The sequence below is a fragment of the Pseudomonas allii genome, from assembly GCF_055380095.1.
The window spans coordinates 3,998,578-4,051,589 of the sequence record NZ_AP039450.1 but is presented as its reverse complement, the minus strand read 5'-3'; the positions used below and the strand labels follow the sequence as shown (position 1 = coordinate 4,051,589).

At 60.0% G+C, this 53,012-nt stretch carries 67 protein-coding genes and 1 tRNA gene (2 of these 68 only partly in view); 41 read left to right on the top strand and 27 right to left on the bottom strand.

Annotation, left to right across the window (positions count from 1 at the left end):
* The 5 genes in view from ACZ445_RS18355 to tusD are tightly spaced (at most 14 nt apart) and all read right to left on the bottom strand, a layout consistent with a single transcriptional unit that may run on beyond the window.
* A protein-coding gene (locus ACZ445_RS18355; RefSeq protein ID WP_464708630.1) for a glycosyl transferase family protein crosses the window boundary here: on the bottom strand, positions 1–849 show its 5' portion. It extends 135 nt beyond the left edge of the window; 849 of the gene's 984 nt are visible here — the first part of the coding sequence; it begins with the start codon at positions 847–849; the stop codon falls past the left edge of the window.
* 14 nt (positions 850–863) lie between these two features.
* Positions 864–1,199, bottom strand: a complete 336-nt coding sequence (locus ACZ445_RS18350) for a TusE/DsrC/DsvC family sulfur relay protein (protein ID WP_058425457.1) — start codon at positions 1,197–1,199, stop codon at positions 864–866.
* Positions 1,196–1,474 carry a sulfurtransferase complex subunit TusB gene (tusB, locus tag ACZ445_RS18345; protein ID WP_179028563.1) on the bottom strand — a complete coding sequence of 93 codons (279 nt, stop codon included), beginning with the start codon at positions 1,472–1,474 and terminating at the stop codon, positions 1,196–1,198. Before tusB ends, ACZ445_RS18350 begins: the two co-directional genes overlap by 4 nt.
* A complete protein-coding gene (gene tusC / locus ACZ445_RS18340) occupies positions 1,474–1,824 on the bottom strand; it encodes a sulfurtransferase complex subunit TusC (protein ID WP_058425455.1) in 351 nt (116 codons plus the stop codon). Before tusC ends, tusB begins: the two co-directional genes overlap by 1 nt.
* A gap of 1 nt (position 1,825) precedes the next feature.
* Positions 1,826–2,218, bottom strand: coding sequence for a sulfurtransferase complex subunit TusD (gene tusD, locus ACZ445_RS18335; protein ID WP_058425454.1), 393 nt, complete (start codon positions 2,216–2,218; stop codon positions 1,826–1,828).
* Between the two features lie 157 nt (positions 2,219–2,375).
* Between tusD and ACZ445_RS18330 the strand changes: the two genes are divergently transcribed.
* The gene (locus ACZ445_RS18330; RefSeq protein WP_464707419.1) at positions 2,376–3,539 is read left to right on the top strand and encodes a CaiB/BaiF CoA transferase family protein; all 1,164 of its coding nucleotides are present in this window, start codon (positions 2,376–2,378) and stop codon (positions 3,537–3,539) included.
* Positions 3,540–3,630: 91 nt separating this feature from the next.
* Here ACZ445_RS18330 and ACZ445_RS18325 read toward each other — a convergent pair whose 3' ends face one another.
* Positions 3,631–4,125, bottom strand: coding sequence for a SprT family zinc-dependent metalloprotease (locus ACZ445_RS18325; RefSeq protein ID WP_058425461.1), 495 nt, complete (start codon positions 4,123–4,125; stop codon positions 3,631–3,633).
* A gap of 128 nt (positions 4,126–4,253) precedes the next feature.
* Entirely contained in the window at positions 4,254–4,856 is a 603-nt protein-coding gene (locus ACZ445_RS18320; RefSeq protein ID WP_058425452.1) for a Yip1 family protein, read from the bottom strand.
* A 362-nt stretch (positions 4,857–5,218) separates the two neighbouring features.
* Here ACZ445_RS18320 and ttcA point away from each other — a divergent pair, with 362 nt between their 5' ends.
* Together ttcA and ACZ445_RS18310 are read left to right on the top strand one after the other, a co-directional pair.
* The gene (ttcA, locus tag ACZ445_RS18315; protein ID WP_058425451.1) at positions 5,219–6,043 is read left to right on the top strand and encodes a tRNA 2-thiocytidine(32) synthetase TtcA; all 825 of its coding nucleotides are present in this window, start codon (positions 5,219–5,221) and stop codon (positions 6,041–6,043) included.
* 67 nt (positions 6,044–6,110) lie between these two features.
* Positions 6,111–6,782, top strand: coding sequence for a DNA-3-methyladenine glycosylase I (locus ACZ445_RS18310; RefSeq protein ID WP_058425450.1), 672 nt, complete (start codon positions 6,111–6,113; stop codon positions 6,780–6,782).
* A gap of 94 nt (positions 6,783–6,876) precedes the next feature.
* Here ACZ445_RS18310 and ACZ445_RS18305 read toward each other — a convergent pair whose 3' ends face one another.
* From ACZ445_RS18305 to arsC, 3 genes are read right to left on the bottom strand one after another with little or no spacing between them, the layout of a single operon-like run.
* A complete protein-coding gene (locus tag ACZ445_RS18305; RefSeq protein ID WP_179030226.1) occupies positions 6,877–7,284 on the bottom strand; it encodes a DUF2069 domain-containing protein in 408 nt (135 codons plus the stop codon).
* Positions 7,268–7,882 carry an NAD(P)H:quinone oxidoreductase gene (gene wrbA, locus ACZ445_RS18300; RefSeq protein WP_464703913.1) on the bottom strand — a complete coding sequence of 205 codons (615 nt, stop codon included), beginning with the start codon at positions 7,880–7,882 and terminating at the stop codon, positions 7,268–7,270. Before wrbA ends, ACZ445_RS18305 begins: the two co-directional genes overlap by 17 nt.
* Entirely contained in the window at positions 7,879–8,232 is a 354-nt protein-coding gene (gene arsC, locus ACZ445_RS18295; protein ID WP_058425447.1) for an arsenate reductase (glutaredoxin), read from the bottom strand. Before arsC ends, wrbA begins: the two co-directional genes overlap by 4 nt.
* Before the next feature lie 115 nt (positions 8,233–8,347).
* Here arsC and ACZ445_RS18290 point away from each other — a divergent pair, with 115 nt between their 5' ends.
* Positions 8,348–8,809, top strand: a complete 462-nt coding sequence (locus ACZ445_RS18290; RefSeq protein ID WP_058425446.1) for a TlpA disulfide reductase family protein — start codon at positions 8,348–8,350, stop codon at positions 8,807–8,809.
* Between the two features lie 139 nt (positions 8,810–8,948).
* Here ACZ445_RS18290 and ACZ445_RS18285 read toward each other — a convergent pair whose 3' ends face one another.
* The 4 genes from ACZ445_RS18285 to ACZ445_RS18270 all read right to left on the bottom strand — a co-directional run bounded on the left by ACZ445_RS18285 (position 8,949) and on the right by ACZ445_RS18270 (position 13,762).
* A complete protein-coding gene (locus ACZ445_RS18285) occupies positions 8,949–9,353 on the bottom strand; it encodes an META domain-containing protein (protein WP_058425445.1) in 405 nt (134 codons plus the stop codon).
* Positions 9,350–9,790 (bottom strand): hypothetical protein, encoded by a 441-nt coding sequence (locus ACZ445_RS18280; RefSeq protein ID WP_058425444.1) that lies wholly within the window; start codon positions 9,788–9,790, stop codon positions 9,350–9,352. The genes ACZ445_RS18285 and ACZ445_RS18280 overlap by 4 nt, the downstream gene beginning before the upstream one ends.
* Before the next feature lie 71 nt (positions 9,791–9,861).
* Positions 9,862–10,851, bottom strand: coding sequence for a 2-hydroxyacid dehydrogenase (locus ACZ445_RS18275; RefSeq protein WP_179030225.1), 990 nt, complete (start codon positions 10,849–10,851; stop codon positions 9,862–9,864).
* A gap of 157 nt (positions 10,852–11,008) precedes the next feature.
* Complete coding sequence (locus tag ACZ445_RS18270) at positions 11,009–13,762, bottom strand: response regulator (protein WP_464707418.1); 2,754 nt, start codon at positions 13,760–13,762, stop codon at positions 11,009–11,011.
* A gap of 205 nt (positions 13,763–13,967) precedes the next feature.
* Between ACZ445_RS18270 and ACZ445_RS18265 the strand changes: the two genes are divergently transcribed.
* Positions 13,968–14,696, top strand: coding sequence for a response regulator transcription factor (locus ACZ445_RS18265; RefSeq protein ID WP_464707417.1), 729 nt, complete (start codon positions 13,968–13,970; stop codon positions 14,694–14,696).
* On the top strand, positions 14,683–16,053 hold the full coding sequence (locus ACZ445_RS18260) for a histidine kinase sensor domain-containing protein (RefSeq protein ID WP_464707416.1): 1,371 nt from the start codon (positions 14,683–14,685) through the stop codon (positions 16,051–16,053). Before ACZ445_RS18265 ends, ACZ445_RS18260 begins: the two co-directional genes overlap by 14 nt.
* Here ACZ445_RS18260 and ACZ445_RS18255 read toward each other — a convergent pair.
* Complete coding sequence (locus ACZ445_RS18255; protein ID WP_058425439.1) at positions 16,050–16,565, bottom strand: DUF2062 domain-containing protein; 516 nt, start codon at positions 16,563–16,565, stop codon at positions 16,050–16,052. The genes ACZ445_RS18260 and ACZ445_RS18255 overlap by 4 nt on opposite strands.
* 135 nt (positions 16,566–16,700) lie before the next feature.
* Here ACZ445_RS18255 and ACZ445_RS18250 point away from each other — a divergent pair, with 135 nt between their 5' ends.
* The 8 genes from ACZ445_RS18250 to murB all read left to right on the top strand — a co-directional run bounded on the left by ACZ445_RS18250 (position 16,701) and on the right by murB (position 23,531).
* Entirely contained in the window at positions 16,701–18,926 is a 2,226-nt protein-coding gene (locus ACZ445_RS18250) for a DNA internalization-related competence protein ComEC/Rec2 (RefSeq protein ID WP_464707415.1), read from the top strand.
* 83 nt (positions 18,927–19,009) lie between these two features.
* Positions 19,010–19,645: a MotA/TolQ/ExbB proton channel family protein gene (locus tag ACZ445_RS18245; protein ID WP_058425437.1), complete on the top strand. Its 636-nt coding sequence runs from the start codon at positions 19,010–19,012 to the stop codon at positions 19,643–19,645.
* Entirely contained in the window at positions 19,642–20,070 is a 429-nt protein-coding gene (locus ACZ445_RS18240) for an ExbD/TolR family protein (RefSeq protein ID WP_058425436.1), read from the top strand. The genes ACZ445_RS18245 and ACZ445_RS18240 overlap by 4 nt, the downstream gene beginning before the upstream one ends.
* Positions 20,070–21,080 (top strand): tetraacyldisaccharide 4'-kinase, encoded by a 1,011-nt coding sequence (lpxK, locus tag ACZ445_RS18235; protein WP_464707414.1) that lies wholly within the window; start codon positions 20,070–20,072, stop codon positions 21,078–21,080. The genes ACZ445_RS18240 and lpxK overlap by 1 nt, the downstream gene beginning before the upstream one ends.
* 24 nt (positions 21,081–21,104) lie before the next feature.
* Positions 21,105–21,290 (top strand): Trm112 family protein, encoded by a 186-nt coding sequence (locus ACZ445_RS18230; protein ID WP_003174668.1) that lies wholly within the window; start codon positions 21,105–21,107, stop codon positions 21,288–21,290.
* The gene (gene kdsB, locus ACZ445_RS18225; protein ID WP_058425434.1) at positions 21,287–22,051 is read left to right on the top strand and encodes a 3-deoxy-manno-octulosonate cytidylyltransferase; all 765 of its coding nucleotides are present in this window, start codon (positions 21,287–21,289) and stop codon (positions 22,049–22,051) included. The genes ACZ445_RS18230 and kdsB overlap by 4 nt, the downstream gene beginning before the upstream one ends.
* Complete coding sequence (locus tag ACZ445_RS18220) at positions 22,051–22,515, top strand: low molecular weight protein-tyrosine-phosphatase (RefSeq protein WP_058425433.1); 465 nt, start codon at positions 22,051–22,053, stop codon at positions 22,513–22,515. Before kdsB ends, ACZ445_RS18220 begins: the two co-directional genes overlap by 1 nt.
* Entirely contained in the window at positions 22,512–23,531 is a 1,020-nt protein-coding gene (gene murB, locus ACZ445_RS18215; RefSeq protein ID WP_058425432.1) for a UDP-N-acetylmuramate dehydrogenase, read from the top strand. Before ACZ445_RS18220 ends, murB begins: the two co-directional genes overlap by 4 nt.
* Before the next feature lie 56 nt (positions 23,532–23,587).
* Here murB and ACZ445_RS18210 read toward each other — a convergent pair whose 3' ends face one another.
* Positions 23,588–24,259 carry a Bax inhibitor-1/YccA family protein gene (locus ACZ445_RS18210; protein WP_016977342.1) on the bottom strand — a complete coding sequence of 224 codons (672 nt, stop codon included), beginning with the start codon at positions 24,257–24,259 and terminating at the stop codon, positions 23,588–23,590.
* A gap of 152 nt (positions 24,260–24,411) precedes the next feature.
* Here ACZ445_RS18210 and ACZ445_RS18205 point away from each other — a divergent pair.
* Positions 24,412–24,502: transfer RNA gene (locus ACZ445_RS18205), tRNA-Ser, on the top strand.
* 115 nt (positions 24,503–24,617) lie between these two features.
* Here ACZ445_RS18205 and ACZ445_RS18200 read toward each other — a convergent pair.
* From ACZ445_RS18200 to ACZ445_RS18155, 10 genes are all read right to left on the bottom strand, one after another.
* Positions 24,618–25,667, bottom strand: coding sequence for a tyrosine-type recombinase/integrase (locus ACZ445_RS18200; protein WP_464707413.1), 1,050 nt, complete (start codon positions 25,665–25,667; stop codon positions 24,618–24,620).
* A gap of 1 nt (position 25,668) precedes the next feature.
* Entirely contained in the window at positions 25,669–25,911 is a 243-nt protein-coding gene (locus tag ACZ445_RS18195; protein WP_126589630.1) for a DUF4224 domain-containing protein, read from the bottom strand.
* A gap of 251 nt (positions 25,912–26,162) precedes the next feature.
* A complete protein-coding gene (locus tag ACZ445_RS18190; RefSeq protein ID WP_464707412.1) occupies positions 26,163–26,705 on the bottom strand; it encodes a phosphohydrolase in 543 nt (180 codons plus the stop codon).
* Entirely contained in the window at positions 26,702–26,923 is a 222-nt protein-coding gene (locus ACZ445_RS18185; protein ID WP_065927343.1) for a hypothetical protein, read from the bottom strand. The genes ACZ445_RS18190 and ACZ445_RS18185 overlap by 4 nt, the downstream gene beginning before the upstream one ends.
* Entirely contained in the window at positions 26,920–27,318 is a 399-nt protein-coding gene (locus tag ACZ445_RS18180; protein ID WP_074844090.1) for a hypothetical protein, read from the bottom strand. Before ACZ445_RS18180 ends, ACZ445_RS18185 begins: the two co-directional genes overlap by 4 nt.
* 89 nt (positions 27,319–27,407) lie before the next feature.
* Positions 27,408–27,728 carry a pyocin activator PrtN family protein gene (locus tag ACZ445_RS18175; protein ID WP_122719250.1) on the bottom strand — a complete coding sequence of 107 codons (321 nt, stop codon included), beginning with the start codon at positions 27,726–27,728 and terminating at the stop codon, positions 27,408–27,410.
* Positions 27,725–28,192, bottom strand: coding sequence for a hypothetical protein (locus ACZ445_RS18170; RefSeq protein ID WP_464707411.1), 468 nt, complete (start codon positions 28,190–28,192; stop codon positions 27,725–27,727). Before ACZ445_RS18170 ends, ACZ445_RS18175 begins: the two co-directional genes overlap by 4 nt.
* 162 nt (positions 28,193–28,354) lie before the next feature.
* Positions 28,355–28,645 carry a phage antirepressor KilAC domain-containing protein gene (locus ACZ445_RS18165; RefSeq protein WP_146476217.1) on the bottom strand — a complete coding sequence of 97 codons (291 nt, stop codon included), beginning with the start codon at positions 28,643–28,645 and terminating at the stop codon, positions 28,355–28,357.
* 9 nt (positions 28,646–28,654) lie between these two features.
* Positions 28,655–29,212, bottom strand: a complete 558-nt coding sequence (locus ACZ445_RS18160) for a hypothetical protein (RefSeq protein ID WP_464707410.1) — start codon at positions 29,210–29,212, stop codon at positions 28,655–28,657.
* A gap of 266 nt (positions 29,213–29,478) precedes the next feature.
* Positions 29,479–30,135, bottom strand: a complete 657-nt coding sequence (locus tag ACZ445_RS18155) for a S24 family peptidase (protein ID WP_464707409.1) — start codon at positions 30,133–30,135, stop codon at positions 29,479–29,481.
* 98 nt (positions 30,136–30,233) lie between these two features.
* Here ACZ445_RS18155 and ACZ445_RS18150 point away from each other — a divergent pair, with 98 nt between their 5' ends.
* The 21 genes from ACZ445_RS18150 (at position 30,234) to ACZ445_RS18050 (ending at position 45,965) form a co-directional block, all read left to right on the top strand.
* Positions 30,234–30,422: a Cro/CI family transcriptional regulator gene (locus tag ACZ445_RS18150; protein WP_053130838.1), complete on the top strand. Its 189-nt coding sequence runs from the start codon at positions 30,234–30,236 to the stop codon at positions 30,420–30,422.
* 273 nt (positions 30,423–30,695) lie between these two features.
* Positions 30,696–31,205 carry a phage regulatory CII family protein gene (locus tag ACZ445_RS18145; protein ID WP_065927350.1) on the top strand — a complete coding sequence of 170 codons (510 nt, stop codon included), beginning with the start codon at positions 30,696–30,698 and terminating at the stop codon, positions 31,203–31,205.
* A gap of 216 nt (positions 31,206–31,421) precedes the next feature.
* Complete coding sequence (locus ACZ445_RS18140; protein WP_464707408.1) at positions 31,422–33,644, top strand: VapE domain-containing protein; 2,223 nt, start codon at positions 31,422–31,424, stop codon at positions 33,642–33,644.
* Positions 33,641–34,000 (top strand): PA0613 family protein, encoded by a 360-nt coding sequence (locus ACZ445_RS18135; RefSeq protein WP_464707407.1) that lies wholly within the window; start codon positions 33,641–33,643, stop codon positions 33,998–34,000. Before ACZ445_RS18140 ends, ACZ445_RS18135 begins: the two co-directional genes overlap by 4 nt.
* Positions 34,001–34,516: 516 nt before the next feature.
* On the top strand, positions 34,517–34,816 hold the full coding sequence (locus ACZ445_RS18130; protein WP_065927354.1) for a hypothetical protein: 300 nt from the start codon (positions 34,517–34,519) through the stop codon (positions 34,814–34,816).
* Between the two features lie 58 nt (positions 34,817–34,874).
* Positions 34,875–35,219 carry a phage holin family protein gene (locus ACZ445_RS18125; protein WP_053130823.1) on the top strand — a complete coding sequence of 115 codons (345 nt, stop codon included), beginning with the start codon at positions 34,875–34,877 and terminating at the stop codon, positions 35,217–35,219.
* 19 nt (positions 35,220–35,238) lie between these two features.
* The gene (locus ACZ445_RS18120; protein WP_146476225.1) at positions 35,239–35,970 is read left to right on the top strand and encodes a hypothetical protein; all 732 of its coding nucleotides are present in this window, start codon (positions 35,239–35,241) and stop codon (positions 35,968–35,970) included.
* A 208-nt stretch (positions 35,971–36,178) separates the two neighbouring features.
* Positions 36,179–36,673 (top strand): hypothetical protein, encoded by a 495-nt coding sequence (locus ACZ445_RS18115; RefSeq protein ID WP_464707406.1) that lies wholly within the window; start codon positions 36,179–36,181, stop codon positions 36,671–36,673.
* Entirely contained in the window at positions 36,636–38,708 is a 2,073-nt protein-coding gene (locus ACZ445_RS18110) for a phage terminase large subunit family protein (protein ID WP_464707405.1), read from the top strand. Before ACZ445_RS18115 ends, ACZ445_RS18110 begins: the two co-directional genes overlap by 38 nt.
* A gap of 3 nt (positions 38,709–38,711) precedes the next feature.
* Positions 38,712–38,933: a DUF6148 family protein gene (locus tag ACZ445_RS18105; protein ID WP_065899722.1), complete on the top strand. Its 222-nt coding sequence runs from the start codon at positions 38,712–38,714 to the stop codon at positions 38,931–38,933.
* Complete coding sequence (locus tag ACZ445_RS18100) at positions 38,930–40,540, top strand: phage portal protein (protein ID WP_464707404.1); 1,611 nt, start codon at positions 38,930–38,932, stop codon at positions 40,538–40,540. Before ACZ445_RS18105 ends, ACZ445_RS18100 begins: the two co-directional genes overlap by 4 nt.
* A 2-nt stretch (positions 40,541–40,542) precedes the next feature.
* Positions 40,543–41,907 (top strand): S49 family peptidase, encoded by a 1,365-nt coding sequence (locus tag ACZ445_RS18095; RefSeq protein WP_464707403.1) that lies wholly within the window; start codon positions 40,543–40,545, stop codon positions 41,905–41,907.
* Positions 41,908–41,949: 42 nt separating this feature from the next.
* Entirely contained in the window at positions 41,950–42,366 is a 417-nt protein-coding gene (locus tag ACZ445_RS18090) for a hypothetical protein (protein WP_464707402.1), read from the top strand.
* Between the two features lie 63 nt (positions 42,367–42,429).
* Positions 42,430–43,377, top strand: coding sequence for a Mu-like prophage major head subunit gpT family protein (locus ACZ445_RS18085; RefSeq protein ID WP_065899728.1), 948 nt, complete (start codon positions 42,430–42,432; stop codon positions 43,375–43,377).
* Positions 43,378–43,412: 35 nt separating this feature from the next.
* Positions 43,413–43,661, top strand: a complete 249-nt coding sequence (locus ACZ445_RS18080) for a hypothetical protein (protein WP_464707401.1) — start codon at positions 43,413–43,415, stop codon at positions 43,659–43,661.
* Positions 43,651–43,860 carry a hypothetical protein gene (locus ACZ445_RS18075; RefSeq protein ID WP_464707400.1) on the top strand — a complete coding sequence of 70 codons (210 nt, stop codon included), beginning with the start codon at positions 43,651–43,653 and terminating at the stop codon, positions 43,858–43,860. Before ACZ445_RS18080 ends, ACZ445_RS18075 begins: the two co-directional genes overlap by 11 nt.
* Entirely contained in the window at positions 43,853–44,140 is a 288-nt protein-coding gene (locus ACZ445_RS18070; protein ID WP_464707399.1) for a hypothetical protein, read from the top strand. Before ACZ445_RS18075 ends, ACZ445_RS18070 begins: the two co-directional genes overlap by 8 nt.
* Positions 44,141–44,145: 5 nt before the next feature.
* The gene (locus tag ACZ445_RS18065; protein WP_464707398.1) at positions 44,146–44,598 is read left to right on the top strand and encodes a hypothetical protein; all 453 of its coding nucleotides are present in this window, start codon (positions 44,146–44,148) and stop codon (positions 44,596–44,598) included.
* Positions 44,599–44,608: 10 nt separating this feature from the next.
* Positions 44,609–45,364, top strand: coding sequence for a hypothetical protein (locus tag ACZ445_RS18060; RefSeq protein WP_464707397.1), 756 nt, complete (start codon positions 44,609–44,611; stop codon positions 45,362–45,364).
* On the top strand, positions 45,361–45,708 hold the full coding sequence (locus ACZ445_RS18055; RefSeq protein WP_065899740.1) for a hypothetical protein: 348 nt from the start codon (positions 45,361–45,363) through the stop codon (positions 45,706–45,708). Before ACZ445_RS18060 ends, ACZ445_RS18055 begins: the two co-directional genes overlap by 4 nt.
* A gap of 65 nt (positions 45,709–45,773) precedes the next feature.
* Entirely contained in the window at positions 45,774–45,965 is a 192-nt protein-coding gene (locus tag ACZ445_RS18050) for a hypothetical protein (RefSeq protein WP_464707396.1), read from the top strand.
* 57 nt (positions 45,966–46,022) lie between these two features.
* On the opposite strand, the gene ACZ445_RS18045 is transcribed toward ACZ445_RS18050, so the two are convergent.
* On the bottom strand, positions 46,023–47,063 hold the full coding sequence (locus ACZ445_RS18045) for a hypothetical protein (protein ID WP_464707395.1): 1,041 nt from the start codon (positions 47,061–47,063) through the stop codon (positions 46,023–46,025).
* 278 nt (positions 47,064–47,341) lie between these two features.
* Between ACZ445_RS18045 and ACZ445_RS18040 the strand changes: the two genes are divergently transcribed.
* The 5 genes in view from ACZ445_RS18040 to ACZ445_RS18020 are tightly spaced (at most 8 nt apart) and all read left to right on the top strand, a layout consistent with a single transcriptional unit that may run on beyond the window.
* Positions 47,342–50,113, top strand: coding sequence for a hypothetical protein (locus ACZ445_RS18040; protein WP_464707394.1), 2,772 nt, complete (start codon positions 47,342–47,344; stop codon positions 50,111–50,113).
* Positions 50,114–50,121: 8 nt separating this feature from the next.
* Positions 50,122–50,772: a DUF2460 domain-containing protein gene (locus tag ACZ445_RS18035; protein WP_464707393.1), complete on the top strand. Its 651-nt coding sequence runs from the start codon at positions 50,122–50,124 to the stop codon at positions 50,770–50,772.
* On the top strand, positions 50,769–51,629 hold the full coding sequence (locus ACZ445_RS18030; protein WP_464707392.1) for a DUF2163 domain-containing protein: 861 nt from the start codon (positions 50,769–50,771) through the stop codon (positions 51,627–51,629). Before ACZ445_RS18035 ends, ACZ445_RS18030 begins: the two co-directional genes overlap by 4 nt.
* Complete coding sequence (locus ACZ445_RS18025; protein ID WP_464707391.1) at positions 51,626–52,084, top strand: NlpC/P60 family protein; 459 nt, start codon at positions 51,626–51,628, stop codon at positions 52,082–52,084. Before ACZ445_RS18030 ends, ACZ445_RS18025 begins: the two co-directional genes overlap by 4 nt.
* Positions 52,068–53,012, top strand: the 5' portion of a protein-coding gene (locus tag ACZ445_RS18020) for a phage tail protein (RefSeq protein WP_464707390.1). Its footprint extends 1,566 nt past the window's final position; the window shows 945 of its 2,511 coding nt (coding positions 1–945); the start codon lies at positions 52,068–52,070; its stop codon lies beyond the right edge, outside the window. Before ACZ445_RS18025 ends, ACZ445_RS18020 begins: the two co-directional genes overlap by 17 nt.

Genomic DNA, 53,012 nt, shown 5'->3' with positions numbered 1-53,012 from the left:
ACCGCGCCACACGGCTTTCAGGTGTTCGGGGTCGAGGGTGGCCGGCTTGACGTGGCGCTGGGCGGAGAGGGCGGGCCATTCTTCGTCCCAGCTTTCGCCGCCGGTGGTGCCGTACAGATGGCTGAGGGTGTCAGGGTTGATCTCGACTTCACCGCCATCACCCTTGACCACAATCACGTTGTCACCGAGAAGCCTGCTGGCATCGCGGTGCACGCCCTGGTAACCCGGATGGAAAATGCTTTGCAGGCCCAGGCGCGCATTCAGCGGGTTGAGCAGGCGCGCCAGGGAGTGGATCGGCGAGCGCAGGCCCAGGGTGTTGCGCAGGTCGATCATGCGTTGCAATTGCGGCGCCCAGTCGCCCAGGGGGATAAAGGCCAGGTTGCCGTGTGCATAAGCGGCCTCGACCTGCTGCCAGTTGCGGCACAGCGGGATCTGCAAACCCTCCAGCAATTGCTCGGTGTACAGCCGTCCCGCCGTGTGGGCGCCGCCGCCGTGCATCAGGATGCGCACGCCGTTTTGCGCCAGGCACTTGGCCGCCAGCAGGTACCACGGCAGGTGGCGTTTCTTGCCGGCGTAGGTCGGCCAGTCAACGTCCACATTCAGCGCCGGGGCGTCCAGGCGTTCGCGCACAGCTTCGGTGAAACCGGCCAGTTCTTCCGGGCTTTCTTCCTTATGGCGCAGCAGCATGAGGAAGGCGCCGAGCTGGGTGTCCTCGGCTTTTTCGTCGAGCAGCATGCCCATGGCTTCGCGGGCTTCCTCGCGGGTGAGGTTGCGCGCACCGCGCTTGCCTTTGCCCAGGATGCGCACGAACTGTGCAAACGGGTGCTCGGCAGGGGTTTCAAGGGTCAGCGGGGCAAAGTCGGTCATAAGCAATTCGTCGGCCTGGGCAGGCCCGCCAGCTTGGCGGCGAGTTTGGCGGGAGTGCCGTTGAACAGTTTGTTGAGGTGCAGGCTGTTGCCCTTTTCCGGGCCCAGCTTCAAGGCGGTGTACTTGATCAGCGGGCGCGTGGCGGGTGACAGCTGGAATTCGGCATAGAACTGGCGCAGCAGTGTGAGGATTTCCCAATGGTCTTTGGTCAATTCCAGGGTTTCGGCGGCGGCCAGGGCGTTGGCGACTTCCTCGGACCACGCGTTCAGGTCGACGAGGTAACCATCCTTGTCCAGTTCCAGGCTGCGAGTGCCTACGGTCAGGGTGTTCATAGCCAGCTGTTGACCTTGTCGTAGTCGAGCGACAACTGCACGAAGCCTGGGTAGTCCACGCTGTCGGCCCAGTCGGGCAGTGGCAGGTTGCGCGCCTGCATGTCTTCGGCCAGTACAAACACCTTCACGCCTTTGGTGTGCAGCGCCGCGTTGTGCAGCCCGTAGGCGCCGTCGCCGCAGAGCAGGATGGCGTCATTAACGCCACAGATACGCAGGCAGCTGTCCAGGCGGCTATCGGTGAACGGGGAGTGGGAAACCACATGTAGAGTCGACATCAGAGGGTTATCACCTGGTCGTAACGGTCAATCAACTGGGAGATCGCTGCGCTGTCCAGCGGCTGTGCGCTGGCGGGCGTCGTGAGGCCACGCTCGGCCAGGCTATGGCTGCAGGCGAATACCTCGTCGATACCGAACAGGCTCAGCGCTTGCAGGTTGGCGCCGAGGTCCTTTTGTTGCACGGCCTTGGCGTCCTGGTGCGGCGCCAGCTGGAACACGCCGTCGTCGAGGAACAGCAGGCCAATGGGCAGATCGAACGCGCCCCCGGCCAGCACGATGTCCAGCGCTTCGCGGGCGCTGGGGCCGGACCACGGCGCTTGGCGGCTGATGACCAGCAAGGATTTGGACATGTCACGGCCCTCCAAAACAGATCAGGCGGTCGGCGGCCTGGGCGGCGTCATGCAATTGCCCCAGGCCCGACAGCTCCCACGGCGCATCGAGGTTGACCGCGCTGCGTTGGTAGCGCGTGGCTTCCTCCTGGTTGAGCACGCCACGGCGCAAGGCGGCGGCGATGCATACCACGCTGTCGAGTTGATGCGTGCTGACAAACTCACGCCATTGGCGGGCGATGTCCTGCTCATCCTGGGGCGCGACGATGGAATTGGAGGCGCTGTAGACGCCGTCCTGATAGAAAAACAGCCGCACAATCTCATGCCCGCCGGCCAGCGCCGCCTGGGCGAACAGCAGGGCGCGGCGCGAGGAGGGCGCGTGGGCGGCACAAAACACTGCAATCGCAAACTTCATGGAGCACTCTGCAAGTAAACGTGGGCCAATGATAAAGCCGCCGCCACGAAAAAGCCCGCCGTGATCAAAACGGTCACTGTCGGTGACCGTTCCGGCGATTGCCGACAGGTGCAAGGCTGCCTAGTCTGTGGGCATTCAAAACCGAAATGGAGTGCCCATGTCAGGTCCCTTGGCGTCCCTCAAAGTGCTGGATTTTTCCACCTTGCTGCCTGGCCCGTTCGCGTCGCTGATGCTGGCGGACATGGGCGCCGAGGTGCTTCGCATCGAGTCACCCACGCGCAAGGACCTGTTGCGCGTCCTGCCACCCCACAACCAGGGCACGTCGGCCAGCCACGCCTATCTCAATCGCAACAAGCGCAGCCTGGCGCTGGACCTCAAGCAGGCCGAGGCGCTGGAGATTGTTCGGGCGCTGGTCAAGGACTACGATATCGTCCTTGAACAATTCCGACCTGGAGTGATGGAGCGCCTGGGCTTGGGCTATGAGGCGTTGAAGGCGATCAATCCCCGACTGATTTATGTGTCGATCACCGGCTACGGCCAGACCGGCCCATATAAGGACCGCGCCGGGCATGACATCAATTACCTGGCGCTGGCCGGAATCGCCAGTTACACCGGGCGCCGGGACAGCGGGCCGTTGCCACTGGGCGTGCAGTTGGCGGATGTGGGCGGGGGCTCGCTGCATGCGGTGGTGGGGTTGCTGGCGGCAGTCATCGCCCGGCAGCAGAGCGGGGTCGGCCAGTATCTGGATGTGAGCATGACCGATTGCTCGTTCAGCCTGAACGCCATGGCCGGCGCGGGTTACCTGGCGTGTGGGGTGGAGCCGGAGCGGGAGAGTCATGTGCTCAATGGCGGCAGCTTTTACGATTACTACCGCTCGCGGGACGGGCGTTGGATGTCGGTGGGCAGCCTGGAGCCTGGGTTTATGCAGCCGCTCTGTGACGCCCTGGGTCGACCGGAACTGGCGGCGCTGGGCCTGTCGCCCGCACTCGGGCCGGCGCTGCAGGTTGAGTTCGAGAAACGCAGCTTTGCTGAGTTATGTGAGTTGTTTGCCGGGGTGGATGCGTGTGTGGAGCCGGTGTTGAGCCTGAGTGAAGCGGTGGAGCATCCGCAGTTAAGGGCGCGGGCTTTGGTCCGCCAGGTACCGAGGGGCGATGGTTCGACCCAGGCGCAATTGGCCTGCCCGCTAAAGTTCTCCGAGGGGCTGCCTGAGCCCAGGCATATTGGCGCCGCCGTTGGGGCGCACAGTGATGAGGTGCTGGCGGAGTTGGGGTTCAGTATTCAGCGGATAGAGGCTTTGCGTCGGGCCAAGGTAGTCGGGTGACTGGGCCGGCGCCATCGGGAGCAAGCTCCCTCCCACATTTGGTCGGCGGCGCGGTCACTATGTGGGAGGGGGCTTGACCCCGATGAGGGCCTCACTCCACCCGGGTTTCGCCGGTAAACACCAAGGTCTGCCGGCACCGCCGACACAAATACCTTCGACCCTGGGCCACCATGCCATGGCGTTGTGACGAGAACGGAAAGTCACTGTCCGCACACGGGCATCGGTAGATATAGCGAGTGACCTGGCGGCGCTTCACGGCATACGTGTGGCAGCGGTCCGGCGGCAGTTCGTAGACCCCGCGCATGATCAATTGCCATTCCTCGCCGTGGGGCTGGATGCGTTCGCCGAACAATTGGTGGGCAATCAGGTGCGCCACTTCATGGGCCACGGTCTGCTTCAGGAAATGTTGGCTGTTTTCACGGTACAACTGTGGGTTGAAGCGCAGCAGGTTCTCGTGCAAATGCGCGACACCGGCCTTCTGGCCCCGCAGCTTGAGGCTGACCTGGGGGCGTTTGAAGCTTCGTTTGAAAAAGGATTCGGCTAGCAGGAAACAATCTTCGACGCGGGTATTGAGTTGCTCGGGCATGCTGTACATATCTCCAGAGACCTCCAGTATGCCGCAAAGCTGGGTGTTTCCGAATCTGTCAGGCGCCGAATGGTCATGCATGATGCACAAAGCCACCTTGCGGTGGCTTTGCCTGGGTTTTTTTCCGCTCAGTTGGTGTAGATGGGGCCTACGCCCAGGCCCCAGACGATCACGGTAAAGGCCATGATCGCTACCAGTACCACCAATCCTACCGCCAGTATGGAACTGGAAAACAGGAAGCCTTCATCCGGATCGATGTTCATAAAGGTCGGCACGCCAACGTATAGCAGGTACACCGTGTAACAGATGGCCGCCGTGCCCACCACCATGCCCAGCCACATATGCGGGTAGAGCGCCGCCAGCCCGCCGATGAACAGCGGTGTCGCCGTGTAGGTGGCAAATGCGACGCAGCGTGCCATGCTGGGATTGGCGTCGTAGGTGCGCGCCATCCAGTGAATGAACGCGCCCATCACCGCCACGCCGGCGAGCATCGCGGCATAGGACATGATGGTCATCCACAAGGCACTCTCCTGAGTCAGCATCACCGGCGCGCGGTTTCCGATGACCCAGCCGACCTGGGTGGTGCCGATGAACGCTGAAACGGCGGGAATCGCCGCAAGAATCAGGGTATGGGTGAGGTACATGTGGCCGATGCTTTCTTCTTTATCGCCACGGATTTCCCGCCATTCCTGGTCGGGATGGGTAAAAAGCCCCACGACGTGATGGATCATGCCAGTCACTCCTGTCGTTATTGCCATCGCCCCCCATCGGAGCGCCCACGGGCCAAATGGCCTCAAAGGTCCTGGATAGCTGTGCGACCTCTAGTCGCAGTATAGGAAGGGATAGCCTGAATAACTGTAGGGCCATTAGAGCAAATTGCGCTGTAAACGTTGGCCCTAATCGCGCTGAGGTCTTTTGACTGGAGCGCGGATCATTGTGGGAGGGGGCTTACCCCGATAGCGTTGTGTCAGCTATCAATGAGGCGCTGGGACGCCGCAATCGGGGGCAAGCCCCCTCCCACATTGGAACTCGGTGATTCTTACCGGTAAAATGCTGCGCTTTTCGTCAAACACCTCTAGCGGATCCAAGCGCCATGGGCACTCTTACGGTCAACCAGAACAAACTGCAAAAACGCCTGCGTCGCCTGGCCGGTGAAGCGGTCGCCGATTTCAACATGATCGAGGACGGCGACAAGGTCATGGTCTGCCTCTCCGGCGGCAAAGACAGCTACACCATGCTCGACGTGCTGCTGCACCTGCAAAAGGTCGCGCCGATCAAGTTCGAGATCGTTGCCGTCAACATGGACCAGAAACAACCGGGTTTCCCTGAGCATGTGTTGCCGGCCTACCTCAAGGAGCTGGGCATCGAGTATCACATTGTCGAGAAAGACACCTATTCGGTGGTCAAGGAGCTGATTCCGGAGGGCAAGACCACCTGCTCGCTGTGCTCACGCCTACGCCGTGGCACGCTGTACACCTTCGCCGATGAGATCGGCGCGACCAAAATGGCTCTGGGGCACCATCGCGACGACATCGTCGAGACGTTCTTCCTCAATATGTTCTTCAACGGCTCGCTCAAGGCCATGCCGCCCAAGCTGCGTGCCGATGACGGGCGCAACGTGGTGATCCGCCCGCTGGCGTATTGCAACGAGAAAGACATCCAGGCCTACTCCGACTTCAAGCAATTCCCGATCATCCCGTGCAACCTGTGTGGCTCCCAGGAGAACTTGCAACGCCAGGTGGTCAAGGAAATGCTGCTGGACTGGGAGCGCAAGACCCCGGGCCGCACCGAAAGCATCTTCCGCAGTCTGCAGAACGTGATCCCGTCGCAACTGGCCGACCGTAACTTGTTCGACTTCACCAGCCTGAAAATTGATGAGACCGCCGCGTCGCGCTTCGTCAATGTTGTGAACCTCTGAGACGAATCAACGCTCTGACAAACGGCGCTCGCGGGCGCCGTTTTCAATTCAATTGCCAGGAGAGGGCATGCGCGATTACAAGTGGCTGCACGAATATTGTCTGAACCGCTTCGGTTCGGCGGCCGAGCTGGAAGCCCATCTGCCTACACCCAAGACCCCGGCGCAATTACGCAAGATCAGTGATGATCGCTACCTGTCGACCCTGGCGTTGCGCGTGTTTCGTGCAGGCTTGAAGCACAGCGTGGTGGACGCCAAGTGGCCGGCGTTCGAAAAGGTGTTTTTCGGCTTCGACCCGGAAAAAGTCGTACTGATGGGCGCCGAGCACCTGGAGCGGCTGATGCAGGACACCAGCATCATCCGCCACCTGGGCAAGCTCAAGAGCGTGCCGCGCAACGCGCAGATGATCCTGGATATCGAGCAGGAGAAGGGCAGCTTCGGCGCGTTCATCGCTGATTGGCCGGTGACCGATATCGTCGGGCTGTGGAAATACCTGAGCAAGCACGGCCACCAGCTCGGTGGGCTGTCCGCGCCGCGCTTTTTGCGCATGGTCGGCAAGGATACCTTTGTACCGAGTGATGACGTGGTGGCGGCGTTGAACGCACAGAAGATCGTCGACAAGGCACCGACCAGCCTGCGCGACCTGGCGACGGTGCAGGGCGCGTTCAACCAGTGGCACGCCGAGAGCGGGCGGCCGATGTGCCAGTTGTCGATGATGTTGGCGTATACCGTCAACCATTGAGGCCGAGATGATGCCATCGGGGGCAAGCCCCCTCCCACATTTGATAGGCGGTGCGATAAAAGTGTGGGAGGGGGCTTGCCCCCGATGAGGGACTTCAGGCCGCTGCCAGCCGCCGGTTCAGCTGATGCCGCCAGCGCACATACAGCAGGGCCGTGCAAAACACCGCCAGGCTCGCCAGCATCTCCAGCACCCCGAACCACTGCCGGTTCGGGTCATACGCCGCCAGCGCGCCCTTGATGAAATACAGGTTCACCACAAAGCACATCCATGAGTGGCCGCGCGCGCTGCCCAGCAGCATGCCCGGTGCCAGCACCAGCAGCGGCACCAGTTCGATCAGCAGGATCACCCACGGCCGTGCGCCGTGCAGATCAGCAACGAACAGGTAGTACACGCAGAGCAACCCCACCAAGCCGAAAAACGCCAGCAGGCTCAGCGCGCGGGCAATTTTGACCCGTGGCTCCAACCACGCCTGGGGCGGCAGGATCTTAGGCTTCCTGGCCACGACCGCCCTCCAGCAGGGTGGCGGTGTTCGCCAGGCGCAGGCCCAAGGCACGGCACAGGGCGATCTCATGCGGGTCGAGCATGCGCTTGCCGTCGGGGCCGGCGTGGTGGCTGGCGCCATACGGCGTGCCACCGCCCTGGGTATCGAGCAAGGCCTGTTCGCTGTAGGGCAGGCCGGTGATCAGCATGCCGTGGTGCAGCAACGGCAGCAGCATCGACATCAGCGTGGTTTCCTGGCCGCCGTGCAGGCTGGCGGTGGAGGTAAACACACCCGCCGGCTTGCCGACGAGGGCGCCGGTGAGCCACAGGTTGCTGGTGCCGTCGATGAAGTACTTGAGCGGCGCCGCCATATTGCCGAAGCGGGTCGGGCTGCCCAGGGCCAGGCCGGAGCAGTGTTTCAGGTCGTCGAGGCTGGCATACAACGCGCCTTCGTCGGGAATGGTCGGTGCCACGGCTTCGCACTCGGTGGAGATCGCCGGCACGGTGCGCAAGCGCGCCTCCATCCCGCCTTGCTCGATGCCTCGGGCAATCTGCCGGGCCATTTCGCTCACCGAGCCATTGCGGCTGTAATACAGCACCAGCACATACGGCGACGTCACGGCAGGATCTCCAATACGTTCTCCGGCGGACGGCCGATGATGGCTTTGTCGGCGGTTTCCAGGATCGGGCGTTCCATCAATTTCGGGTGATCGGCAATGGCGGCGATCAACTGGGCTTCGCTGAGGCTGGCGTCGGCCAGGTTCAGGGTTTTGTATTCATCTTCGCCGGTGCGCAGCAGTTGGCGCGCGCTGATACCCAGCTTGCCGAGCAGCGCCTTGAGTTGCGCGGCGTCCAGCGGGGTTTCCAGGTAGCGTACGACGGTGGGGGTGAGGCCACGGGCCTCCAGTAGCTCCAGCGCACCGCGGGATTTCGAGCAGCGCGGGTTGTGATAAAGCGTCAGATCGGTCATGTGCGGGTCGCATCTTGCGTAAGGTGGCGGGTATTCTACCCGTGCAGCGACCTGTCCTTAAACCGTAAGAGGCGATAGGCCGCAGCCAACGTTCATTTTTGCGAAGGATTACCCCATGACAAGGCGACTGATCGGTGCATTGGCGATCATCACAACCCTGCTGCTCAGCGGCTGCGGTAACGATTACGGCGTTGACCAATATGGCCAGAAGGTAGCGTCCGAACGCTTGGACAAGCAGTGGCTGGTGGTCAACTACTGGGCCGAATGGTGTGGTCCGTGCCGCACGGAAATTCCCGAGCTCAATGCCTTGGCCGAACAGCTGAAGGCGCAGAACGTCGGCGTGTTCGGGGTCAACTTCGACAATGTGCAGGGCGAAGAGCTGAAAGCCGCCAGCGACAAGCTGGGCATCAAGTTCACGGTGCTGGCGCAGAACCCGGAAGAGATTTTCGATATTCCGCGTAGCGAAGCGTTGCCGGTGACTTACATCATCGATGACAAGGGCAAGGTGCGCGAAACGTTGATGGGCGAGCAGACGGCGCAAGGCGTGCTGGCCAAGCTCAAGGCCTTGCGCGGCTAGGGGCTACCCGGAATCGAATGTGGGAGGGGGCTTGCCCCCGATAGCTGTGTGTCAGTCACTCCATCAGTTGACTGTTACACCGCCATCGGGGGCAAGCCCCTCCCACATTTAGCTTCCATCAATCCCTGGATTGGGAAAGTCAGCCTTCTTCGAGCCACAAGCGTATCGGCTTGCCCTCGGCCGGCCAGAAGCGCGTCTGCTCGATCGGCGAGATATCCCAGCGCTGCACGCCTTGCAGGGCCTGGAAGAAGCGGTGTTCCTGCTCCATCAAGGCTTCGGCGCAGAGTTTGCGGGTGCTGCCGATCTGGCCGAAGCTGAGCTTTTTGCCCTCGACGGTGTAGGGCGCGAACCAATGGTTGCAGCCGCCATTGCCGTAGGCGCGGCCATCGGCGCCGAGGGTGACGGTCAGGTGCGCGTAGTCCATCAGCGGCCGTTCACCAATCCACTCCACCACGTAGCTGTGATCCTGCTTGAGCTTGACCGCGTCGCCGGCGCAGCCGGTCAGGCCCGCTCCGAGGGCGGCGAGCAGCAACAGGCCTCTCATCGCGCAGCCTTCTGGCATTTCGGGCAGCGGTGCTTGTCGCCCTCGCTGGCCCAGCCCAACTCGGCGATCCGCGCATTGGCGGCCGGTTGCAGTGGTTCTTTGGTCAGCTTGGTTTCCACCGCAAACTCGAAGTCCAGCACGGCGTCGCAGCTGTCGCAGTTGACCTTCCAGGTGTGAATCTCCAACTCGCCGAACTTCGGCCCCTGGGCCATGGCGACCCACTGTCCCGCCGGGCGGATGGAGTAGCGCGCGTCACCTTCGACGGTGAGGCGCATCGACAGGGTTTTACTGCCGCGCAGGGAGACGATCAGTACGTCGCCATGCTTGATCGAACCACCGTTGCCGGTGACCTGGTAACGGCCCGGCACCAGGGCGCGGCATTCGATCAGGGTGTGTTGCGGGCTTAGCAAACTGAAGCGGAAATCGTGTTCGGCCATGGATCCTCCAAATAGGCGCGGCATCCTATCACGGGTGCTGGCTCATCATGAGCCTGGTATGTGACCGCTGATCATCCTTCGACGAGGTTCTGCGCCCGGCCATCGGCCCACGCGGCAATGTTGGCCAACGTTGTGCCGGCGATGGCGGCCAGGGCCTCGCGGGTGAGAAATGCCTGGTGGGCGGTAATGATCACGTTGGGGAAGGTCAGCAGGCGTGCAAGTACATCGTCCTGCAAGGGCAGGTCGGAGCGGTCCTCGAAAAACAACTGCGCTTCTTCCTCATAGACATCCAGCCCGAGGTAGCCGAGTTGACCGTCCTTGAGCGCCTCGATCAGCGCCGGGGTGTCGACCAGGCCACCGCGACCGGTGTTGATCAGCATCGCACCGGTTTGCATCTGCGCCAGGGAACGGGCGTTGACCAGGTGTTTGCTGTCGGCGGTGAGCGGGCAGTGCAGGCTGATGATCTGTGCCTGGGCCAACAATTCGGGCAGGCTCACGTAGCGTGCACCCAAGGCCTGGACCTGCGGGTTGGGGAAGGGGTCGTAGGCGAGCAATTGGCAGCCGAAGCCGGCCATGATTTTGGCGAAGGTGGCGCCGATCTGTCCGGTGCCGACCACCCCGACGGTCTTGCCCACCAGGTCGAAACCGGTGAGCCCATGCAGGCTGAAATCGCCATCGCGGGTGCGGTTGTAGGCGCGGTGCAGGCGGCGGTTGAGGGCGAGGATCAGCGCGACTGCGTGTTCGGCCACCGCATGGGGCGAGTAGGCCGGTACGCGCACGATGGTCAGGCCCAGACGCTTGGCGGCGGCCAGGTCCACATGGTTGTAGCCCGCCGAGCGCAGGGCGATCAACCGCGTGCCGCCCTTGGCCAACTGCTCCAGCACCGGGGCGCTGAGGTCATCGTTGATAAAGGCACAGACCACTTCGTGATGTTCGGCCAGGGCCACGGTGTCGAGGTTGAGCCGTGCGGGTTGGAATTGCAGCTCCAGGCCAGGCGGCAATGGTTCGCCGAGAAAGCTGTCGCGGTCGTAGGTTTGGCTACTGAAAAGAATCACGCGCATCAAAAGGCTCCCCGCAATTAATCTGTTGGAAACGCTGGACAACTGTGGGAGGGGGCTTGCCCCCGATTAGGGTGTGTCAGCTACAGATGCTTCGACTGATACGACGCTATCGGGGGCAAGCCCCCTCCCACAGGTGATCGGCGCCCATAAAGTCGTTTCAGGCGCTGACCCGCGCCTCACTGGCCAGTCGGGCAATCGCCATGTCCAGTTCGTCCAGCGCCTGCAGGGCCTTGGCGTCGTCCTGTTTGAGCAGGGTTTCGGCGCGGTGGCAGCATGCCCGCAGTTGCGGTACGCCGCAGTAACGCGTTGCGCCGTGCAGGCGATGCACGCGTTCGATCAGGGCGTTGTTGTCATTGGCCTCACGGGCCTGGGTGATGGCCAGGCGGTCGGCCTCCAGGGAAGCCAGCAACATCGCGAGCATGTCCGCCGCCAGGTCCGCTTTGCCGGCCGCCAGACGCAGCCCTTCCTCGTGGTCGAGCACCGGCAGTTTCACGCCAGGGCCGAGGTTATCGTTCGCGCGTTCCGGACCCTGATTGCGCAGAGCCAGGCCGGTCCATTTCAGCACCACCTGGGCCAGTTGGCGTTCGCTGATGGGCTTGGTCAGGTAGTCGTCCATGCCGCTTTGCAGCAAGGCGCGTTTTTCGTTGGCCATGGCGTGGGCGGTGAGGGCGACTACCGGCAATGGCGTGCCGCTGCGTTCGCTTTCCCACTGGCGGATCGCCTCGGTGCTTTGGCGACCGTCCATGCCGGGCATTTGCACGTCCATCAGCACCAGGTCGAAGGTGTCTTGCTTCACTGCGTCGATGGCTGCATAACCGCTTTCCACGGCATGCACCCGGGCGCCCATGTCTTCCAGCAGGGTCTGGACCAGCAACAGGTTCGCCGGATTGTCATCCACGCACAGGACGCGTGGCGCCCGGCTGGACAACGGTTCGCCGGGTTCGCTGCGTGTCGGGCGCGGGCTGATCAGGTCGGACAAGGCACGCCGCAATTTGCGCGTGCACGCCGGCTTGGCCTGCAATTGACTGTTGGGGTTGGGCACCGATTGGTTGAACAGCATCTGTTCGGTGGTGGGGCACAGCACCAGCACTTTGCAGCCCAGGTGTTCGAGGTCCCACAGGTGTTGGTTGAGGCGCTCGGGCGGGATGTCGTTGGCCGTGACGCCGAGCACCGCAAGGTCAATGGCCTGCTCGGTCTGGTGGGCACTGGTAATGCCGTTGGTCAGGCTTTCCAGGCTGGTGAACGGCGTGACTTCCAGGCCGCAGTCTTCCAGTTGGTGTTGCAGCGCCTGGCGTGCCAGTTCGTGGTTTTCCAGCAAGGCGACACGATGGCCCAGCAGAGGCGCGGACGGCAGGTCCTCCACGTCGTCGCGGGTCTTGGGCAGGTTCAGGCTGATCCAGAACTCAGAGCCTTCGCCGGGTGTGCTGTCGACGCCGATTTCGCCGCCCATCTGTTCGATCAGGCGCTTGGAGATCACCAGGCCCAAGCCCGTACCGCCGGGTTGGCGCGACAGTGAATTGTCGGCCTGGCTGAAGGCCTGGAACAGGGCGCGTACGTCCTGGCTGGACAGGCCGATACCGGTGTCCTGCACGCTGATGCGCAATTGTACGCTGTCTTCCTGCTCGTCCTCGATCATCGCCCGGGCCACGATGGTGCCTTCGCGGGTGAACTTGATCGCGTTGCTGATCAGGTTGGTGAGAATCTGCTTGAGGCGCAGCGGGTCGCCGACCAATGCCAGCGGTGTGTCGCGGTAGACCAGGCTGACCAGTTCGAGCTGCTTGGCATGGGCGGCGGGGGCGAGGATGGTCAGGGTGTCTTGCAGCAAGTCCCGCAGGTTGAACGGGATGCTGTCGAGGACCAGTTTGCCGGCTTCGATTTTCGAGAAGTCGAGAATCTCGTTGATGATGCCCAGCAGGTTGTCGGCGGATTTTTCGATGGTGCCCAGGTAGTCGAGTTGACGCGGGGTCAGCTCGCTCTTTTGCAATAAATGGGTAAAGCCGAGGATGCCGTTGAGCGGCGTGCGGATCTCATGGCTCATGTTGGCCAGGAACTCCGACTTGATGCGACTGGCCTCCAGCGCCTCCTTGCGCGCCAGGTCCAGCTCGATGTTCTGGATCTCGATGGTTTCCAGATTCTGGCGTACGTCTTCGGTGGCCTGGTCGATGCTGTGTTGCAGTTCTTCCTGGGCGTTCTGCAGGGTCTCGGCCATGCGGTTGATGCCAGAGGCGAGCTGGTCCAGTTCCTGGCTGCCCAGGGGCGGCAGGCGGGTTTCCAGGTTGCCGTCCTTGAGCTGGGCCACGGCTTGCTTGATCTGGCCGATCGGCGCGTTGATGGTGCGGCTAATGCGCAGGGCCAGTGCCGCGGTGCAGATCAGGCCGATGGCGATCAGCAGCAGGCTGGCGAACAGGCTGCGGTAGCCACGCAGCAACATGCCATTGTGGGACAGTTCCACCTCGACCCAGCCCAGCAGGCGGTCGGCTTCATCCGGGATCAGGTCGCCGGCGAGGTTGCGATGGCGGCCAAACACCGGCAGCAGGTAGCGCGTGGCGTCATTGCCGGTGCGTTGCAACAGGTGTGAGCTGTTGCCGATGGGGGCCTGGTTGAGCATGGTCGGGCCGGCGTGGGCGAGGGTCGCACGGTCCGGGCTGAGGAACGACACAGTGCGCACGTCCGGCTGCTCCAGGGACTGGGTGGCGATGCGCTCCAGCAGGTCGGTGTTGCGTGCACTCAAGGCGGGCGCCACCAGTGGCGCCAACTGCTCGGCGATCATTTCGCCACGTTGCAGCAACTGGGTCTGCAGTTCCGACAACTGCATCCAGGTGAAATAGCCGCCCAGCAACGAAGCCATCAGGCTGGTCGGTAATAAGGTCAGCAACAGTACGCGGCCTTTTATCCCCATTCTTGTCAGCACGCCACTCTCCTGCTACCACATTGATATCGATGATTCACACGGGCATCCGGCCCGCGCCACCTGCGCAGTGTAGCCATTTGCGCAGCGTGGAATCTTGCAAATTAATGACATACGGCAATCTTCGCGCCATTCGGCGCCCGGTGGCGATTGCCTGTGGCGGGGTAATCTTGAATAATCAGCCATTGAGAATGACTTGCAGATACTAATGAATCCCGCAGCAATTGGCCTACCCAGTATCCTGACTATTGAAGATGACCCCGTGCTGGGCGCTTATGTCCATGAGCACCTGGGCCGCTGTGGTTTCCACGTGACCTGGTGCCAGAATGGCCAGCAGGGCCTGCAGATGGCGCGCGAGCAGGCCTTTGACGTGGTGCTGATGGATATCCTGTTGCCGGGGATGGACGGCCTGTCGATCCTCACTCATCTGCGCCAGAGCCATTCGATCCCGGTGATCCTGATGTCTGCACTGGGCGCCGAAGCCGATCGCATCAGTGGTTTTCGCCTGGGAGCCGATGACTACCTGCCCAAGCCGTTCAGCATGATCGAGTTGCGCGTGCGCATCGAAGCCATCCTGCGTCGAGTAGCCCTCGACCGGCGCCCGTTGCCGATTCCGGCACCGGTGCGCGACGATGCCCGCGCGCTGCGCTTTGACGATGAGCTGTGCGATGTTTTCCACCTGGACCATTGGGCCGGCCTGACCCGCAGCGAATACCGCCTGCTGGAAACCCTGCACCGCAACAGCGAAGAAGTCCTCAGCAAAGCCTTCCTGTACCAGCATGTGCTGCAACGCGGTTATGCGCCCCATGACCGCAGCCTCGACATGCATATCAGCCAGATCCGCCGCAAGCTCAAGGCCATCGGCCACACCGAGCGCGAAGTGCGCACGGTGTGGGGCAAGGGCTATGTGCTGAGCGGTCACGATGACGGTTTTTGAGCGCCCCTTGAAACGGCTGCCGGGCAGGCACTCGTTATTCTGGAAACTGGCCTGCCTGCTGATCGCCTTTTGCTTGCTGATGATCTGGCTCAGCTGGTCCTGGGGCCGTTACATGGAGCAGAAAAACGCCTACCTGTCCGATGGGGCGCGAATCACCTTGAGTGGCTACGCGGTCGGTGCCGAACAGGCGTGGAATCGCGGTGGCAATGCTGGTGTCGACGCCTGGCTGCAGGCGATGGGCAAGCGTGAAACCACCTGGATAGGTGTGATCGGCAATGACCTGCAGTCGTTGAGCAGCATCCCGCTGAGCGACAACGAAAGCCAGCGCCTGACCTTTCTGCGTGGCCTGGATTGGCCGGTGAGCCGGCATGTCAAAGGCCTGCCGTGGCTGAAGATCCCGTTCCCGGGCGCCCCCCATGCGGGTTCGCTGGTGATCGAGTTGCCGCAACGCTTCATGCCGGGGCGCTATCAACTGTTCTGGCGGGTGGTGACCAACGGGGTGATTCCCGGCCTGTTTACCCTGTTGCTGTGCATCGGCCTGTATCGGCTGCTGATCATGCCCCTCAATCAACTGCGCGAGCAGGCCAATGCCTGGCGCGCCGATCAGTTGAACACGCGTTTGTCCCACGACGCCACCAGTCGCCAGGACGAGTTGGGCGAACTGGGGCGAGCGTTCGACCATATGTCCGAGCGTTTGCAGGGCACCGTGGTGTTGCAGCAACAGTTGCTGCGAGACATGTCCCATGAGCTGCGCACCCCGCTGAGTCGACTGCGAGTGGCCTGTGACAGTGAGCAAGACCTGACGCAGCTGCGCGAGCGGCTTGGCCGTGAAATCGACGCGATGCAACGCCTGGTTGAAGACAGCCTGCAACTGGCCTGGCTCGACACCGAACGGGCGCCGCTGCCCCAGGAAACTATCCAGCTTCAAGCGCTGTGGGACATGTTGCGCGAAAACGCCTGCTATGAGAGCGACTGGCCAGCGTCGCGGCTGCCATGCCTGCTGGGGGTGGACTGCTGGGTGCGAGGCAACCTGAATGCGTTGGCCCAGGCTTTGGAAAACATCTTGCGCAACGCTATCCGCCACTCACCGTCGGGCGGTGTGGTCAGCCTGGACGGGCGTCGCGAAGGTGATTGTTGGCATGTCTGGCTGGAGGATCAGGGCGGTGGGATCGATGAAGGCGACCTGGAACGGATCTTCGCGCCTTTTACCCGCCTGGACGGTTCACGCCCTGGCGATGGCGGCTTCGGGCTGGGCCTGAGCATCGCCCGCAACGCCGTGCAGCGCCAGGACGGCAGCCTGTGGGCGGAAAATACCGGGCAAGGCCTGCGTGTGCACCTGCGCTTGCGGGCCTGCTAAGCGCGGCGCTGTTTGCGCTTTTTCCACTGGTGGGCCACCCACCAGCGCCAGTAGCCCATGGTCAGGCAATAGGCGAGGGCGCCCAGCACCAGCCCCAACACCACTGAACCCAGCAGGAACGGCTGCCACAAGGTGCTGAGTTGGCCGCTGATCCATTCCCAGGTGAGGTCGTCGGGCAAGCTGCGCGGTGGCACGTTCATCAGCCAGGCGCCGGTCATGTAGGTGCAGATAAACACCACCGGCATGGTGATCGGGTTGGTCAGCCACACCAGGCTGATGGCGATGGGCATATTGCCGCGCACGGTGATCGCCAGGACCGCCGCCAACAGCATCTGAAGCGGGATTGGGATAAACGCCGCGAACAAACCCACGGCCATTGCGCGTGCGACCGAGTGCCGGTTCAGGTGCCAGAGGTTCGGGTCATGCAGCAACGTGCCGAGAAACTGTAATGACTTATGTTCCCTGATACTCGTGGGATCGGGCATGTACCGTTTGAATAAGCGCCGGGGCATAAGGGGTCCAGGTCAGTTCGAGGGGCAAGTATGCGCGCATTCTATAAACAGAAAATTCAGACTTTGTGACAAAACATCATAGGCCGCCCTGGGCATCCGGCTAAGACTGAGTGGATCACTTGAAAAGGATGGTCCATGAAGACAGGGATGTGCGCGTTTGTGCTGGGGTTGCTGGTCTTGCGCTTTTTGCCGGCGTTGCCACCTATGGGATGGCTGATTGCAGGGCCGGTGCTGGCGTTGATGTTGTTGCCGTTTCGTACCTACCCACTGGCGTTTTTCCTGCTGGGGCTGGGTTGGGCATGCCTCAGCGCGCAGTGGGCGCTGGATGATCGTCTGATGCCTGCCCTGGACGGCCAGACGCGCTGGCTGGAGGGCCGGGTGATCGGGTTGCCGCGACAGACGGGCGAGGGTGTGCGCTTCGAACTGGCCGATAGCCGGTCGCGAAATGCCCGCTTACCCAAAAGGATCCGCGTGTCCTGGCGTGGCGGGCCGCCGGTGCGCAGCGGCGAACGTTGGCGCCTGGCGGTTACCCTCAAACGGCCGGCCGGGTTGCTGAATTTCCACGGGTTTGATCAGGAAGCCTGGCTGTTGGCCCAACGCATCGGCGCCACGGGCTCGGTCAAGGATGGCGAGCGCCTGGCGCCGGCCCGCAATGCCTGGCGCGACAGCGTGCGTCAGCGCCTTATGGCGGTGGACGCCCAAGGTCGGGAAGCCGGCCTGGTTGCCCTGGTGCTGGGGGATGGTTCAGGGCTGGCCACTGCCGATTGGCAAGTGTTGCAGGACACGGGCACCGTGCATTTGCTGGTCATTTCCGGCCAACACATTGGTTTGCTGGCGGGTTTGATCTATGGACTGATCGCCGGCTTGGCCCGCTACGGTTGCTGGCCGCGAACCTGGCCGTGGTTGCCCTGGGCGTGTGGCCTGGCGTTCAGCGCTGCGTTGGGCTACGGCTGGCTCGCAGGGTTTGGCGTGCCAGTACAGCGGGCCTGCGTGATGGTCGGGTTGGTGTTGGTGTGGCGGCTGCGCTTCCGGCATCTGGGACTGTGGTGGCCGTTGCTGCTGGCACTCAATGGGGTGTTGGTGTTGGAACCGTTGGCCAGTTTGCAGCCAGGGTTCTGGTTGTCGTTTGCGGCGGTGGCGGTGCTGATTCTGGCGTTTGGCGGTCGGTTGGGGCCGTGGAGCCTGTGGCAGGCATGGACCCGGCCGCAGTGGCTGATGGCAATTGGGCTGTTTCCGGTGTTGTGGGTGTTGGGACTGCCCATCAGCCTGAGCGCACCGCTGGCCAACCTCGTGGCTGTGCCATGGATCAGCCTGGTGGTGTTGCCGCTGGCGCTAGCGGGGACCGCATTGCTGCCATTGCCATTTATTGGCGAAGGTCTTCTGTGGCTGGCGGGCGGCGCGCTGGATGGCTTGTTCAAGGGGCTGGCGTGGCTCGCCGGACACATGCCGGCCTGGATCCCGGCGCAAGTACCGTTGGGGTATTGGCTGGTGAGCCTGCTGGGTGCCGTGCTGCTTCTGCTGCCCAACGGCGTGCCCTTTCGCGTATTAGGCTGGCCGATGCTATTGCTGGCGGTGTTCCCTCCGCGGGCGATGGTGCCCCATGGGCAAGTGGAGGTGGTGCAGTTGGACGTCGGGCAGGGGCAGTCGCTGATTCTGCGCACGCGCCATCATGCATTGCTTTACGACGCCGGACCGCGCACCGGAACCTTTGATCTGGGCGCGCGGGTGGTGCTGCCGTCGTTGCGAAAGCTCGGGGTCGGGGCGTTGGACCTGATGCTGCTCAGTCACGCCGACGCGGATCATGCCGGTGGTGCGGCGGCAATTGCCAAGGGCATACCGATCAAGCGTGTGGTGGGCGGGGAAACCGACGGGTTGCCGGCGTTTATCGGTACGCAACCCTGCGTCAGTGGCGAACGATGGACCTGGGACGGCGTCACGTTCGAACTCTGGCAGTGGCCTGGCGCCATCAGTGGTAACGCAAAGTCCTGCGTGTTGCAGGTGCAGGCCAATGGCGAGCGCCTGTTACTGACCGGCGACATCGACCGCGACGCCGAACAGGCCATGCTCGCTTCGCCCCTGGCGGTGCCCACCGAGTGGCTGCAGGCGCCACACCATGGCAGTCGCAGCTCTTCGTCCTGGGCGTTTGTCGAGCGGCTCTCTCCGCGCAATGTGCTGATCTCGCGGGGGCGCGGCAATGCGTTCGGCCACCCGCATCCGCAGGTGATGGAACGTTATCAACGCCTGGGCAGCCAGGTGTATGACAGCGCCGAGCAGGGGGCTGTGCATGTGCAGTTGGGAGCATTCGCGCCACCGGTCGTTGCGCGCAGTCAACGCAGGTTCTGGCGCGAGCGCTTACCCTAGGGGTTCAAAGCCTCGGCCGATGGGGTCTGTGGCCGACGCACCTATATGGTAAAGTGGCGCACTTTTTCGAGGGGACATTCACTGTGTGGGAATTGGTCAAATCCGGCGGCTGGATGATGTTGCCGATCATCATGAGCTCTATCGCCGCACTCGGCATCGTCGCCGAACGCCTGTGGACCCTGCGCGCCAGCCGCGTGACCCCCGAGCATCTGCTGGGGCAGGTCTGGGGCTGGATCAAGAACAAGCAACTGGACAAGGAAAAGCTCAAGGAACTGCGCGCCAACTCTCCGTTGGGTGAGATCCTTGCCGCAGGCCTGGCCAACTCCAAGCATGGTCGCGAGATCATGAAGGAGTGCATCGAAGAGGCCGCCGCCCGCGTCATCCATGAACTGGAGCGCTACATCAACGCCCTCGGCACCATCGCCGCCATGGCGCCATTGCTCGGCTTGCTCGGCACGGTGTTGGGCATGATCGACATTTTCAGTTCGTTCATGGGCTCTGGCATGACCACCAACGCGGCCGTGCTGGCCGGTGGTATCTCCAAGGCACTGATCACTACGGCGGCCGGCCTGATGGTGGGTATTCCTTCGGTGTTCTTCCACCGGTTCCTGCAACGCCGCATCGATGAACTGGTGGTGGGCATGGAGCAGGAAGCCATCAAGTTGGTGGAAGTGGTGCAGGGCGACCGCGACGTGGACCTGGTTGGGGGCAAAGCGTGAAATTTCGCCGCAAGCAACGGGAAAATGTCGATATCAACCTCGCGTCGCTGATCGACGTGGTGTTTATCCTGCTGCTGTTTTTTGTCGTCACCACCACCTTCACCCGGCAAACCGAACTGCGCGTCGACCTGCCGGAAGCCGTGAGCGGTTCGCCGGCCGAAGACCAGCAAGTCAAGCAACTGGACATCGCCATCAGCGCCGACGGGGTGTTTTCGGTGAACAACCAGTTGCTGGAGAAAAACGACCTAGCCAGCCTGATGGAGGCCTTGCAGAAAGAGTCCGGCGGCGACACACAGTTGCCGCTGTCCATCAGCGCTGATGGCAAGACCCAGCACCAGGCCGTGATCACTGCGATGGACGCGGCCGGAAAGCTCGGTTTCAGCCATTTGCGCATGAGCACCGTCGAGGCGGCGAGCCAACCCTGATGGCCATGTCCGATCGTTTGCTCAAGGCCTGGTACGAGGGCCATCCGGCACTCGCGTTGTTGCGGCCCCTGGAGTCTTTGTATCGCCGGGTGGTGCAGCGCAAGCGCGCACGTTTCCTGGCGGGTGAGGGCGAGATCTATCAATCGCCGGTGCCGGTGGTGGTGGTCGGTAATATCACCGTGGGTGGTACCGGCAAGACGCCGTTGATCCTGTGGCTGATCGAACATTGTCGACGCAGCGGCTTGCGCGTCGGCGTGGTCAGTCGCGGTTATGGCGCCAAGCCACCGCAGTTGCCGTGGCGAGTCGAAGCCAGCCACAGCGCCGAGGTGGCCGGTGATGAACCGTTATTGATCGCGCAGCGCTGCGGCGTACCACTGATGATCGACCCCGATCGCAGCCGTGCGGTCAAGGCGCTGCTGGCCAGCGACACCCTGGACCTGATCCTCTCCGACGACGGCCTGCAGCATTACCGCCTGGCCCGTGACCTTGAACTGGTGCTGATCGACGCCGCCCGTGGCCTGGGCAACCGTCGCTGTCTGCCGGCGGGGCCGTTGCGCGAACCGGTGGAGCGCCTGCAGAGTGTCGATGCGTTGCTGTACAACGGCGCCGCCGGCGACCGCGAGGACGGCTTTGCCTTTCGTTTGCAGCCCACCGCACTGGTCAACCTGCAAACCGGCGAGCGCCGGCCTGTGGATCATTTTGCGCCGGGCCAGCAGGTGCATGCGGTCGCCGGCATCGGCAACCCGCAACGTTTCTTCAACACCCTTGAAACGCTACACTGGCAGCCGATACCCCATGCATTCGCCGACCACGCGTCCTACAGTGCCGAGGTCCTGAATTTTACGCCGTCATTGCCGCTGGTCATGACCGAAAAGGACGCGGTGAAGTGCCGCGCCTTTGCCCAGCCAGACTGGTGGTACCTTGCGGTGGATGCGCTGCCGTCGCCGGCGTTCGTCGCCTGGTTCGACACGCAGTTGATGCGCCTGCTGCCTGCCCGTCTTTTGCCTTAAACCGCTTTTCTCCAGGAAACACTCATGGACACCAAACTGCTCGACATCCTCGCTTGCCCGATCTGCAAAGGCCCGCTCAAGCTCAGCGCCGACAAAACCGAGCTGATCAGCAAAGGCGCCGGCCTGGCGTACCCGATCCGTGATGGCATCCCGGTGATGCTGGAAAGCGAAGCCCGTACCCTGACCACCGATGAGCGCCTGGATAAATGACCACTGCCTTTACCGTTGTCATTCCTTCCCGCTATGCGTCGACCCGCCTGCCGGGCAAGCCGCTGCAACTGATCGGCAACAAGCCGATGATCCAACTGGTGTGGGAACAGGCCTGCAAAAGCAGCGCTGAGCGTGTGGTGGTGGCCACCGATGACCCGCGTATCATCGAAGCCTGCAAAGGTTTTGGCGCCGAGGCGGTGCTGACCCGCGAAGACCACAACTCCGGCACCGACCGCCTGGCCGAAGTCGCCACACAGCTCGGCCTGGCGCCCGACGCCATCGTGGTCAACGTGCAAGGTGACGAGCCGTTGATCCCACCCGGTGTTATCGACCAGGTGGCCGCCAACCTGGCCGCCCATGGCGAAGCGCGCATGGCGACCCTGGCCGAGCCGATCGAAGACATCGAGACCCTGTTCAACCCGAATGTGGTCAAGGTGGTCAGCGATATCAACGGACTGGCGCTGACGTTCAGCCGTTCGACCCTGCCGTGGGCACGTGACGCCTTCGCCAAGCAACCGGACGTGTTGCCGGAAGGCGTGCCGTATCGCCGTCACATCGGCATTTATGCCTACCGCGCCGGTTTCCTGCATGACTTCGTCAGTTGGGGCCCGTGCTGGCTGGAAAATACCGAATCCCTGGAGCAGCTACGGGCCTTGTGGCACGGCGTGCGCATCCATGTAGGCGATGCGCTGGAAGCGCCGCCGGCCGGTGTCGATACCCCGGAAGACCTTGAGCGCGTCCGTCGCCTGCTGGGGGCCTGATGGAGATTCTGTTCGTCTGCCTGGGCAATATCTGCCGCTCGCCCACCGCAGAAGGCGTACTGCGCCACAAACTGCGCGACGCGGGGCTGGCGGGGCAGGTCGATGTGGCGTCCGCCGGAACCGGTGAATGGCATATCGGCAACCCGCCGGACCAGCGCAGCCAGCGTGCGGCGTTGGCCCGCGGCTACGATCTGTCGGCCCAGCGTGCCCAGCAGGTTTCTCGCGCGGACTTTGCGCGCTATGACCTGATCCTGGCCATGGACCACAGCAACCTGCGCAACCTCAAGGCCATGCAGCCGGGGCAGAGCAAGGCGGAGCTGGACCTGTTCCTGCGCCGTTACGACGCCGAAGTGGACGAAGTGCCAGACCCATACTACGAAGGTGAACAAGGCTTCGAACGGGTCCTGGACCTGATCGAGCAGGCCTGTGATTTATTGGTGATCGAATTGAAGGGGCGGTTATGACCTTGCAGGTGCTTGCGCAGGTATCGCTCAAGCCGTTCAACAGTTTTGGCATTGACGTACGTGCTCAGCTGTTCGCCGAGGCCCACAGCGACAGCGATGTGCGCGAGGCCCTGGCATACGCCACCGCACACAATGTGCCGCTGCTGGTGATCGGCGGCGGTAGCAACTTGTTGCTGACCCAGGACATTCCTGCACTGGTGCTGCGCATGGCCACCCAGGGCATCCGTGTGCTGCGCGATGACAGCCTGCACGTGGTGGTCGAGGCTGAGGCCGGCGAAGCCTGGCATCCCTTTGTGCTGTGGACCCTGGAACAGGGCTTTTGCGGCCTGGAAAACCTCAGTCTCATCCCCGGCACCGTCGGCGCCGCGCCCATGCAGAACATTGGCGCCTACGGTGTGGAAATCAAGGATGTTTTCGCCGGCCTGACCGCCCTGGATCGCCACACCGGCGAACTGCGCGACTTCAGCCTGGAGGAATGCAATTTTGCCTACCGTGACAGCCTGTTCAAGCACGAGACCGGGCGCTGGCTGATCCTGCGCGTGCGCTTCGCCCTCAGCCGCGCCAGCCACCTGAAACTCGACTACGGCCCGGTGCAGCAGCGCCTGGCGGGGCAGGGGATCACCGAGGCCACGCCGAGCGACGTCAGTCGTGCCATCTGCAGCATCCGCCGCGAAAAACTGCCGGACCCGGCGGAGCTTGGCAATGCCGGCAGCTTCTTCAAGAACCCGTTGGTGTCCCAGGTGCTGGCGGCCGAGTTGCAGGCGCTGTATCCGGACCTGGTGGCTTACCCGCAACCTGACGGGCAGATGAAGCTCGCAGCCGGCTGGCTGATCGACAAGGCCGGCTGGAAGGGCTTCCGCGAAGGGGATGCTGGCGTGCACAAGCTGCAGGCGCTGGTGCTGGTCAACTATGGCGGTGCCTCGGGGCACGACATTGCCAACCTGGCCCGGCGTATCCAGCGGGACATTCTGGAGCGCTTCAAGGTCGAGCTGGAAATGGAACCCAACCAGTATTGATCTCCTGAAAACAAAAATGCCCCGCGATGCGGGGCATTTTTTATTGCAGCCAGTAATCAGTCGTCGCGGCTCATGATGCCGAAGATCTGCAACAGGCTGATGAACAGGTTGTAGATCGACACATACAGGCTGATGGTCGCCATGATGTAGTTACGCTCACCACCGTGGATGATCGCGCTGGTCTGGAACAGGATGCACACCGAGGAGAACAGCACGAAACCTGCGCTGATCGCCAGTTGCAGCCCGCTGATCTGGAAGAACATGCTCGCAACCACAGCCGCCAGCAACACGAAGAAACCTGCGGTGATGAAGCCGCCCAGGAAGCTCATGTCCTTGCGGGTGATCAGCACGTAGGCCGACAGACCACCAAACACCAGCGCCGTCATGGCAAACGCCGAGCTGACTACTTCCGCGCCGCCGGCCATGCCGAGGTAACGGTTGAGGATCGGGCCGAGGATAAAGCCCATGAAGCCGGTCAGCGCAAACGCCGACACCAGGCCCCACGCAGAGTCGCGCAGTTTGTTGGTGAGGAAGAACAGGCCATAGAAACCGATCAGCACCACAAAGATATTCGGGTAGCCGACGCGCATCTGCTGAGCCACGAACGCCATCACGCCGCTGAATGCGAGGGTAAGGGCGAGCAGGCCATAGGTGTTGCGCAACACGCGGCTGACTTCAAGCTGCTCAGCCTGCGCGTTACCATTCACTGCGTAATTCTGTTCGCGCATGGCGACACTCCTTCAGTTTTGAAACGTTCAGTCGCAAAGATCATAACAGACGCTCTGTAACAAGCTATGGCGAGAGTTTGACAGTGTGTTTCATTCGGGTATTATGGCGCCCGCTGAGGCGGGATAGGCTACTATAATCCTGTGATGCACAAGGGAAATTGGCAGAGTGGTTGAATGCACCGGTCTTGAAAACCGGCGAACGTTAATAGCGTTCCCAGGGTTCGAATCCCTGGTTTCCCGCCAAGATTCAAACGAAAGCCCCGCAATGCGGGGCTTTCGTGTTTCTGGGGTTTGGGTGGAACACGACGGTTTTTGAGAGGCGTTCCGAAACTTTCGGGTAGGCGTTCCGAAAGTTTGCCTATTTGGAGGGTTTGGCGATCGCACCAATCCGTCTGTAGACCCGCTTGGTTATCTCTTGTTTAGTGTGCCCCAGCAGCAGGCTTGCGTCGCCAATATCGACTATTTCCGATGCCGCCTTGGGCCGAATATCACGAAACTGAAACCCGCCGATCTTCGCCGCGAGCATAGGGTCGCCCTGATCCAAAGCATTCTTTTGCGCTTTCTCCCGTGCTTTGTCCCAGCGCAAGCGCAACATACCCTTCGTCATCCGTTTCCCGTACTTGTTGATCAGTAAGTATTTGGACGGGTGGCGCACGTTCCTTTCCGTTATCTCCCTAACCAATTTCCCGAGGCTGTTTTCTCCGGCTTCTGTTCGCATCAGAATTCTGAGTTTCTGCCCGGTTTTGCCCTGAGTCACCAGGAAGTAATCGCCTTCGGTATCGTCGCTACGCATGATGATCACATCGGCGGGGCGCTGGCCGGTCAAATAGGCCAGATCCATTGCTTCCTTAAGCTCTGGCCCAGCCATCCCATAAACCGCATCCCAAACCACGGCATTGGCGTAGTAGTCGCGTGGCACCTCTTTGTTCTTCCTCACCCCTTGGCACGGATTCTCCCGCTCGGTAAGCCCCCATTCGCGCGCCATGTTGAATACGTGAGATAGAAGGGCAATTTCTCGGTTTGCCCTAACCTTGGCTGTTCGTGCGTCGCGGTAACCAGCGATACTCGCTGGCGTGATTGAGTCGATGGGAGCGCTGTCGAATGTAGGGCGGAGCTGTTTAAGTTCGGCCAAGTTGTCTTTTTGAGTACGCTCTCCTTTTTTCGGAATGACGTCGCGGACGTACCGATCAAAGATCCCTTTCATCATCGTCAGATCTGCTGGCTTCTCCTTGGCCTCGAGCTCTGCCCACTTCAGTCGAGCTTTGCTCAGATCTCCGCCAAGCGGGATTTCTTTTCCCGTCGAATCTCTGTAGTAGTAACCGACCCACACTTTGCCGTTCTTGCGAGGACGTTTACGTCGCACCATTCCAGGCGGCAAGTCCCTATTTTCCGTGTTACGAGGCCGCATCTCAGTTCACTCTGGAGAAGTCTGGCGTCCAAACTGGACGCATCGGCGGCGCGCTCTGTTCGATAAGCGCTGGATTGGTCATGCCGAGCTTCATGCGAGCGTACATACGCCCAACTAAAGGGCGGCCCCCACGGCTTTCGATGAAAACCCAATTACGGTCGCTAAGCCATTTTCGTTGATGGGCACGCTGTTTATAGCCAGTAAGGTCGGCTAGTTCTTCGTCCGAAAGAATTTCAGCCTCTATGGATTTGGCGGCTGAACGGGGCGTATACCCCATGACAGGCTGCGCGGGGGGGCGTTCCTGAGCGTTTAGCATTGCATCATCGACCGCTGCCCCGCGCAGCTTTTTGAGGGGTATAAGCGCCTCGTTTGGGGCGCTGGAAGGAGCAATAATGCCTGCTGCTGCGCAGCAGAGACTGTTTGTTTCTGACGTGTCGACACCACTGGTAATACGGAGCAAAGCGGCCTCGGCTCCGGTGTTTTTCTGTTGGTTCTTCATGCCGCTTTCCTCCGGTGTTCGATGGCGAGTTGGTCCATTAGGCGCTGGTGATAGGTGAGTCGGGCTTCTGCGGCAGGCCATGGCCGGATGGTTTCAGCCATGGGTTGTATGCCGACCAAGCAATCCCAGATAGCCGCATCGGATGGCATGAGGTCGCGGCGTTCGGTGGCCAGCGCAATCAAGTCGGCTTGGTGAATGCAAGCAGGAAGTTCTACAGCGATGTCGAAGCGCTGGCACACGCGTTGCCAAACCCAGTCTTCGAAGTCTTGGTATGCATGTATCCACTGCTTAAGTGGCTTGGTCATGTCGCCTAGGTACGCGTCTGGCGCATCGTGGAGCAAGGCAGCGAGCTTGTGTTCTTCCGGTACCAGCTCGGCGACGATGCAGCTATGTTGCGCCACACTGTAGAACTCGCGGGTGTGCCCGTTGAAGCGGCAGAGGTGTGCCAGTGAGTGGGAAATATCCCGTGGATCGATCATGTCGGCGTCAGGTTCGAACAGGTCAAAACGCTTGCCGGTGTGGGTGAGGATCCAGTTCATGCTGCCTCCTTCACGAGGTCGGCCAGCAGCAGGGCGTCGTCTGTTGCTTTATGCAGATCGCGCAGCCTGTTGTAGCCGATGAGCGCTCTCAACTGACGATCGAACTCTCGGTTACGGCGAGTTATGTCGTGCAGTTCCTTGATCGCCTTTGTGTATTGCTGTTGCAGAGTTCCAGCGGCTTGAGGCGTCAGCCGCAGCATCGGGATGGCGCGGCTCATGTCACATCCTCCTGGCGGAAGGCATTCAACTCGTCGGCCATGCTCAAAGCGTGGTCGCGCAACATGAGTGCTTGAGTCGCGTGGCCTTCCGATTTGATGGCGTGGAAGAAGTCGGCGGCCAGTTTGAGTTTCCCCGCGATGGCCAGAAGGATCTGACGGTCCTGGGGTTCCCTGATCAAAATCAGTTCCAGGCGCTCACATCGCCGTGTGGCGTTTTCGAGAGCAGTTGCGGACGACGACTCGCCCTCCTCAATGCCCTGGATGTAGCCCTTAGCGTGGCCGTCGTCGTAGCCTTCGCTCCAGCCGTCCTTTAAGCCGCCTCGGTACCCGACCCAATACAGGATGGCGAGTGCAATTACGAAGCTGATCAAGGCGAGAGTTTCTAATGCCGTCATCTGGTTTGCTCCTAGTGTTGTGTTCCGCTTGACTGGTGGTGCAGCGGTTGCGGTGGTTCAGCTGTTATCGAAGTGTGTCGGTTGAAGTGTCATCGCTCGTCTGGCTGGGGTTGAGTGTTTGTCAGCTCCTCATCTGCAGCATCCGCCTGTGTATCAATGAAGATGGCCAGATGACGGATGTCGATAAAGCGGGGGCGCTTGGCGCTGGTATCCAGAGTGGTAATGGGTAGCGCTACACGGCCATTTGTCAGCGCGCGAGTAAAATTGTCCTGGTTGAGGTTGCTGAAGTAGCGTTCACGTACCTGATCGACCGGGACGAGCAGATCCCCGAGGGTCCGGTACAGCAGCTCAACGGTTTGACTTCTGGGCGCCACCGGCAGGCGCAATTCGCGCTGTATGGAGGCCGTCATGCCGCGTTCGCCTTATCTACTTGCGCCTTGAGCATGCCAAGCGTCAGCTTTCCGGGCTTACGTTGCGGCGTTGCTTTGGCTTGGGGTTGGTTACTCGCTCGAATATCGCGGTTGATGGCTGCCAATGCTGTGCGTGCTGTAGTGCCAAAGGCCACGAAACGCGGCAGTGGGGAGGTGCTGTCTAGCGGTTCGAGCACGGCACCTAGCTCTACTCCCTCAATTCCGTAGCCAAGGCGCAGCATGGCGCGGGCCCGGTAATTCGGGCCGAGATTGATGGCGAGATGCTCAAGAGCAGCCGCCAGTTGTAGATGTTCGATTTGCAGTGGTGCGGCGCTGGTGGTGAGGGAAATGCCAGCAGCTGTGGCGGCCAGTGTGAGGTTGGCCAGAATTTTTTCGGGCGTACGGCGTTCTTCGGGCAGGTTCAGCAGCTCGATCAGTAGGGTGTCAATCAGCTTGCGGTCCATGTGTGTTCCCTCGGGGGTGGTTCCAGGCGATCTCAACGTGGGTGCGTACTAGATCGCGTAGGTGCTCCGGTACTTCTGCCAGCGCGGCAATGCGTTCCTCTCGGGATCGCATCGCCGTGATCTGGCGGGCGTACTGGCGCGGCCATGCTTCAGGCTGTCTCATTACGCGACTTCTCGCGGGTCGGGCGCGGCGGGTGGGGCTGGGCGCTCAATACCGATCTGCCTGGCCAGCCAGGAAATACCAATGTCGGTCACGCGCGTGGTGCGCTTGTATTGCATGCCATGCTTCTCGTGAAACCAGCGACTCTCACGGGTGACCAAAAAGTCTTTGGTCAAGGCAGGGTTGGTTGGCAGGTTGTGTTGATCCAGCAGGCCTTTGTTGCGCATGCGTTTCATCAGTTCGCGATGACCCAAACCTAGGCGTTCCGCTACGCGTTTGAGGGATAGGCTCATGACGACACCTCAAGCGGCGGCTGCGAGGCTATTGCGGTAGCCCTGCAGGAATTGGTTGAGGTTTTCAGCCAAGATTGCGTAGGCGCGCTGTTTGTCGGCAGGCAGGGTGAGCACGCATCCGGCGTCGTCGAGTTCGAGCTTGGCGATGTAGCCGCCACGTGGGTCGCGCTGGATCTGTACAGAGGGATCCAGTTCGTCAGCGATCAGATGGTAAATGCCGCGCCCACGTCGAATTGCCAGACGTAGGGTGGCCTCTACATCTCCGACAGCCTCATGCTCATTTACATCGGGCACGCCGCTAGGGCTGAGGCCGTTGGCGATACCTTCAATAAAGCTAGCGACACGCGTGGCGTTGTTTTTGCGGTGCTTATCGAGGGTGACGGAATTGAGCGTCCCGCAGATCTGCACCAATACCGTGATGCCGGCGGTGCACTGATCGATCTCGACCTTAGCCGTTACGGTTTGGACGCGATCACGCGAGTGAAGGGTGTGATTGAAGGTGCCGCTAAGGGTTACCTGGGCCTGCAGGCGAATATACGCACCGGCATTGAGATACAGTCGGCTCATGCTGCGCGCCCTCCATCATCTGGATTGAAGGGCGCTGGCATGGGGCTGGTGGCAGCTTTGCGTTTGGTGGGTGCGAAGGTGCAGCCGTGGATTACGGCTAGGCGGCGCACCTCGAAAATACGGCTGGGTGGGCACGTTGGTAGTACGTGCAAGGTTGTGGTTTGCATGGGAATTGCCTCGCTCGGTGGTGGGAGAGTGAGGCAATTAAAGTTCTCTTAACTTTTTAAGTCAAGGTTGCTTAATCTATTTTGTTAAGAGACCTACAGCTAGAGGGCTCCAGCGTGCCATACGGCCCGTCCGATGATGAGTAGATGACCAATGCTTGTATCGGTAGCGCTCTCATCCGGATGAGCGCGTTTGTCCTCGTTGTCGCTTCGAATTATCCAACCGTTGGTGAGCGTGTGGACTAAGCGCTTGATGCTGATGTCTCCGTCTGGGCGCTGAATTGCATAGATTCTGCCGTTCAACGGCTCCCGCTGGCCTTCGTCAATCAGCAGCACATCATCATCAGCAATGGTCGGGAACATGCTCATTCCTGTGCTGTAGATGACCTTGAGGTTCTTTTCCTTCAAGCCCATTCGGGTAAGCCAGTCTCTCCTAAACATTAGGCCGCCGAGGTCTTCTATGTGGTGGTTTGTGTGACCCGGGCCTGCACCCGCCTTGGCGGTGAATTGGGGAATCAGCACATGGCCCTCCTCAAGGGCACCGGCGTCATATTTGTCCCCTATGCCTTCGGCAAGCCACTGTGCTGAGAACCCGGTAGCGCGTGCGAACAGGAAAAGATTTTCAGCCTTGAGGCTCCCGTCTCCCTGGGCTAACTGGCTAATTCTGGCAGCACTCAGGTTGGACTCTATGGCCAAGACGCTGGCTTTCTTTCCGCACTTGGAAATGGCGTATGCGATTCTTTCTGCTGGAGTATTCATTAAGCTAGCTTAAGGCTTACTTTGTTTGGAGTCCTTCATTTGCTTGCCAAATAATTTAAGTGTACTTACTGTATTGGGCAGGCAAACAGGAGAGCACCATGCTCACGACAGAAGTAATCGCCTTCTTCGGAGGGAAATCTAAAGTGGCTGCGGCTCTGAAAGTCTCCCCCGCTGCAGTATCGCAATGGGGCTCTGAGCCGCCGCAGTCACGCCAGTATCAGGTTCAAGTGCTTACAGATGGAAAGCTCAGGGCGACAGATAAAGCGTCAAGCCAGCAGGCCGCTTAACGAAGTAAAAGGCAGAGCGGCGCGGAGCAAACCAATACAACGCGCCGTTCCACCACCCCCCAAGGCACGGATGCCCTGGGTTGCCTGCTAACCCACCACGGTCTGCAGGCTGTAACGGAAGGGCACATGCGGAGCGTGTGCCTTGCCATCGGGGTGCAGCCGGGTTTTCTACCACAGAGCAACCGGCTGCATGCGACCACCTGTGAGTGACCACAGCACAACTGTACCAAACAGGCATGCAGCGGTCACTGGCAGAGTTTTTGGAGTTTTGCCATGAACCGTAAACAGTTCAATTCCAATGAGCGCGCACGGCGTTCGCTGTTGACTCTACCGCAAGCTTTGCTCCACGCCGCACGTGATTATCCGGGCGGCGCCACTGCCATTGCCGCTATCGACGGCGGAAACGCCACCACACTCAATCATAAGCTGAGCCTGACCAATACCAGCCACACGCCTAACATTGGCGATCTTGAATTGGTGCTAGATGCCACGCGCGATCCGCGCATTGTAGATGCGTTGCTGCATCCCATCGGCTGGGTGGGAATCGACGTTTCTGAGTTGAGCGACACCGACACGGCGCAGTCGCTAATGGCAGGCATTGGCGAGTTGCTTTCTCGTGAGGGGGAGTTAGCCACGCATGTATCGACCTCATTGTCCGATGACAAATTGGACGATGACGAGCTGGCTGAGTTTGAACTGCTGGCCGAGCGCATGGTGCAGGCTGTGTTCAAGTTGCGCGCGGTACTCCGCAAGATGCATGCGGAGGATCTGACCTATGTCTGACAACGCAGATGTTGCTGATAACGTCATTGCTCTTAATCTTGCAGTGGCCATGGCCGCCCGACCTATTGCCAATCCAGGTCAATGTACGCTCGAGTGCGTGGACTGCGGGGATGTCATCCTAGAGGCTCGGCGGTTGGCAATGCTTGATCGCGGCTGCACGCGCTGCACGCGCTGCACTGACTGCCAGGAGCTGGCAGACCAGCGTGGGGTACTGGCATGACCAATCACGAACTACTCGATTATGTGTTGGCCCAGTTGCAGGACTACGGGCTTAAACCAGAAACCCCATTGGTGATTGGTAAGCGAACGCGTTGCGAGTGCGACGGTGACAAGGCCCCGGAGAAAACGGGTTGGTATGTGATCTATGAGCATCTGACGGGGGATGGAAAAACACTGTATTGCGGCGCGTTTGGCGATTGGCGTCAGGGTGAAAAAGGCAGCTGGCAGAAGATCAAGCCTAAGGGCGGGCGGCTAAGCGCTGAAGATCGAGCAGTGATGCGCGCCAGGGCCGAGGAGGGTCAGCGCAAGGCCGCCTTGGCTGAGCACCGAAAGCACCGCACTGCCGCCCGGCGCGCTGCTGGTATGTGGAAACACCTATCTGAAAAGGGTGGTTCGCGTTACTTGGATACCAAGCGGGTAGTCGGTATTGGTCTGCGTTACAAGGCGAAGAGCGGTACTGCTTTCGTGCCGATGCGCAATGTGAAAGGCGATATTGTCGGGCTACAAGTGTTGTACCCGGAAAAGCAGGCTGCTACGGGTCGGAACAAAACCTACTGGCCGTACGGTTTGGCGAAGGAAGGCGCATTTCACCTGATCGGCCCAGAGCCCGAGCCGGGCGATGTGATTTTGATTGCTGAGGGATACGCGACCGGCGCCAGCCTGCACATGGCGACCTCGCTGACGGTATGTATTTGCTTTGACGCCGGCAACCTGCTGCCGGTGGCACAAGCCATGCGCACAAAGTATCCCGGCCGGCAGCTGGTGTTTTGCGCAGATGATGATTGGAAGACTGTGGTGAATGGGCACCCGTATAACGCGGGGGTAATCAAGGCTGGCAATGCGGCGGTTGTGATTGGTGGCCAGGTGGTTATGCCGGTATTCGACAACAACCGGGAAGACAGTTGGACCGATTTCAACGATCTTCACTGCGCTGAGGGCCTGGATACGGTGCGCCGTCAGGTGCTAGCGGTGGTGCGTCCGTCTGCTGATGAGGGATGGCGCGAGAAGCTGCAGTATTCCGAAAAAGGCGGGTTGATCGTACATCCATTCAATGTTGCATTGATTCTGGGTAATGATAAACGCTGGGCCGGGGTAATCGCCTGGGATTCGTTCAGTTCAAAGACCCGCAAGTTACGTACGCCTCCATATGGTGGGGGCAAGGGCGACTGGAGTGATCTGGACGATATTAGGGTGGCGCTGTGGCTTGCTGATGTGTACGGGCTGCGGGTGAAGACTGCCCACGTGGTTGAGGCTGTAAGTGCAGTGGCGAATGACAACGCTTACCACCCGGTGCGCGAGTATCTAGAATGCCTTGAGTGGGATGGCCTGCCACGCCTTGAGCGTTGGTTGCAGGATCGGCTGGGTGTTAAGGATAGTTCGTACACCCGCAAGGTGGGCAAGCGCTGGATGATTTCTGCGGTGGCCCGCGTTTGTCGACCTGGCTGCAAGGCTGACTCAATGTTGATTTTGGAAGGCTTGCAGGGCGAGGGGAAATCCACGGCTGCGCGGGTATTGGGCGGCGAGTGGTTCATGGATACATCCTTTGATCTGAGCAGCAAAGATGCCTACCAGGCGATCCGGGGCAAGTGGATTGTGGAGATGGCCGAGCTGGACTCACTGAACAAGGCAGAGTCGACCAAGGCTAAACAGTTCGTCTCATCGCCCATCGACACCTACCGCGAAAGCTATGGTCGGCGAATGCTGGATGTGCCCCGGCAGAGCGTTTTTATCGGCACTACCAACCAGGATGAATACCTGAAGGACGACACAGGTAACCGCCGTTACTGGCCGGTGATGTGTACCAAAGTTGATCTTGAGGGCCTGAGAGCCGACCGTGATCAACTCTGGGCCGAAGCGTTAGCCTGTTTTCGCGCAGGTGACATATGGTGGGTGGAGCGTGATGAGGCTGATGTGTTTGCAGCTGAGCAGGATCAGCGTTATCAGGCAGATATGTGGGAAGACCTAGTGGTCGGCTACCTGGCCGACAAGCATATTGGCGATACGGTGACAGGCGCGCACTTACTTGAGCATGCGCTCAACATCGATCCAAGCCACTGGGGTAGACCCGAGCAAATGCGCATCGGCAAGATTATGCATCGGATGAATTGGCCTCGGCGGCGCAAGGGTAACTGTGTGCGTGGTGTGCGCAGCTATGAGTATGTGAAACCGCCGGAGTGGAAGCGAGGGGCGGCGGTGCCTAGACAGGAGACCGCATTTTGATCCCAGAAATGGATGAGATGTTGAAGCTGTGGGCGCTCGATATGCACGGCGGTGGCGGCGCTGAAGGTGCTGCCAGCAGCATGTTGGGTCAGTTGATCGATTGCCGGGGAGAATTGATTCGAGGCACACGCGGCGGTTCAAAAATGCTTCTGCCGTGGAGTGCAGACATTGAGGTGATCGTAAACAAGCATCTGTCCTGGCATCTGGTCCAAGTGGTGCAGGAGCATTACCTGAACCGTGAAAGTGTGGAACGCCAGAAATGGGCGCACTGCGGGTGTGGTCGGACGCAGTTCTATGCGCGCTTGCACTCGGCACATCTTGAGATCGCAGGCATGCTGTTGGAGCGCGTAGCCTGATGAGGGCGCGGCGCGTCCCTATACGGCCTGCTAGTGTTTTGGCTAGTGGGCCATCTGCGCGCCGCGTCTTAATTGATGATGGCCCACCGTCCCACCTTTTTTCAATCTTCTCGCATGTGACGCACCCACCCACATACGCGCGCGCACGCGCAGCGTTTATTAATTCTCCCTTTACATGGAAAAAGTAATAAATAGTAGGACGGAAGGGCGCCGCTTTGATTTATCGGTGTTTCAGACGTCGCGCCTCTCTTGAGATCAGTGGGACAAGAGGGTCCATGCCTGCGGCGCTAGAGCCAGTAACGTTATATGTCCGTTGATTGCTGGTGTATTGCCGTTGATTGCAGGGTGGCAGCGCTGAGCTCTTGCTGCCACCGGACTGGAGGGGTATAAATCAGTCATGTTCAAAGAGGTATGCAAACAGCGATCTCACCAAAAACCCGGCCTTTGCGCCGGGTTTTTTCATTTCTCCTCAGACGTACTACTTCGTACAGACAATTTTTCCTTTGGAACTGAGAAATGGAACGAGATCAGAGGCTGTTGGTGAAAATCTTAGACGTCTGCATCAAGGACTCCGATGACTGGAAGCTCGATTTATCGGGCAAGGATATTCGCAGCAAATTCTCCAGCGCCGAGTGTGTCCATTGGTCCGGTGTAGTCGTGGATGGCCATATCGAGCTGCTTGTAGATTTGGGTTGTATCAATGTTGAAGGGGAAGCTCCGGATATACGTATCCAGCGCGTCACCAATGCGGGATATAACTATCTCGACAGAAGCAGAAGGTTGAGTTCGCGTAGCAGTGAACTCCCCATCCACTAGACAACAACGTTTTTGAGCCCTGCCTAGCGCAGGGCTTTTTCGTTTACGGAGTAGGCCAATGACGAACGAACAGCAAGCGCTGGCAGAAATGCCGATCTGGTTAGTGATCGTCCTGGCCCTGGTGGGCGGTGTGTCGGGCGAGATGTGGCGAGCGGACAAGGAGGGCGCCCGGGGTTGGGCATTGATAAGGCGGCTGGCCCTTCGGTCCGGCGCCTGCGTGGTGTGCGGGGTATCGGCGATCATGCTGCTGTACGCTGCGGGTATGTCGATCTGGACATCCGGCGCACTGGGATGCCTCACCGCAATGGCAGGGGCAGACGTTGCCATCGGGCTGTACGAGCGCTGGACTGCCAAGCGCCTGGGCCTGCAGGAAGCAGAAGCCAAGGGTGAGGCCGGACCTTAAACATCCAGGGGCAATGACCATGATGCGACTTGAGATGCGTGACAACATCGACAAGATCGTCAGGGAGATGCGTGGGCTTAGCAAGTCGAAGGTGCCGATAGCCGCTGCCAAAGCGCTGACCTTCACCGCCGAACGCGTCCAGGCGGCTGAGAAGGCCGAGCTTGAGCGAGTCTTCGATAGGCCCACACGGTGGACGCTTAACTCGGTCTTCAAGCGCAGTGCCACGACCAGCCGCCTGTTTGCCCGGGTGTGGGTCAAGGACGAAGCAAGCTCCGGTGTGCCCGCGTCCAAGTATTTGCCGGTCCACATTGACGGTGGTAACCGACCACATAAGCGATTTGAGAAAGCGCTGATCCACTACGGCTTGATGCCAGCGGACATGTACGCCGTTCCTGGTCGGCGCGCCAGGATGGATGGCAACGGCAACATCAGTCGCGGCCAGATCGTGCAGATCCTGTCCGCACTCGGAGCAGCTGAGCGGGTGTCGGGCTTCATGGCCAACCGCACTCAGCGTAGCAGGCGCCGCAACCGCAACGCACCGGACTATTTCGTGGGGCGGCCTGGCAACGGCACCGGCCCTTTGGGTATCTGGCAGCGGATCGGCAACGGGGCACGACCCATCTTGATCTTCGTCAAGCGCCCCACGTATCGGCGGCGCTTTGACTTCTACGGGGTGGCTAATCGCGTGGCCGAAGCCGAGTTCGAACCGCTGTTCCGACGTGCCCTGGCACGGGAGATGGAGCGAGGTTGACCTCTTGTCGGTTTCGTGCATTTTTCCTAAAAAATTGGTGAATTTTCAATGATTTGTCGGGGTTTTGGCTTGACAGGTCGGCCTGCGACCCAAAATCAATGGGTCCTTCCAGGCAGCGGGGCCATCGGGGTAATTCGAACCCCGACTTTTTTGCAGATTCAACCCTACATGGGGGGTTCCGCTTCCCTCCCAGCAACAGGACCAGACCATGGCAACCCAACATGAAATTGCCGAGCACCTGGACATGAGCGAGCGAAATGCCCGCGACGTGCTCAAGGGCCTGTCTCTGGATTGGCAAACGGCAAGCATGGACGCGATACGAACGGCCTATATCCGCGATTTACGCGCGAAGGCCGCTGGGCGCGGGGGCAGCCAACTTGAGGAGCTCAACAGAGCGCGGATCGATGACCTGCAGCAGAAGTCAGCCAACGGGCGGTTGGTGTATTACGAAAAACTGCGCTCATTGATTCCCTCCGGTGAGGCAGAGCGTGCGCTGTCTGACTGGGCCAGTTTCGCAAACCGGGAATACCTGGGCGGCCTTGAACGCATCATTCAGGAAATCGAGAACGTGCAGAAACTCACGGTAGATCGAACAGTGGTGGCCAAAGTTGCTGGACCTACGACCGAGCGAATTGCAGGCTACGCGCGAAAACTTGGCGCGGAGCTTGTCGGCAGCAGCGGGGAAATTCAACCCGCCGCGTGACATACCGACCGCGCACTACCTGAGCTCCGAGTTTTACCTGCCCGCTGAGAGCGGCGTGCTGCACGGCCTGTACGATTTCCAATACACGCCTTACTTCCTCGGCGTTGCTGCCGCCCTAGATGATCCCCGGGTCAGCGAGGTGGATCTGATGAAAGCGGCGCAGATCGGCTGGACGTGGTTCTTGATCGGCTACCTGTTCAAGTTCATCCATAATTTGCCGCGCCCGATCATGATCCTGTTCGCCAAGGAAAAAGACGGCAAAAACTTCCACGACGAAAAACTCAAGTTCGGTGTTACGGCGAACACTGAGGTGGCCAAGTTGATGCCGGTCGACGTCAGCCGCACCTCGGGCAACCGTTGGGACCACAAAACCTTCCCGGGCGGGTTCCTCAAACTGGTAGCCTCGAACTCACCCGGCAACGTCAAATCCACGTCCTCCGTAGGTTTGTCGGTGGTGGAAGAACCGGACGACACCAGCGACGACGTGAAGGGGCAGGGTGATGCGATCGCTCTTTTGGAGGAGCGCGGCAAGCGCTACCCCGGCTCGAAGATGTTGGTGGGCGGTACGCCGGCGATCAAGGGCGCGAGCAAGACCGAAGCGCGTCTGGCCCAGACCGATTGCCGGGTTTTGCCGATCATCTGCCACAGCTGCGCCCAGTCGCATGTGTTGGATTTCGCCCATATCAAGTGGCTCGACATTGAAGATGACGCCCAGCCCCACGAGATCTACGGTCGAGCGGATCCTGAGACCGCCGGCTACGGGTGCCCGCACTGTGGCGAAATTTGGGACGACTACCAGCGCAAAGAGAACATCCGCAACACGGTGTTCAATGCGATCGATGCCGGCGACCCATACTGCGGCTGGGTGCCAACCAAACCCTTTGCCGGTCGTGCCGGATTCATTGAGCTAAACGAACTGTACGCATGCCTGCCCGGTACCAGCTTGGCCGATATAGTGCGGGAGAAACTCAACGCCGAGCATCAGGCGTCGATTGGCAATCTGTCGTTGCTGATCAAGTTCGTCAACCAGAAACAGGGCCGTGCTTACGAGTACAAATCCGATCTGCCTGAGGCCGATAAATTGGCTGAGCGGGCAGAGGACTACCCGGAGATGTTTGTGCCCATGGGGGGGCTGGTGGTCACCGCCGGCGTCGACGTGCAACACGATCGCTTGGCGGTGGTGATGCGGGCCTGGGGCCGGGGCGAGGAATCCTGGCTGATCTACTGGGGCGAGATCTACGGCGAGGTGGTGCTGCCTGACCAGGGCGTCTGGCTTGATCTGGAAAAGCTGCTGTTTGCGCCGATTCCACACGCCTGCGGCGCCAAGCTGAGGGTGCTGGCTACTTCGCTGGATACCTCGGACGGCACCATCACTCAAGACGCGGCGTATGCGTTTTGCCGTAAGCATCAGCGCAACGGCGTGATGGCGATCAAGGGCGCGAGCGAGCGTGGCAACACCCGCGACGATGAGCGCCGGGAGATCTTCAGTGCCCCTCGGCAGTGTGTCGATACGGACAAAGAGCAAAAGGCCTCTAAGTACGGCCTTCGCCCTTACATTGTCGGTACCTCGCGGGCCAAGGATCTGTGGATTGAGGGCCGTCTGCCATTGGCCGGTGACGGCCCTGGTCGGATGCACTTTTACAAAACGGTGCGTCCGGATTATTTCCGGCAAATCACCGCCGAAGTGAAGGCGCCCAGCCGGCGACACCACTACCGCAAGGTCTGGCAGAAAAAGGCCGGCCAACCGAACGAAGGTACCGACTGTGAAACGTACGCGTTACACGCCGCCCGTTCCCTGAAAACGCATTTGATGCGGGAGCAAGATTGGGCGGGGCTCGATGCACAGATCCGTCAGGGTGCGTTGTTTGATCCACCCGAGCAGGATCAATCCGAGGAAGAACCCGCTCCGGAAATGGACGGGGCTAGCCCGGAACCGACACCACCCGTCGAACCACCCAATCTCCCGCCCTCTGGCGGGAGAATTGTTTCTGGGCGCCGTAGTGCGATGCGCGTGCTCTCCCAACGCAGGAATTAATTCATGGCTATCACCCTGGAACAAGCGCAGGGCCAGCTGCAAGCCTGGCTCGATGCGAGCATGAAGGTCAGCCAAAAGCAGAGCTACCGCATCGGCACCCGGCAGTTGGAATACGCCGACCTTGCCGAAATAACCAAGACGATCGACTACTGGCAACAGCAAGTTGATCGCCTGGAAAGTGGCCGTCCTCGGGGTATCGTTCTGCGTGGGATTACGCCGCGATGAGCCGCGCACCGAAAGTGCCAGAGCCGACGCTGCTGGATAAGGCCATCACCTGGCTCAGCCCCGAGCGCGGCGCCAAGCGCATGCACGCCCGGTTGACCATGACTGCCTTGGGTGGTTACAGCGGCGCGTCGAAGTCCAAGCGCACGTTGAGCGCCTGGAGCCCAACGGCAGGCAGTGCGGCAGCAGATCTGCTGCCCGACTTGCCCACGCTTCGCGAACGCTGCCGAGACCTTGAACGCAACAACCCCATCGGTGGTGGTGCGATCAATACCGTGACGACGAAAACGGTCGGCACCGGCCTGGCGCTTAAGTCGGTGGTCAATCGCTCGATTTTGGGCTGGGACGAAGACCAGGCCAGGGAGTGGCAGCGCAAAACCGAATCGCTGTTCAAGTCCTGGGCAGAAACCACTAGCTGCGACATCACTCGCGAGCAGAATTTCTATGGCCTGCAGGACTTGACCTGGCGGTCGGTGCTGAGCAGCGGTGATGTGTTTACGTTGCTGACCCACAAAGAACAACCCGGCCAGCACTACTCGGCGTGTATCCAGCTGATTGAGGCCGACCGGGTTTGTAACCCTAGCAACAAAGCCGACACGGACGCCCTCACCGCCGGCATTGAACGTGACGCTGATGGGGCGCCGATCAAGGCTCACATTCTGCGCAGCCACCCGGGGGCGCTGGGCGTCAAAGAGCGCGTCTGGGATGACCGTCCGTTCTTCAACGAGCGCGGCGGTCGGGTGCTGCTGCATGTGTACCGGCGTCGTCGGGTGGGCCAGCCACGCGGTGTGCCGTACTTGGCACCGGTGATTGAAAAACTTAAGCAGTTGGACCGTTACACCGATGCTGAACTGGAAGCGGCTGTGGTGTCTGCGTTCTTCGCCGTGTTCATCAAGCCGGGGCAGGGCGGCAATCTGAGCCCTTTGGCATCGGCCGTTACCGGCAACACCCCGGTGGGTGGCGATAAACCTGCCGGGCGGGATCAGGGCGGTTGGGATGGCTCACTCAGTGGCGGCATTGTCGCCGAGCTGGATGACGGTGCGTCGATCGATACCGCATCACCGGGTCGCCCGAACATGGCATTCGATCCGTTCGTGCTCGCCATGCTCCGGCAGATCGGCATGGCCCTGGAGCTGCCTTATGAGGTGCTGATCAAGCACTTTACCGCCAGTTACACCGCCGCGCGTGCTGCGGTGATGGAGGCTTGGCAATTCGTTCGCGGTTGCCGTGACTTCCTGGGCCAGCATTTCTGCCAGCCTGTGTACGAGCATTGGCTTGAAGAGGCTGTGGCGCAGGGAGACATTGAGGCTCCCGGGTTTTTCGACCACCCGTTGTTGCGCTATGCGTACAGCGGGTCGCTATGGGTGGGTGATGGTCCTGGCACCGTTGATCCGCTCAAAGACATCAATGCTGCCGAAAAGCGTATCGATATTGGTGTCAGCACCCTCGCCAAGGAATCCATGCTTTACGACGGCAGCGACTGGGAAGAGAACCACGAACAGCGTGCGCTTGAAGTGAAGCGTAGGCGCGATGACGGCCTATCCGTGTCACCAACGGCTCGCCCCGAGGATGAACCTGCGGCCAATCCTGATCTTCCTGAACGGACCTAACTATGAGCGACAACCCAACCGATGCACCTCCCGTGCACCGGGTGACGGCGTTCGACCTGGTATCACGCGAGCCCTGGGCCATCACCCCGGACATGCTGCAGACCATTACCGCCATCGCCCGACGGGAGCATGAAGGCCCGGAAGCCTTGGAGGCCAGGCAGGGCAAACCCTTGCAGAACAGCCGCACGGTGACCCAACGCGGCAATGTGGCATTGCTGCCCGTCACTGGCCCGGTGTTTCGCTACGCCAACTTGTTTACGGCGCTGTCCGGTGCGACGTCGCTGGATGTGCTGGCCAAGGAGTTCACCACTGCCGTCGACGATCCGCGTACCGATACCATCATTCTGGTGATGGATACACCCGGTGGCATTGCCAGCGGCATCGCTGAATTCGGCCAGATGATTCGGGCCTCGCCCAAGCTGGTGGTTGCCTACGTGTCCGGTAACGCGGCCAGCGCTGGCTACTGGATAGCTGCAGCAGCCCATGAAATCGTCATGAGCCGCACCGGCGCTGTGGGCTCCATCGGCACGGTGCTGACGGTGCGCAAAAGCGACGACGACGGCAGTTTTGAGATCGTCAGCAGCCAGAGCCCGAAAAAGCGGCCTGACTTCAGCACTGAATCAGGACGTGCTGTGGCCCAGGCCCATGTCGACCGGCTGACTGACATCTTTGTCGAAGACGTCGCCAATTACCGTGGCCTCAGTGTTGAAACCGTTTTGGCCGACTTCGGCCAGGGCGATATGCGTATTGGCTCCGATGCCGTGGCATTGGGCATGGCCGACCGTGAATCCACCCTTGAACAACTCATCGCTGAGTTCAACAGCAGTTCTTCTGGAGAAAGACCTATGTCTACTACCACCAACAGTAACGCACCCGCTCCAACTGCAGAAAAACCCATGATCAACCGCGAATACCTGGCCGCGAATCATGCCGAGCTGCTCGCCAGCCTGGAACATGACGCACACGCCGCTGGTGTCGCTGCCGGTGCCCGCGCTGAGTGCGAACGCATCCAGGCGGTGGAAGCCGCCGCGCTGCCCGGGCACGAAGAGTTGATCGCCACGCTCAAGTTCGATGGCAAAACTAGCGGTGCCGAAGCGGCGGCGCAGGTAATCGGCGCCGAAAAAACCAAACGCGCCGGTGCTCTGGCCGACATTCGTGCCCAGGCGCCTGCACCGGTGCCCAACGCGCTGACGCCACCGGCAGCCCCTGAGGCTGTGAAGGAGGATTCAGAGGCGCCGCTGGAGGAACGCGCCAAGGCTACCTGGGACGGCGACAAGGAGCTGCGCGCCGAGTTTGGCACCTTCGAGGCCTATCACGGCTACCGCAAGGCCACCGAGCGGGGCCTGGTCAAGGTCCTGAAAAAGTAAGTACCGGGTAACCCCTTTCCACCTATGGCTCTGGAGAATCCTATGCCTCTTACACTCGACACTCCTCGCGCTTATGAGATCGGGGACATCAACGATTTATCGGTTGCGGCCGGCGTGCAGATTTTCGAAGGTTCGGCGGTCGGCATTGTCGCGGCCAACGGCCTTGCGCGGCCTCTCGCGGCAGGCGATCTGTTCGTGGGCTTCGCCGATCGCGGCGTCGACAATCGAATCGGTGCCGCTGCAGCAGCACGCGTGCGTCTTCGCGAAGCCGGCAAAGTTGAACTGCCCGTCACTGCACTGGCGATCACCGACATCGGTAAGCCGGTGTATGCCAGCGACAGCGGCACGTTTCTGCTCACTGTCGCCGGTAACAGCCTGATCGGGCATGTTCACCGGTTTGTGCGCACCGGCGTCGGCATCGTCAAGTTCACCGCCCAGGCCATCCCTGCAGCGGCCTGACGCATCACGCAACCCGTTTTTCAAACTTTTCTCTGACCGTATCCTTCTTCAGGAGAATCACCCATGGGTGCTGAAGTACTTTCCAGCCGTGCAATCATCGGCATGTTTTACGAACTGCTTGAGCAGAATGTGGGGTCGAACTGGATCGACGCCGTGTCCAACCTGTTCGACTCCGACCAGGCCAAAGAAACCTATCCGTGGATCGGTATGGTGCCGACCTTGCGTGAGTGGATTGGTGGTCGCCACGCCAAGGGCTTTATCAGCGCTGATCTCGAAATCGAAAACCTGCATTTTGAGGCCACCCTCGAAGTGCTGGTCACCGAGCTGCGCCGCGACAAAACCGGACAGTTGCGCATTCGCCTGGGCGAGCTGGCCGACCGCACTAACGCGCATTGGGCGCGACTGCTGTCGGTGCTGCTGCTCAACGGTGAAAGCCAGACCTGCTATGACGGCCAGTACTTCTTCGATACCGACCACGAAGAAGGCCAGAGCGGCGTGCAGTCCAACAAGATCACCACCGACATTTCCGAACTGCCAGCGACACTTCACGGGACGCCCAGTCGGCCGAGCGTTGAGGAGTTTCAGCAGGCGGTTGCCCGATCGGTCACCCAGTTGACCAGCTTCAAGGATGACCAGGGTGAACCCATCAACGAACTGGCACGCGAGTTTCTGGTGATGGTGCCGTTCAACCTGCTGAGCGTTGCGCAGACTGCGCTTAGCGTGCCGCGCGGTACCAACATCAGCGAGATCGTCATGCCGGACAACGTGGTTGTCCGCGTGGTGGGCAACGTGCGTCTCAACGCCTGGCAGGACAAATTCGTGACCTTCCGCACTGACGGTCGTTTGAAAGCGTTCATCCGCCAACAGGAAACCGACGTGGCCATGAAGGCCAAGGCCGAAGGCTCGGAGTACGAGTTCGACAACGATGCCCATCAATACGGCGTCGATACCTGGCGCAACGTGGGTTTTGGGCGCTGGCAGTACGCCGTTCTCAACCAACTGGTGGCGTAACCATTCCGGCCGGACACCTCACTGAGGGCATTGATATGCCGAAATACCGCGTGGAACAGACGATCACCCTTTATGGGGGTGAACTGGTCCTGAATGCGGCCCAGGCCAGTGCGCGTGCGCACAACCTGGAGCCGGTCGCAAACAAGAAGGGCCGCTACACCATTGTGTTGCCCGTTCAGTTCAAAGCTGGGGAGGTTATTGTGATCCCCGGTGAGCCGGACAAGGCGTTGGGGCAGCGGTTGTCGAAATTGGACAAGGTCGCAGGAGAGCGTAATGCCGAATAAATCCTACACGGTGCTATCCGGCTCCTTTCGCGGGCCAGATGACAAACTGACCGGGGCAGGGGGCGTGATCGAGTTGCCTGATGACGTGGCCCAGCGCTTTCGCCACCAGTTGGAAGTGCTGATGGTCGAGCCAGCACCGGCACCTTCCGCTGCGGCTGAGGGCGGACGCAAGCCCGTCAGGGTAAGCCCTGATGCTTGAGGAAGATCTCAGGGGCTTCCTTGAGGACTTCGACGTCGGCGGGATGGTTGATGGTCAGCCGTTTCTGGCTGCGCGGGATATGCCGGACGAAATCCACGGCATGGGCGGCACCAACAGCCAGTCGACCGGCTACGAGATCCTGGTCATCACCGCCGAGGCCGAGCGCCTCGGAATCGACAACCCCAAACTGATCACCGTCGCCGGCGTGAATTTTCGCGTTCGTGACCGTCGGATGATCGATGACGGCGCCTTTAGCCTGGCCTCCCTCACCAAGGTTTAACCCTCATGCCCTCGATTCAAGAACGCATCGTCGCAAAGGCGCAGGCGCTGATTCTGGCCGCCGGTACGTTGGCGGCAGACCGGGTGTATCGCAGTCGTACTGAGGCGATCAGACGGGATATGACGCCGGCGATCGTGCTGCGCCCTGATCTTGAAACGTGTGAGCGCGAAAGCGTTGCAGTGGATCGCAACCAGTTCGAGCTGACGGTGGAAATCATCGCCAGGGAGGACACGGTTACAGGTGCTGCCTGGGACCAGGTGGCTGACGTGGTTAAGGTTGCCGTGCACGCGATCCTGATGGCAGAGGACGCCTTTGAGGAGGCGGATCGGGTGCAGCGCTTTTACATAGACTGGATCGAAGACGAGGGCGACAACACCGCCGGCAACTGCATGGTGCGCTACCGCCTCACCTACCTGTGCAACACCGGCGACCTGACGGCCGGACCTACCTTTTACTGAGGAACACATTATGCAAATCGCATTCGGCAGCGGGTTGTTTTACGCCACTCCGCTGATGGACGCTTATGGCAATGCCATTTCCGCGCCGACTCCCATCCTGCTGGGCATCATGCAAGAAGCATCGGTGGACCTGTCGTTTGATTCCAAAGAATTGTTCGGCAGCGAGCAGTTTGCGGTTGACGCGGCGCGGGGCCAGGGCAAGCTGACGGGCAAGGCCAAGTCCGCCCAGATCAGCCTGCTGCAGTGGAATCAACTGGTGTTCGGGCAGACCCTGACCACCGGCCAGGTGCTAGTCCATCACTCTACCGTGCCCACGGTGATTCCGGCAGGGGCGACCATTACGGTTGAGCCGCCCTCGGGTGGCACGCTCTCAGGAGATCTTGGGGTACGGGGCGCCGGTGCGATCCCTTACGTACGAGTACTGAGCGCGCCGACAGTGGGGCAGTACACCTTTGATGCCGCCACGGGGGAATATGCATTTGCCGCTGCAGACGTGGCCAAGTCAGTTTTCGTTGATTACCGCTACACCGTTACGACGGGTAAAAGTCTGTCGGTGAAAAACCTGCCCATGGGCGATATGCCGGTGTTCCAGGGAGAGTTGGTCCTGAAATACAAGGGCAAGACCGTGTATGTGCGCGTCCCTAATTTCGTCAGCAACAAGCTGGGGATCGCCACCAAACAGGACGACTACACCATCCCGGACTTTGAATTCACTGGCTACGCGGATGAGTTCGGCGAAGTGTGCTATTGGAGTGCCAACGAATGACCGTCGTGAATGTCCCTGGCGTTTCGTTTCCTTTTCCCGGTAAGACGCTTGTCATTCCACCCTTGGCCCTGGGTGATCTGGAGCAACTGTTGGAGCGGATCAACGCGGTGATGGCCGGTAACATGGACCGGGACAGTATCGCGACGGTGATCGATGCCACGCACGCGGCATTGCGTCGGAACTACCCAGACATTGAGCGCGCAGAGGTGGCAGCGCTGCTGGACCTTCGCAACATGCGTGACGCACTGGATGCGGTCATGAGCGCTTCGGGTCTGGAAGTTATGGAGCCGGCATCGGGGGAAGGCCAGGCCCCTTCGACTGGGGCCAACTCTACGCTCACCTGATCGCGTGCACGGGGCAGAGTCCGGTCACGTTACGACGGGACTGGGACATGGTCATGGTGGGACATATGACCAACTACTGGCGAAACCATCCGCCCGTTCATGTCCTAGTCGCTGGTTATTTAGGCTATAAAGCTGCTCCTTCTATAGGTGATGCTCCTGCGCTAGAAAGCGACTTAGCCGAGATCGCCGCTGATTTGCGGGACGATTTACCTGAGCATTTACGACATGCCTTGGATGCTTTTATTTCGGTAAGGTGAACTCATAGCTCAGAGGTAGTGCTCTCTGAGCTATGAGAGGATTAGGCTTTTTATAGGTTATCTCAAAGAAAGATTTAGCTTTTGCGAGTAAATTTCTGCTGATTTCACTTGTATAGATTTATCTGAAAGTATTTTTGCATCGATTTCGATTCTGATCAGAGCGTATTTCATATCGCTGTAATAATACTGTTCTATGCCATATTGACCAAACCATTGGCCTGGTGCTTTTTCTTTGAGTGGGAAATAAACCGGTGGCGCATCAATATTTTCCCTGTCTTCCCGCCAGATGCTGAGAACTGGCGCGTCTTCCGTGCCTCTCACTGTAAGACGATATAGAGGTTTTCTCTCCTTTGCAGAACTTCCAAGGTCGGCACTTCTAGGTTCGCTAGATTCATTTAGTTTGAGGTTAAAGCTGCTCTTGTTTACGTTGTTCTCGTCGTTCTTCGTGACAGTGTTAACCTTTCCCTTACCTCCAAACCAAGGAGTCTTAAGCTTTGCGGAAACATACGATAAGCACAGGTTGGGGTTTTTGACGCTTATTTTAAGTTTGTCTGGAGATTCTGGAGATTTACTCAAGCTTATTTTTGCAACTGAGACTCCAAAAGTTTGCGCTATTGTGCTCGCATCCAGGTCTAAGTTGGCTGATGTCTTACTCTTGGCCTCAAAGGCGTAGTCGGAAACCATGATGCATTTGTAAACGAATTCCTTTTCGATAGGTGCGCCACGACTGAAATCTTTTATTTGAGTGACCGACCATCCTGAAGCACTTGAGGTGGTTGATCCTGAATGCTCAATACCTGCTTTTGCCAGCACGCCTTTAAATGACGCTTCTGCTCCGGCTTTGTAGTTAGAGTAGTCTTCCGACTGAACATCGTCGTAAGAGGGCGACGTCAATACGGTGTCATCACTAATTATGTATCCAGCTCCGCCTAAATATACATTTCCTGAGTCGCGCTCAACGTACCGCCCTAGTGCCTTTTCGACAGGGGGGCTTAGCGTTTTCCAACCGAAACTCTTACCTGGACCTGTGTCATTTGACACACACCCGAGCATTGATGAAGTGATCGCTACAGTTACGATTGATTTTTTTAAGCTCATGAAGATTCCCCTGTTTCAGAAATGAGTCAGTTGGTGGTTTAGCAGTGCTTGTGCTGACGGTTTTACGTGCTCGCTTTTTTATAAATGGTCTAGCAGACAAGTGTGGAGATTGCAAAAAGTGACCAGTAAAAGTCTTTTAAGAACTGGTGGTTTGGTGGGCTTTATTATGTTTATGGGCCTTCTGTGACGATTTATAACACGGCTAAAATGTAGCCTTTTTGTTTTAAGTCGTTGTTCTTGTTGGAGGTGGGTGTAGGTCTTTAGATAGAGACGACAGCATGGAAAAAAATATTGCGTACCAGTTCACGGCCGGCACCCAAGGTTTCGATCGTGCAGTTGAAAGCATCGAACGGAACATGCGAGACGCCCGGACGACATTTAGTCGCGAGTTGAGAGCGATCAATACCGAGATGCTCGGCAGTCAAACCCGGCTCGCTCGCTTTGGTCCGGCGGTGAATGAGGCTTTCTCCGGCGTCAGTACCATTATGCGTTCGGGCCTCGGTGGTGTGGCGGCTGGCATTGCGGGTGTGTTTGGTCTTGGCGCTTTCAAGCTGGGTCAAATCGTTAGCGATAGCAAGGACGCGGTGATCCAACAGGAGGCTGCTTACCGTGGACTCGAAGCGGTGGCCAATCATGCCGGAGTCGGTATTGGCCGGGCCATGGATGAGGCCAACAAGCTCGCCTCTGACGGCTTGCTCAGCGTCGGTGACGCGGCCAAAGCCCTGCAAAACCTGCTCAGTCGTGGTTACAACGTCGACCAGGCAGTGGCGGTGATCAACCGCCTGAAAGATGCTGCGGCGTTCAACCGGCAGGCCAATCTGAGCATGTCGGAAGCTGTGGTGTCGGCCACAGAGGGCTTGAAAAACGAAAACTCGGTGCTGGTGGATAACGCCGGTGTCACGAAGAACGTCGCCAAAATGTGGGACGAGTACGCCAAAAGCATCGGCACTAGTCGCGACAAGTTGTCGGATTCCCAAAAGATTACGGCCGAATACAACGGCATCATGAAAGAGACCGAGGCCCAGGTCGGTAACGCTGCCAAGGCGGCAGATGGGTTGACCGGCAGCCAGGCCGAGCTCGACTCCAAAAGCAACCAGCTGCAGGTCACCATCGGTACCATTCTTGAGCCTGTCTTCATCAGCCTGAACAAGCGGCTGTCTGAGACTGCCAGTTGGTTCAATAACCTTCTGAAAAGCATGACGGGTGTTGGTGTGACCGTTGATGAGGTCGCTGCCAATGTCGCCCGCTATGAACAAGCGCTGGCGAATTTTACGGCAGGTCCACGTGCTGGAGGCAGTAAGGCACCGCTTGAAGCCACACTGGCCGAGGAGCGCCTGCTGCTGGAAAACATGCAGTTGGTGTCCAACAAGCTAGAAGAAGTGGACGCGGGTATGCGCTCCCGTTCTGCTCGCATCGAAGAGCAGCGGCGCAAAGTGGCCGAGATGGCCGCGACCGGCAATACAGCCCTGACCAAGGCACCACAACAGGGCAGGACAAGTCCGACCGCTTACGGCGTTGAAGTCGCCAAGTTGACCAAGCTGGAGCAGGCATACGCTGCAGCTGTCGAGCATCGGAAAAAAGTGGTTGAGTCCACAACTCCCCCTAAAAAAGAGGATGACCCGGTAAGTGCGCCGGCGAATACCAAATCACGGGTCAGTGAGTGGGCAGAAGCATTGGATGCGCAGAAGGTTGCTCACGCCCAGCAGCAGGCCGAGCAGGGCACGTTTCTGCAGTTCTCCGAACAGCAGGAAATGCAATATTGGCAGGGCATTCTCAAGCGCACGGATTTGAGCGCGGCCGAACGCTTGAGTGTTCAGCGCAATTACCTGGCGTCATTGGATGCGTTGCGCCGGCAGGACGAAGGCCAGGCCTTTGCCGATCTGCAGGCCCAGGCACAGCAGTACCGCAACAACATGGACGCGCGCTTGCAGATCGCTCAGCAGACATTAGAGCGCAGCCGGCAACTCTACGGCCAGGACAGTCAGGAATACCGCAAGGCTGCGGCTGAGGTGGTTGCTGTAGAGCGCGAAAAGCAGCAGCAAATCACCAACATGAAACAGCAACAGCTGGCCGCTGATCAGCAGGCGCGGCTTACCGATGTTGCCCATGCCGAACAGATGGCCCAGCTGGATCTGCAGGCCAACCTGATCACCCAAGGCCAATTGCTGCAGGCCCAAGCCGAGTTCGAAAAGCAACGGTATGCGATCGAAGCTCAGGCATTGGCCGAGCGTAAAGCACTGCTGGAGCAGGATCCTGACCGTAACCCGGTCGCCCTGCAGCAGGTCCAGCAGCAGATCCTGGCGCTGGAGCAAACCCACCGCAACAGCATGGCGTTGATCGGCAGGCAGCAAACCTTCGAGTCGCAAAGCAACTGGACGGGCATGGTCGACAGTTTGCGTACCAGTTGGTCGAGCGGGTTGAGCGGGATCTTGAGCGGCACCATGAGTACCCAGGGCCTGCTGCGAGGGATCTTCACCAGCATCGGGACCGCCTTCGTTGAAAACATGGTCACGAAGCCATTGATGGCCTGGATTTTTGGAGAGACGGCTAAAACCGGTGCGACGGTAGTCGGAGTTGGCGTTCGAACGGCAGCAGAGGCGGGCGGTGCAGCTATGTCCGTGGCGATCTGGGGGGCGGCGACGATCAAGAACATCATCGCCAGCGCCTGGCAAGCCATGGCTGGTGCTTTCGCAGCCATGTCCGCCATTCCAATCATTGGTCCGATCCTCGGTGCGGCGGCTGCAGTGGCTGCCGGCGCATTCGTATTTGGCCTGGTGAAAAACGTCGCCTCGGCCGAGGGCGGCTATGACATCCCCGCTGGTACCAATCCCATGACGCAACTCCACGAGCAGGAAATGGTGCTGCCCAAGCAATACGCCAATGTCATTCGCCAGGCAGCCAATGGGGAAGGGCAGTTGGGAGGCGCTGGCAACAGCTATCACTACCACGACAACAGCGGGCGAATGTCACCTGCTGATATTCGGCGTGGTGCCCGGGTGCTGGCCGAGGAAATGCAGAAAATGCGGCGCAACGGCGCCATCAAAACTTAGGGGGCGAGATGTCGTTAGGACCTTTTTGGCCGGCGCGCTGGATCGCCAATTACCCCGATATGGGCGCGTCGGTTGACGGTGTGCTGCCGCGTCTGCCCGGGCAAACCCTGCTTTCAAAAAAGGCGCCTGAGTGGAGCACCGGTGTGCAGAAAGCTGCCAGTGGTCGACGCCGGACAACGGCGTACTACCCCGCGCCGCTGTGGTCTTTCCAACTGAGCTACAACGCGGTGCGCAAGCGCCCAGGTTTAGATGAGTGGTCGAGGCTGATTGAGTTCTTTAATCAGCGCAAAGGGCAATTTGGCGAGTTCCTGTTCTTTGACCGTAGCGATCACCTGGTAACGCTTCAGCGCTTCGGCACCGGGGACGGCACCACGCGAACATTTCAGCTTTCCCGGGAGATCGGTCACTGGGTGGAGCCGGTGTATGGCGTCGTCAATGTGGATGCTGTGACCGTCGGAGGCGTTTCCATTTCTGCCTACAGCGTGGATGAGTTGGGGCTTATCACCTTTGCGGTGGCGCCTCCCATTAACGCTGCGTTGGTGTGGAGCGGGGCGTTCTACTTCCGCTGTGCTTTCGAGGCCGATTCGCTCGACGGGGCTCAACCCTATCGCACGATCTGGGAACTCAAAAACATCGCGTTCACGAGTATCAAACCATGATCGATGCCACACCTGAATTGAAAGCCTTTCTGGCTACGGCGCGCAGTTTTGTCATGGCGGATCTGTACACGATTGCCCTGGCCAGCGGCCAGGTGCTGCGTTACACCGATGCGGGTTTGCAGATCTTCTATTCCGGACAGAACTACTTGGCCAGCGGCCCCCTGATCAAGCGCACCGGTGTCCGGGCGGTGCGCGGGATTGAGGTCGACACGTTGAGCGTGACCTTTACCGCCGGCATGGACGACACCGTGTTCGGCGAGCCCTTGTTGCCATTCATTGCCGGTGGCGGTTTTGACGGGGCCACCTTGAACCTTGTCCGAGCGTTTATGGCGGACTGGCGGTCGCCCGTGGTGGGCGCGGTCACACGTTTTATCGGACGTGTCGCCGAGGTGGATCCTGCCGACCGCGAGCAGGCGACGGTGACAGTGAAGTCGCCGATCGAGCTGCTGGATACCAAGGTGCCCCGGGGTGTCTATCAGCCCTCCTGCCTGCGCACGGTATACAGCGCCGATTGCGGGGTGAACCGTGCCCTGTTTGAAACCGTGGGTGTGGTCCAGGGCGGGAGCACGGCTCTACGTGTGAACTCCAATGTGTCCGCCACTCAGGGTTGGTTCGATCAGGGCGTGATTCGTTTTGTGAACGGTGCCAATACAGGTGTGACAAGAACCGTGCGCCGATTCACGGCAGATGGCGCCGTGACGATGATCCTGGGACTGCCAGGTGTGCCATTGGCGGGTGATCAATTTTTGATTTACCCGGGTTGCCCACGGACGCTGGATGCTTGCACCAACAAATTTGGCAACCGAGCGCGGTACCGGGGTATGCCGTTCATTCCCGTCGCGGAGACCTCCGTATGAGCGCGTTCGAAGTGCCGCAGCGAGATGCTGTGGTCGCGCAGGCCGAGCGTTGGTTGCGCACGCCCTACCAGCACCGGCAGCACCTGCTCGGCGTTGGCGTCGATTGCGCCTGGTTGCTGATTGAGGTGTATCACGCCGCCGGGTTGATTCCCTGGATCGATCCTGGGGCGTACGCCCAAGACTGGCACTTGCATCGCAGTGAGGAGCGTTATCTGGGCTGGCTGGAGCTGTACGGCCAGCAGATCGACGTCCCGCAACGTGGCGATGTGGCGGTCTGGAAGTTCGGCCGGACCTTCAGCCACGGCGCAGTGGTAGTCGGTGAGCACTGCATCATTCACGCCTATCGAGACATCGGCGTCGAGTTTGCGGATATGCGCGAAGAGCGGCTTTCCAGCCACACCGTGCGTTATTACACACTTAACGGATATGGAGTCAGCGATGGGGGGCAGCAGTAGTACCATTTCCAACAGTGCGACACGTATCAACGCGTTGCAGGTCCAGAGCAGTGCCAGTGGCAAGCCGATCGCCTGGATCGCCGGCCGTAATCGCATCAGCCCTAATCTCATTTACTACAACGACTTTGAAGCGGTCGCAAAAACCACGACGAAAAAATCGGGGGGTAAAGGCGGTGGGGGGGCTACTCAGAAGGACACGACCTACACCTACTATGCGGCCATCATTTTGGCTGTCGGGCGAGGGCCGCTGGGGGCGATACACCGAGTTTTTCGTGACAAGGAAGTGTTTTCCTCACTGGCGCAGATTGGTTTGAACTACGCCAATGGCACCCATGACCAGGCCGTGTGGGGTTTTCTTCAGACTCGCCACCCGGCTGAGGCCATTGCCTATTCCGATACGGCCTACGTGTTTTCAAGCAGGTACCTGCTCAACGATAACGCCGGCGTCCAGAATCATACTTTTGAGGTGGACGGTCGTTATCAAGTGCCGGGCCTGCCGGATGCCAACCCGGGCGATTTCCTGCCCGGGCTTTTGCTCGATCCTTTGGACGGAATCGGTTTTACCCCGGCGTGGGTGGCGGATATGTCGAACTACCGCAACTATTGCTTGGCGGAAAACTTACTCTTGAGTCCAGTGCTCGACGAGCAGGCGCCGGCGAATGAGGCCATCGCGCGCTGGTTGCAGCTGACCAACAGCGAGCTGGTGTGGTCTGCCGGTCAACTCAAGGTGATCCCCTACGGCGACCAGGCTGTCACCGGCAACGGTGTGACGTGGTTTCCGAACATCACGCCAGTGGCGGATCTGACCGATGACGATTTTCTCTCAGAGGAGGGTGGGCCTCCGGTCTCGCTCAAGATCAAGAGCCAGGCCGACAGCTACAACGAGGTGTCGCTGGAGATCCTTGATCGCGATCACGAGTACAACACG

Bases quoted from the DNA above. Each gene is read 5' to 3' on its own strand.
- ACZ445_RS18350 (WP_058425457.1), bottom strand. From the start codon at position 1,199: ATGAACACCCTGACCGTAGGCACTCGCAGCCTGGAACTGGACAAGGAT.
- tusB (WP_179028563.1), bottom strand. From the start codon at position 1,474: ATGTCGACTCTACATGTGGTTTCCCACTCCCCGTTCACCGATAGCCGC.
- tusC (WP_058425455.1), bottom strand. From the start codon at position 1,824: ATGTCCAAATCCTTGCTGGTCATCAGCCGCCAAGCGCCGTGGTCCGGC.
- tusD (WP_058425454.1), bottom strand. From the start codon at position 2,218: ATGAAGTTTGCGATTGCAGTGTTTTGTGCCGCCCACGCGCCCTCCTCG.
- ACZ445_RS18330 (WP_464707419.1), top strand. From the start codon at position 2,376: ATGTCAGGTCCCTTGGCGTCCCTCAAAGTGCTGGATTTTTCCACCTTG.
- ACZ445_RS18325 (WP_058425461.1), bottom strand. From the start codon at position 4,125: ATGCCCGAGCAACTCAATACCCGCGTCGAAGATTGTTTCCTGCTAGCC.
- ACZ445_RS18320 (WP_058425452.1), bottom strand. From the start codon at position 4,856: ATGATCCATCACGTCGTGGGGCTTTTTACCCATCCCGACCAGGAATGG.
- ttcA (WP_058425451.1), top strand. From the start codon at position 5,219: ATGGGCACTCTTACGGTCAACCAGAACAAACTGCAAAAACGCCTGCGT.
- ACZ445_RS18310 (WP_058425450.1), top strand. From the start codon at position 6,111: ATGCGCGATTACAAGTGGCTGCACGAATATTGTCTGAACCGCTTCGGT.
- arsC (WP_058425447.1), bottom strand. From the start codon at position 8,232: ATGACCGATCTGACGCTTTATCACAACCCGCGCTGCTCGAAATCCCGC.
- ACZ445_RS18290 (WP_058425446.1), top strand. From the start codon at position 8,348: ATGACAAGGCGACTGATCGGTGCATTGGCGATCATCACAACCCTGCTG.
- ACZ445_RS18285 (WP_058425445.1), bottom strand. From the start codon at position 9,353: ATGAGAGGCCTGTTGCTGCTCGCCGCCCTCGGAGCGGGCCTGACCGGC.
- ACZ445_RS18280 (WP_058425444.1), bottom strand. From the start codon at position 9,790: ATGGCCGAACACGATTTCCGCTTCAGTTTGCTAAGCCCGCAACACACC.
- ACZ445_RS18275 (WP_179030225.1), bottom strand. From the start codon at position 10,851: ATGCGCGTGATTCTTTTCAGTAGCCAAACCTACGACCGCGACAGCTTT.
- ACZ445_RS18265 (WP_464707417.1), top strand. From the start codon at position 13,968: ATGAATCCCGCAGCAATTGGCCTACCCAGTATCCTGACTATTGAAGAT.
- ACZ445_RS18260 (WP_464707416.1), top strand. From the start codon at position 14,683: ATGACGGTTTTTGAGCGCCCCTTGAAACGGCTGCCGGGCAGGCACTCG.
- ACZ445_RS18255 (WP_058425439.1), bottom strand. From the start codon at position 16,565: ATGCCCCGGCGCTTATTCAAACGGTACATGCCCGATCCCACGAGTATC.
- ACZ445_RS18250 (WP_464707415.1), top strand. From the start codon at position 16,701: ATGAAGACAGGGATGTGCGCGTTTGTGCTGGGGTTGCTGGTCTTGCGC.
- lpxK (WP_464707414.1), top strand. From the start codon at position 20,070: ATGGCCATGTCCGATCGTTTGCTCAAGGCCTGGTACGAGGGCCATCCG.
- ACZ445_RS18230 (WP_003174668.1), top strand. From the start codon at position 21,105: ATGGACACCAAACTGCTCGACATCCTCGCTTGCCCGATCTGCAAAGGC.
- kdsB (WP_058425434.1), top strand. From the start codon at position 21,287: ATGACCACTGCCTTTACCGTTGTCATTCCTTCCCGCTATGCGTCGACC.
- ACZ445_RS18220 (WP_058425433.1), top strand. From the start codon at position 22,051: ATGGAGATTCTGTTCGTCTGCCTGGGCAATATCTGCCGCTCGCCCACC.
- murB (WP_058425432.1), top strand. From the start codon at position 22,512: ATGACCTTGCAGGTGCTTGCGCAGGTATCGCTCAAGCCGTTCAACAGT.
- ACZ445_RS18210 (WP_016977342.1), bottom strand. From the start codon at position 24,259: ATGCGCGAACAGAATTACGCAGTGAATGGTAACGCGCAGGCTGAGCAG.
- ACZ445_RS18200 (WP_464707413.1), bottom strand. From the start codon at position 25,667: ATGCGGCCTCGTAACACGGAAAATAGGGACTTGCCGCCTGGAATGGTG.
- ACZ445_RS18190 (WP_464707412.1), bottom strand. From the start codon at position 26,705: ATGAACTGGATCCTCACCCACACCGGCAAGCGTTTTGACCTGTTCGAA.
- ACZ445_RS18185 (WP_065927343.1), bottom strand. From the start codon at position 26,923: ATGAGCCGCGCCATCCCGATGCTGCGGCTGACGCCTCAAGCCGCTGGA.
- ACZ445_RS18180 (WP_074844090.1), bottom strand. From the start codon at position 27,318: ATGACGGCATTAGAAACTCTCGCCTTGATCAGCTTCGTAATTGCACTC.
- ACZ445_RS18175 (WP_122719250.1), bottom strand. From the start codon at position 27,728: ATGACGGCCTCCATACAGCGCGAATTGCGCCTGCCGGTGGCGCCCAGA.
- ACZ445_RS18170 (WP_464707411.1), bottom strand. From the start codon at position 28,192: ATGGACCGCAAGCTGATTGACACCCTACTGATCGAGCTGCTGAACCTG.
- ACZ445_RS18165 (WP_146476217.1), bottom strand. From the start codon at position 28,645: ATGAGCCTATCCCTCAAACGCGTAGCGGAACGCCTAGGTTTGGGTCAT.
- ACZ445_RS18160 (WP_464707410.1), bottom strand. From the start codon at position 29,212: ATGAGCCGACTGTATCTCAATGCCGGTGCGTATATTCGCCTGCAGGCC.
- ACZ445_RS18155 (WP_464707409.1), bottom strand. From the start codon at position 30,135: ATGAATACTCCAGCAGAAAGAATCGCATACGCCATTTCCAAGTGCGGA.
- ACZ445_RS18150 (WP_053130838.1), top strand. From the start codon at position 30,234: ATGCTCACGACAGAAGTAATCGCCTTCTTCGGAGGGAAATCTAAAGTG.
- ACZ445_RS18145 (WP_065927350.1), top strand. From the start codon at position 30,696: ATGAACCGTAAACAGTTCAATTCCAATGAGCGCGCACGGCGTTCGCTG.
- ACZ445_RS18140 (WP_464707408.1), top strand. From the start codon at position 31,422: ATGACCAATCACGAACTACTCGATTATGTGTTGGCCCAGTTGCAGGAC.
- ACZ445_RS18130 (WP_065927354.1), top strand. From the start codon at position 34,517: ATGGAACGAGATCAGAGGCTGTTGGTGAAAATCTTAGACGTCTGCATC.
- ACZ445_RS18125 (WP_053130823.1), top strand. From the start codon at position 34,875: ATGACGAACGAACAGCAAGCGCTGGCAGAAATGCCGATCTGGTTAGTG.
- ACZ445_RS18120 (WP_146476225.1), top strand. From the start codon at position 35,239: ATGATGCGACTTGAGATGCGTGACAACATCGACAAGATCGTCAGGGAG.
- ACZ445_RS18115 (WP_464707406.1), top strand. From the start codon at position 36,179: ATGGCAACCCAACATGAAATTGCCGAGCACCTGGACATGAGCGAGCGA.
- ACZ445_RS18105 (WP_065899722.1), top strand. From the start codon at position 38,712: ATGGCTATCACCCTGGAACAAGCGCAGGGCCAGCTGCAAGCCTGGCTC.
- ACZ445_RS18100 (WP_464707404.1), top strand. From the start codon at position 38,930: ATGAGCCGCGCACCGAAAGTGCCAGAGCCGACGCTGCTGGATAAGGCC.
- ACZ445_RS18095 (WP_464707403.1), top strand. From the start codon at position 40,543: ATGAGCGACAACCCAACCGATGCACCTCCCGTGCACCGGGTGACGGCG.
- ACZ445_RS18090 (WP_464707402.1), top strand. From the start codon at position 41,950: ATGCCTCTTACACTCGACACTCCTCGCGCTTATGAGATCGGGGACATC.
- ACZ445_RS18085 (WP_065899728.1), top strand. From the start codon at position 42,430: ATGGGTGCTGAAGTACTTTCCAGCCGTGCAATCATCGGCATGTTTTAC.
- ACZ445_RS18080 (WP_464707401.1), top strand. From the start codon at position 43,413: ATGCCGAAATACCGCGTGGAACAGACGATCACCCTTTATGGGGGTGAA.
- ACZ445_RS18075 (WP_464707400.1), top strand. From the start codon at position 43,651: ATGCCGAATAAATCCTACACGGTGCTATCCGGCTCCTTTCGCGGGCCA.
- ACZ445_RS18070 (WP_464707399.1), top strand. From the start codon at position 43,853: ATGCTTGAGGAAGATCTCAGGGGCTTCCTTGAGGACTTCGACGTCGGC.
- ACZ445_RS18065 (WP_464707398.1), top strand. From the start codon at position 44,146: ATGCCCTCGATTCAAGAACGCATCGTCGCAAAGGCGCAGGCGCTGATT.
- ACZ445_RS18060 (WP_464707397.1), top strand. From the start codon at position 44,609: ATGCAAATCGCATTCGGCAGCGGGTTGTTTTACGCCACTCCGCTGATG.
- ACZ445_RS18055 (WP_065899740.1), top strand. From the start codon at position 45,361: ATGACCGTCGTGAATGTCCCTGGCGTTTCGTTTCCTTTTCCCGGTAAG.
- ACZ445_RS18050 (WP_464707396.1), top strand. From the start codon at position 45,774: ATGACCAACTACTGGCGAAACCATCCGCCCGTTCATGTCCTAGTCGCT.
- ACZ445_RS18045 (WP_464707395.1), bottom strand. From the start codon at position 47,063: ATGAGCTTAAAAAAATCAATCGTAACTGTAGCGATCACTTCATCAATG.
- ACZ445_RS18040 (WP_464707394.1), top strand. From the start codon at position 47,342: ATGGAAAAAAATATTGCGTACCAGTTCACGGCCGGCACCCAAGGTTTC.
- ACZ445_RS18035 (WP_464707393.1), top strand. From the start codon at position 50,122: ATGTCGTTAGGACCTTTTTGGCCGGCGCGCTGGATCGCCAATTACCCC.
- ACZ445_RS18030 (WP_464707392.1), top strand. From the start codon at position 50,769: ATGATCGATGCCACACCTGAATTGAAAGCCTTTCTGGCTACGGCGCGC.
- ACZ445_RS18025 (WP_464707391.1), top strand. From the start codon at position 51,626: ATGAGCGCGTTCGAAGTGCCGCAGCGAGATGCTGTGGTCGCGCAGGCC.